Origin of the sequence: Pseudomonas sp. Wu6 (genome assembly GCF_019891515.1) — a bacterium.
GTDB lineage: Bacteria > Pseudomonadota > Gammaproteobacteria > Pseudomonadales > Pseudomonadaceae > Aquipseudomonas > Aquipseudomonas orientalis_A.
In genome coordinates, this window is sequence record NZ_JAFLXH010000022.1 from 54,487 (window position 1) to 111,404 (window position 56,918).

Annotated in this window: 53 protein-coding genes and 2 pseudogenes (2 of these 55 only partly in view); 40 read left to right on the top strand and 15 right to left on the bottom strand. The window is 60.7% G+C overall.

Annotation, left to right across the window (positions count from 1 at the left end; all coding sequences use genetic code 11):
- Positions 1 to 273, bottom strand: partial view of an agmatine deiminase gene (gene aguA, locus J1G34_RS16495; RefSeq protein WP_222994365.1) — the start only. It extends 834 nt beyond the left edge of the window; 273 of the gene's 1,107 nt are visible here — the first part of the coding sequence; its start codon is at positions 271 to 273; its stop codon lies off the left edge, out of view.
- A gap of 133 nt (positions 274 to 406) precedes the next feature.
- Positions 407 to 591, bottom strand: a pseudogene (locus J1G34_RS27680) (hypothetical protein); the annotation flags it as partial.
- Between the two features lie 151 nt (positions 592 to 742).
- On the opposite strand from J1G34_RS27680, the gene rfbB reads away from it, so the two are divergent.
- The 7 genes from rfbB to J1G34_RS16530 are packed head-to-tail and all read left to right on the top strand — an operon-like array spanning position 743 to position 7,826.
- On the top strand, positions 743 to 1,825 hold the full coding sequence (rfbB, locus tag J1G34_RS16500) for a dTDP-glucose 4,6-dehydratase (RefSeq protein WP_065935977.1): 1,083 nt from the start codon (positions 743 to 745) through the stop codon (positions 1,823 to 1,825).
- Positions 1,822 to 2,697, top strand: coding sequence for a glucose-1-phosphate thymidylyltransferase RfbA (gene rfbA, locus J1G34_RS16505; protein ID WP_065935976.1), 876 nt, complete (start codon positions 1,822 to 1,824; stop codon positions 2,695 to 2,697). Before rfbB ends, rfbA begins: the two co-directional genes overlap by 4 nt.
- Positions 2,694 to 3,239 (top strand): dTDP-4-dehydrorhamnose 3,5-epimerase, encoded by a 546-nt coding sequence (gene rfbC / locus J1G34_RS16510; RefSeq protein ID WP_065935975.1) that lies wholly within the window; start codon positions 2,694 to 2,696, stop codon positions 3,237 to 3,239. Before rfbA ends, rfbC begins: the two co-directional genes overlap by 4 nt.
- Positions 3,236 to 4,117 (top strand): dTDP-4-dehydrorhamnose reductase, encoded by an 882-nt coding sequence (gene rfbD / locus J1G34_RS16515; protein ID WP_065935974.1) that lies wholly within the window; start codon positions 3,236 to 3,238, stop codon positions 4,115 to 4,117. Before rfbC ends, rfbD begins: the two co-directional genes overlap by 4 nt.
- A 36-nt stretch (positions 4,118 to 4,153) precedes the next feature.
- Positions 4,154 to 5,962, top strand: coding sequence for a sensor histidine kinase (locus J1G34_RS16520; RefSeq protein WP_065935973.1), 1,809 nt, complete (start codon positions 4,154 to 4,156; stop codon positions 5,960 to 5,962).
- Positions 5,959 to 7,344, top strand: coding sequence for a sigma-54-dependent transcriptional regulator (locus tag J1G34_RS16525; protein ID WP_065935972.1), 1,386 nt, complete (start codon positions 5,959 to 5,961; stop codon positions 7,342 to 7,344). The genes J1G34_RS16520 and J1G34_RS16525 overlap by 4 nt, the downstream gene beginning before the upstream one ends.
- 26 nt (positions 7,345 to 7,370) lie before the next feature.
- Positions 7,371 to 7,826 carry a thioesterase domain-containing protein gene (locus tag J1G34_RS16530; RefSeq protein ID WP_065935971.1) on the top strand — a complete coding sequence of 152 codons (456 nt, stop codon included), beginning with the start codon at positions 7,371 to 7,373 and terminating at the stop codon, positions 7,824 to 7,826.
- A 126-nt stretch (positions 7,827 to 7,952) separates the two neighbouring features.
- Here the strand turns inward: J1G34_RS16530 and cysQ are convergent, their stop codons facing one another.
- Both cysQ and nudE read right to left on the bottom strand, forming a co-directional pair.
- A complete protein-coding gene (gene cysQ / locus J1G34_RS16535; RefSeq protein WP_065892661.1) occupies positions 7,953 to 8,789 on the bottom strand; it encodes a 3'(2'),5'-bisphosphate nucleotidase CysQ in 837 nt (278 codons plus the stop codon).
- A complete protein-coding gene (nudE, locus tag J1G34_RS16540; RefSeq protein WP_065883206.1) occupies positions 8,786 to 9,352 on the bottom strand; it encodes an ADP compounds hydrolase NudE in 567 nt (188 codons plus the stop codon). The genes cysQ and nudE overlap by 4 nt, the downstream gene beginning before the upstream one ends.
- 87 nt (positions 9,353 to 9,439) lie before the next feature.
- Here nudE and yrfG point away from each other — a divergent pair, with 87 nt between their 5' ends.
- Entirely contained in the window at positions 9,440 to 10,102 is a 663-nt protein-coding gene (yrfG, locus tag J1G34_RS16545) for a GMP/IMP nucleotidase (protein ID WP_065892660.1), read from the top strand.
- 169 nt (positions 10,103 to 10,271) lie between these two features.
- On the opposite strand, the gene lysM is transcribed toward yrfG, so the two are convergent.
- A complete protein-coding gene (gene lysM, locus J1G34_RS16550) occupies positions 10,272 to 10,712 on the bottom strand; it encodes a peptidoglycan-binding protein LysM (protein WP_065892659.1) in 441 nt (146 codons plus the stop codon).
- Between the two features lie 196 nt (positions 10,713 to 10,908).
- Here lysM and fdhD point away from each other — a divergent pair, with 196 nt between their 5' ends.
- The 3 genes from fdhD to J1G34_RS16565 all read left to right on the top strand — a co-directional run bounded on the left by fdhD (position 10,909) and on the right by J1G34_RS16565 (position 14,911).
- Positions 10,909 to 11,748, top strand: a complete 840-nt coding sequence (fdhD, locus tag J1G34_RS16555; RefSeq protein ID WP_222994366.1) for a formate dehydrogenase accessory sulfurtransferase FdhD — start codon at positions 10,909 to 10,911, stop codon at positions 11,746 to 11,748.
- Positions 11,745 to 14,093, top strand: a complete 2,349-nt coding sequence (locus J1G34_RS16560) for an FdhF/YdeP family oxidoreductase (RefSeq protein WP_065935969.1) — start codon at positions 11,745 to 11,747, stop codon at positions 14,091 to 14,093. Before fdhD ends, J1G34_RS16560 begins: the two co-directional genes overlap by 4 nt.
- Before the next feature lie 329 nt (positions 14,094 to 14,422).
- Positions 14,423 to 14,911, top strand: coding sequence for a YMGG-like glycine zipper-containing protein (locus tag J1G34_RS16565; RefSeq protein ID WP_065950039.1), 489 nt, complete (start codon positions 14,423 to 14,425; stop codon positions 14,909 to 14,911).
- A gap of 58 nt (positions 14,912 to 14,969) precedes the next feature.
- Here the strand turns inward: J1G34_RS16565 and J1G34_RS16570 are convergent, their stop codons facing one another.
- On the bottom strand, positions 14,970 to 15,401 hold the full coding sequence (locus J1G34_RS16570; RefSeq protein ID WP_065893783.1) for an acyl-CoA thioesterase: 432 nt from the start codon (positions 15,399 to 15,401) through the stop codon (positions 14,970 to 14,972).
- A gap of 23 nt (positions 15,402 to 15,424) precedes the next feature.
- Complete coding sequence (locus tag J1G34_RS16575; RefSeq protein ID WP_222994367.1) at positions 15,425 to 17,362, bottom strand: RecQ family ATP-dependent DNA helicase; 1,938 nt, start codon at positions 17,360 to 17,362, stop codon at positions 15,425 to 15,427.
- 289 nt (positions 17,363 to 17,651) lie between these two features.
- Here J1G34_RS16575 and J1G34_RS16580 point away from each other — a divergent pair, with 289 nt between their 5' ends.
- The 4 genes and pseudogenes from J1G34_RS16580 (at position 17,652) to J1G34_RS16590 (ending at position 19,926) form a co-directional block, all read left to right on the top strand.
- Positions 17,652 to 17,822, top strand: a complete 171-nt coding sequence (locus J1G34_RS16580) for a YhfG family protein (RefSeq protein ID WP_122463858.1) — start codon at positions 17,652 to 17,654, stop codon at positions 17,820 to 17,822.
- Positions 17,822 to 18,415 (top strand): putative adenosine monophosphate-protein transferase Fic, encoded by a 594-nt coding sequence (locus J1G34_RS16585; protein ID WP_065893785.1) that lies wholly within the window; start codon positions 17,822 to 17,824, stop codon positions 18,413 to 18,415. The genes J1G34_RS16580 and J1G34_RS16585 overlap by 1 nt, the downstream gene beginning before the upstream one ends.
- A 219-nt stretch (positions 18,416 to 18,634) precedes the next feature.
- Positions 18,635 to 18,826 (top strand): annotated as a pseudogene (locus J1G34_RS27245) (hypothetical protein); the annotation flags it as partial.
- Positions 18,827 to 19,569: 743 nt separating this feature from the next.
- Entirely contained in the window at positions 19,570 to 19,926 is a 357-nt protein-coding gene (locus J1G34_RS16590; RefSeq protein WP_065896594.1) for a DUF1493 family protein, read from the top strand.
- Between the two features lie 203 nt (positions 19,927 to 20,129).
- On the opposite strand, the gene J1G34_RS16595 is transcribed toward J1G34_RS16590, so the two are convergent.
- Together J1G34_RS16595 and hslO are read right to left on the bottom strand one after the other, a co-directional pair.
- Positions 20,130 to 21,671, bottom strand: coding sequence for a phosphoenolpyruvate carboxykinase (locus tag J1G34_RS16595; protein WP_065884632.1), 1,542 nt, complete (start codon positions 21,669 to 21,671; stop codon positions 20,130 to 20,132).
- 179 nt (positions 21,672 to 21,850) lie between these two features.
- Entirely contained in the window at positions 21,851 to 22,753 is a 903-nt protein-coding gene (gene hslO / locus J1G34_RS16600) for an Hsp33 family molecular chaperone HslO (protein ID WP_065884633.1), read from the bottom strand.
- Between the two features lie 121 nt (positions 22,754 to 22,874).
- Between hslO and J1G34_RS16605 the strand changes: the two genes are divergently transcribed.
- On the top strand, positions 22,875 to 23,678 hold the full coding sequence (locus tag J1G34_RS16605) for a phosphatase PAP2 family protein (RefSeq protein WP_065893787.1): 804 nt from the start codon (positions 22,875 to 22,877) through the stop codon (positions 23,676 to 23,678).
- A 136-nt stretch (positions 23,679 to 23,814) separates the two neighbouring features.
- Here the strand turns inward: J1G34_RS16605 and J1G34_RS16610 are convergent, their stop codons facing one another.
- Complete coding sequence (locus J1G34_RS16610; RefSeq protein ID WP_065884635.1) at positions 23,815 to 24,222, bottom strand: RNA-binding S4 domain-containing protein; 408 nt, start codon at positions 24,220 to 24,222, stop codon at positions 23,815 to 23,817.
- Positions 24,223 to 24,338: 116 nt separating this feature from the next.
- On the opposite strand from J1G34_RS16610, the gene rimA reads away from it, so the two are divergent.
- Genes rimA through rimK form a run of 3 tightly spaced genes read left to right on the top strand, consistent with a single transcriptional unit; the run spans position 24,339 to position 26,515 of the window.
- The gene (gene rimA / locus J1G34_RS16615; protein WP_065896577.1) at positions 24,339 to 25,118 is read left to right on the top strand and encodes a S6 modification regulatory phosphodiesterase RimA; all 780 of its coding nucleotides are present in this window, start codon (positions 24,339 to 24,341) and stop codon (positions 25,116 to 25,118) included.
- Between the two features lie 12 nt (positions 25,119 to 25,130).
- A complete protein-coding gene (gene rimB, locus J1G34_RS16620) occupies positions 25,131 to 25,613 on the top strand; it encodes a retropepsin-like aspartic endopeptidase RimB (RefSeq protein ID WP_065884637.1) in 483 nt (160 codons plus the stop codon).
- The gene (gene rimK, locus J1G34_RS16625; RefSeq protein ID WP_003171022.1) at positions 25,610 to 26,515 is read left to right on the top strand and encodes a 30S ribosomal protein S6--L-glutamate ligase; all 906 of its coding nucleotides are present in this window, start codon (positions 25,610 to 25,612) and stop codon (positions 26,513 to 26,515) included. Before rimB ends, rimK begins: the two co-directional genes overlap by 4 nt.
- 139 nt (positions 26,516 to 26,654) lie before the next feature.
- On the opposite strand, the gene J1G34_RS16630 is transcribed toward rimK, so the two are convergent.
- Both J1G34_RS16630 and ompR read right to left on the bottom strand, forming a co-directional pair.
- On the bottom strand, positions 26,655 to 27,968 hold the full coding sequence (locus J1G34_RS16630) for an ATP-binding protein (protein ID WP_065884638.1): 1,314 nt from the start codon (positions 27,966 to 27,968) through the stop codon (positions 26,655 to 26,657).
- A 116-nt stretch (positions 27,969 to 28,084) separates the two neighbouring features.
- Positions 28,085 to 28,825, bottom strand: a complete 741-nt coding sequence (gene ompR, locus J1G34_RS16635) for an osmolarity response regulator transcription factor OmpR (RefSeq protein ID WP_065893789.1) — start codon at positions 28,823 to 28,825, stop codon at positions 28,085 to 28,087.
- Between the two features lie 356 nt (positions 28,826 to 29,181).
- Between ompR and J1G34_RS16640 the strand changes: the two genes are divergently transcribed.
- From J1G34_RS16640 to J1G34_RS16680, 9 genes are all read left to right on the top strand, one after another.
- A complete protein-coding gene (locus J1G34_RS16640) occupies positions 29,182 to 31,506 on the top strand; it encodes a Tex family protein (RefSeq protein ID WP_065893790.1) in 2,325 nt (774 codons plus the stop codon).
- Complete coding sequence (locus J1G34_RS16645; protein WP_065884641.1) at positions 31,506 to 31,889, top strand: PaaI family thioesterase; 384 nt, start codon at positions 31,506 to 31,508, stop codon at positions 31,887 to 31,889. Before J1G34_RS16640 ends, J1G34_RS16645 begins: the two co-directional genes overlap by 1 nt.
- A gap of 214 nt (positions 31,890 to 32,103) precedes the next feature.
- On the top strand, positions 32,104 to 33,687 hold the full coding sequence (gshA, locus tag J1G34_RS16650) for a glutamate--cysteine ligase (protein ID WP_065896578.1): 1,584 nt from the start codon (positions 32,104 to 32,106) through the stop codon (positions 33,685 to 33,687).
- 236 nt (positions 33,688 to 33,923) lie between these two features.
- A complete protein-coding gene (gene tauA, locus J1G34_RS16655; RefSeq protein ID WP_222994368.1) occupies positions 33,924 to 34,901 on the top strand; it encodes a taurine ABC transporter substrate-binding protein in 978 nt (325 codons plus the stop codon).
- A gap of 18 nt (positions 34,902 to 34,919) precedes the next feature.
- Positions 34,920 to 35,699, top strand: coding sequence for a taurine ABC transporter ATP-binding subunit (tauB, locus tag J1G34_RS16660; RefSeq protein WP_065893793.1), 780 nt, complete (start codon positions 34,920 to 34,922; stop codon positions 35,697 to 35,699).
- Complete coding sequence (tauC, locus tag J1G34_RS16665) at positions 35,696 to 36,532, top strand: taurine ABC transporter permease TauC (RefSeq protein WP_065893794.1); 837 nt, start codon at positions 35,696 to 35,698, stop codon at positions 36,530 to 36,532. The genes tauB and tauC overlap by 4 nt, the downstream gene beginning before the upstream one ends.
- Positions 36,533 to 36,546: 14 nt before the next feature.
- Complete coding sequence (gene tauD / locus J1G34_RS16670; protein WP_065884646.1) at positions 36,547 to 37,383, top strand: taurine dioxygenase; 837 nt, start codon at positions 36,547 to 36,549, stop codon at positions 37,381 to 37,383.
- A 191-nt stretch (positions 37,384 to 37,574) separates the two neighbouring features.
- The gene (locus J1G34_RS16675; protein WP_222994369.1) at positions 37,575 to 39,176 is read left to right on the top strand and encodes a hypothetical protein; all 1,602 of its coding nucleotides are present in this window, start codon (positions 37,575 to 37,577) and stop codon (positions 39,174 to 39,176) included.
- A gap of 35 nt (positions 39,177 to 39,211) precedes the next feature.
- The gene (locus tag J1G34_RS16680; protein ID WP_065937181.1) at positions 39,212 to 40,126 is read left to right on the top strand and encodes a hypothetical protein; all 915 of its coding nucleotides are present in this window, start codon (positions 39,212 to 39,214) and stop codon (positions 40,124 to 40,126) included.
- A gap of 65 nt (positions 40,127 to 40,191) precedes the next feature.
- On the opposite strand, the gene mgrA is transcribed toward J1G34_RS16680, so the two are convergent.
- The 3 genes from mgrA to epsC form a co-directional block, all read right to left on the bottom strand.
- A complete protein-coding gene (gene mgrA, locus J1G34_RS16685) occupies positions 40,192 to 41,229 on the bottom strand; it encodes an L-glyceraldehyde 3-phosphate reductase (protein WP_065884649.1) in 1,038 nt (345 codons plus the stop codon).
- Between the two features lie 150 nt (positions 41,230 to 41,379).
- On the bottom strand, positions 41,380 to 43,341 hold the full coding sequence (gene betT, locus J1G34_RS16690; RefSeq protein ID WP_163001547.1) for a choline transporter BetT: 1,962 nt from the start codon (positions 43,339 to 43,341) through the stop codon (positions 41,380 to 41,382).
- A 922-nt stretch (positions 43,342 to 44,263) separates the two neighbouring features.
- Complete coding sequence (epsC, locus tag J1G34_RS16695) at positions 44,264 to 45,190, bottom strand: serine O-acetyltransferase EpsC (protein ID WP_222994370.1); 927 nt, start codon at positions 45,188 to 45,190, stop codon at positions 44,264 to 44,266.
- A gap of 166 nt (positions 45,191 to 45,356) precedes the next feature.
- Between epsC and J1G34_RS16700 the strand changes: the two genes are divergently transcribed.
- The 12 genes from J1G34_RS16700 to J1G34_RS16755 form a co-directional block, all read left to right on the top strand.
- On the top strand, positions 45,357 to 46,352 hold the full coding sequence (locus tag J1G34_RS16700; RefSeq protein WP_065893799.1) for a D-cysteine desulfhydrase: 996 nt from the start codon (positions 45,357 to 45,359) through the stop codon (positions 46,350 to 46,352).
- A 281-nt stretch (positions 46,353 to 46,633) separates the two neighbouring features.
- Positions 46,634 to 47,428 carry a cystine ABC transporter substrate-binding protein gene (tcyJ, locus tag J1G34_RS16705; RefSeq protein WP_065896585.1) on the top strand — a complete coding sequence of 265 codons (795 nt, stop codon included), beginning with the start codon at positions 46,634 to 46,636 and terminating at the stop codon, positions 47,426 to 47,428.
- The gene (gene tcyL, locus J1G34_RS16710; RefSeq protein ID WP_032878420.1) at positions 47,428 to 48,093 is read left to right on the top strand and encodes a cystine ABC transporter permease; all 666 of its coding nucleotides are present in this window, start codon (positions 47,428 to 47,430) and stop codon (positions 48,091 to 48,093) included. Before tcyJ ends, tcyL begins: the two co-directional genes overlap by 1 nt.
- 3 nt (positions 48,094 to 48,096) lie before the next feature.
- Positions 48,097 to 48,843 (top strand): L-cystine ABC transporter ATP-binding protein TcyN, encoded by a 747-nt coding sequence (gene tcyN, locus J1G34_RS16715; RefSeq protein WP_065893800.1) that lies wholly within the window; start codon positions 48,097 to 48,099, stop codon positions 48,841 to 48,843.
- Positions 48,844 to 49,211: 368 nt separating this feature from the next.
- Positions 49,212 to 49,988, top strand: a complete 777-nt coding sequence (locus tag J1G34_RS16720; protein WP_065893801.1) for a hypothetical protein — start codon at positions 49,212 to 49,214, stop codon at positions 49,986 to 49,988.
- Positions 49,989 to 50,175: 187 nt separating this feature from the next.
- A complete protein-coding gene (locus J1G34_RS16725; RefSeq protein ID WP_065896587.1) occupies positions 50,176 to 51,417 on the top strand; it encodes an SfnB family sulfur acquisition oxidoreductase in 1,242 nt (413 codons plus the stop codon).
- A 39-nt stretch (positions 51,418 to 51,456) separates the two neighbouring features.
- Positions 51,457 to 52,650: an SfnB family sulfur acquisition oxidoreductase gene (locus J1G34_RS16730; protein ID WP_065933427.1), complete on the top strand. Its 1,194-nt coding sequence runs from the start codon at positions 51,457 to 51,459 to the stop codon at positions 52,648 to 52,650.
- Positions 52,650 to 54,002: an LLM class flavin-dependent oxidoreductase gene (locus J1G34_RS16735; RefSeq protein WP_122482050.1), complete on the top strand. Its 1,353-nt coding sequence runs from the start codon at positions 52,650 to 52,652 to the stop codon at positions 54,000 to 54,002. The genes J1G34_RS16730 and J1G34_RS16735 overlap by 1 nt, the downstream gene beginning before the upstream one ends.
- A 117-nt stretch (positions 54,003 to 54,119) precedes the next feature.
- Positions 54,120 to 54,914 (top strand): MetQ/NlpA family ABC transporter substrate-binding protein, encoded by a 795-nt coding sequence (locus tag J1G34_RS16740; RefSeq protein WP_065893805.1) that lies wholly within the window; start codon positions 54,120 to 54,122, stop codon positions 54,912 to 54,914.
- Positions 54,911 to 56,026, top strand: coding sequence for a methionine ABC transporter ATP-binding protein (locus J1G34_RS16745; protein WP_065893806.1), 1,116 nt, complete (start codon positions 54,911 to 54,913; stop codon positions 56,024 to 56,026). The genes J1G34_RS16740 and J1G34_RS16745 overlap by 4 nt, the downstream gene beginning before the upstream one ends.
- The gene (locus J1G34_RS16750; RefSeq protein WP_065893807.1) at positions 56,016 to 56,660 is read left to right on the top strand and encodes a methionine ABC transporter permease; all 645 of its coding nucleotides are present in this window, start codon (positions 56,016 to 56,018) and stop codon (positions 56,658 to 56,660) included. The genes J1G34_RS16745 and J1G34_RS16750 overlap by 11 nt, the downstream gene beginning before the upstream one ends.
- A gap of 39 nt (positions 56,661 to 56,699) precedes the next feature.
- Positions 56,700 to 56,918: the 5' end (the start) of a class I SAM-dependent methyltransferase gene (locus J1G34_RS16755; RefSeq protein ID WP_130138510.1), read on the top strand. It continues 408 nt past the right edge of the window; 219 of the gene's 627 nt are visible here — the first part of the coding sequence; it begins with the start codon at positions 56,700 to 56,702; its stop codon lies beyond the right edge, outside the window.

A 56,918-nucleotide genomic window follows, 5' to 3' on the forward strand; every position in this document is an offset into this window, starting at 1 on the left:
GGCGTCGTCGCTGGACATCTCCACCACGCGGATATTCGGCACGTCGAGGCGGCTGCGGGCGTTTTCGTACTGGCCGGCGGAAACCGCGACGGTCACCGGTTCGAACCGTGCGATGGCCTTGGCCACGGCCACGTGGGCCGCCTGCGCCGGCTTGCCGCCCAGGCGCCAGTTGTCCGGGCGCTCTGGCCAGATCATCCAGGTCTGGGTTTGTGGCGCCCATTCGGCGGGCATATGAAAGCCATCGACGCGAGGCGTGCTGTGCAAGGTAGTCATGACGATGAAGGCTCCGAATGGGGTGAAAGCCGACTTTATAACGGATAAATATCGGCTTTAGTAGCTTAAAAATATGGAATTCTATAAAAAAAATCGTATTCAGCCGATAACAATCGATTTTTACAACTGTCATCCGGCAAATGTTTAGAACGAAGCCCCTCAGGGCGCTGTCAATGTTGAAGTTAAGGTCTTGCTGACTGCCCAGAGATCGCAATGTGCCACTCAGGCCGTAATAGTGCTCAAGCAGATGGCTACCTGCTCAAGGCTCAACCAGAAGCACGGCAGGCTGGCATGGTGGATCAATGTGGCGAGCAACATTGTGACGACCTCGGTTTTATCAGACGTCTATATCGCCATTGTTCGGGGGCGTTAATCAACCCCTCCTGCTCGCCGCGCTTGCGCTCGTCCGATTCACAACTCAAGCTATGCTTCTTTCGCTTAATGTCCGTCTAAGGAAAAGGCCCTCGACATGCGTATTCTCATCACCGGCGGTGCCGGATTTATTGGCTCGGCCCTGATCCGGCATCTGATCCAGCACACTGAGCACGAAGTGCTCAACCTGGACAAGCTCACGTACGCCGGCAACCTTGAGTCGCTGGCCAGCATCGCGGCAAACAGCCGCTACGAGTTCGTCCAGGCCGATATCATCGACCAGGCCACCGTCAGCGCCGTCCTGGCGCGCTTTGAGCCAGACGCGATCATGCACCTGGCGGCCGAGTCCCATGTGGACCGCTCCATCGACGGCCCGTCGGATTTTATCCAGACCAACATCGTCGGCACCTACAGCCTGCTCGAAGCCACCCGTGCCTATTGGCAGAAGCTGGCTGAACCGGCCAAAAGCGCGTTCCGTTTCCACCACATCTCCACCGATGAGGTGTACGGCGACCTGCACGGCGTGGACGATCTCTTCACCGAAACCACGCCTTACGCCCCCAGCTCGCCGTACTCGGCCAGCAAGGCAGCCTCCGACCATCTGGTCCGCGCCTGGCAGCGTACCTACGGCCTGCCGGTGCTGTTGACCAACTGCTCGAACAACTACGGGCCGTTCCACTTCCCTGAAAAACTGATCCCACTGGTGATTCTCAACGCCCTCGCGGGCAAGCCGCTGCCGGTGTATGGCGATGGTCTGCAAGTGCGCGACTGGCTGTTCGTCGAGGATCACGCCCGTGCTCTGCTCAAGGTGGTGACGACTGGGGTGGTTGGCGAGACCTACAACATCGGCGGCCACAACGAACAGAAGAATATCGACGTCGTACGCGGCATCTGCGCCCTGTTGGAAGAGCTGGCGCCACAGCGTCCGGCCGGCGTGGAAAAATTCACCGACCTGATCACTTTCGTCAAGGATCGTCCGGGCCACGACCAACGCTACGCGATCGACGCCAGCAAAATCGAGCGCGAACTGGGCTGGGTTCCGGAAGAAACCTTTGAGACCGGACTGCGCAAGACCGTGCAGTGGTACCTCGATAACCTGGAATGGTGCCGCAGGGTCCAGGATGGCAGCTATCAAGGTGAACGACTTGGCAATACTGACGTGAAGGATCTGATCGCATGATGAAGGGAATTGTATTGGCCGGCGGTTCCGGCACCCGTTTGCACCCCATTACCCTGGGCGTGTCCAAACAACTGTTGCCGGTGTACGACAAGCCGATGATTTACTACCCGATCTCGGTGCTGATGCTGGCGGGGATCAAGGACATCCTGGTGATTTCCACGCCGGTGGACCTGCCGCAATACCGCAACCTTTTGGGTGACGGCAGCCAGTTCGGCGTGCGTTTCAGCTATGCGGAACAGCCTTCGCCCGATGGTTTGGCCCAGGCGTTTATCATCGGCGAAGAATTCATTGGCGATGATCCTGTGTGCTTGATCCTGGGAGACAACATCTTCCACGGCCAGCATTTTGGCGATCAACTGCGCTCTGCGGCCGAACGCCCTTCAGGCGCTACCGTATTCGGTTACTGGGTCAAAGACCCTGAACGTTTCGGTGTAATTGACTTCGATAGCGAAGGCTGTGCCCTGTCCATCGAAGAAAAACCGGCTAAACCGAAGTCCCACTACGCGGTGACCGGCCTGTACTTCTACGATAACGACGTGATCAAGATCGCCAAGGCGGTCAAGCCTTCGCCACGTGGAGAGCTGGAGATCACCGACGTTAACAACGCTTACCTCAAGCGTGGCGATCTGCACGTTGAACGCTTCGGCCGTGGCTTTGCCTGGCTCGACACCGGCACCCATGACAGCCTGTTGGAAGCCTCGACCTACGTTCAGACCATCGAGCACCGCCAAGGCTTGAAAGTGGCGTGCCTGGAAGAGATCGCCTATGAAAACGGCTGGATCGACCGTGATTATCTGCTGGAGCGTGCCAAGTACTTTGGCAAGACAGGCTACGGTCAGTACCTGTATATGCTCGCTGGAAACATTAAATGAACGTGATCGCCACTGAGCTGCCCGGTGTATTAATCATCGAGCCGAAAGTTTTTGGCGATGAGCGCGGTTTTTTTTATGAGAGTTTTAATGCCCGCGCGTTTGAAAAAGCCAGCGGGTTACAGCTGCAGTTTGTGCAGGATAATCACTCGCGCTCGCAAAAAGGCGTACTCAGAGGTCTTCACTACCAGGTAGAACACGCCCAGGGGAAACTGGTGCGTGTCACTGCCGGCGAAGTGCTCGACGTGGCGGTGGATATCCGCCGCCGCTCGCCACATTTCGGCAAATGGGCGAGCGTGCGCCTATCGGCAGAAAATAACCGCCAGTTGTGGATTCCACCAGGGTTTGCCCACGGATTCGTCGTGTTGAGCGCCTCCGCCGAATTCCTCTACAAGACCACGGATTACTATGTTCCGTCTGCGGAACGTTGCATCCGTTGGGATGACCCGGATCTCAACATCGATTGGCAGCTCAATAGCATACCGACACTGTCCGCCAAGGATCAAAACGGTAAAACCCTGAAAGACGCGGATCTATTCCTGTGACAGCGCCCCTGAAAATCCTCATCACCGGCCAACACGGCCAAGTCTCCCAAGAGCTGCAACGGCGGCTTGAGGGCCTGGGCGAACTTATCGTCCTGGGCAGCAAGCAACTTGACCTGGCAGATGTAGACCTTATCCGCCAGCAAGTGCGCGTCCATCGCCCAGACCTGATCATCAACGCCGCCGCCCACACTGCGGTCGATCAGGCCGAAAGCGAGCCGGACGCAGCTTTCGCCATCAACGCCATCGCTCCCGGCATTCTCGCCGAAGAAGCCAAGGCGTTGGGTATCCCGCTGATTCATTACTCCACCGACTACGTGTTCGACGGCAGCAAACCTGCCCCGTACACCGAAAACGACACGCCCAACCCACTGGGTGTGTACGGCCAGAGCAAACTGGCGGGTGAACAGGCGATTGCGGCTGTAGGTGGCAAGTACCTGATTCTGCGCACCAGTTGGGTGTATTCCAGCCACGGCAAGAACTTCCTGCTGACCATGCAGCGCCTGCTGCAGGAAAAACCGCAGATGCGCATCGTCGCCGACCAGATCGGCGCGCCGACGTGGGCCGGGACTATCGCCGACAGTACGCGCGCACTGATCGAGCGCTGGCAAGCCGGTGACGCCGGCGAGTGGGGCGTTTATCACCTGACTGCCCAGGGTGAAACCTCATGGTTCGGCTTTGCCGAGGCGATTGGCGAGCAACTGCGTGCCGAAGGCAAACCCTGTGCCGAGCTGGAAGCGATCCCGTCCAGCGCCTATCCAACACCCGCCAGGCGCCCGCTGAACTCACGCCTCGATTGCAGCCGCCTGCAGCAGCAATGGCACGTCAGCCAGCCGCAATGGCAGGACGCATTGCACGAGTGTCTTGCCAGGCAGCACTAGGCATAATGCGCCTGTACCCACAGGCGCATGATCCCCATGACCCCACCTCTTCCACGAAGACCCCGCTGGCGCAGCCTGGCCCTGTTGGCGTTGTGCCTGGCGCCGCTGCTATGGCCGCTGGAACACCTGGCCGAGCGCTACTACCGCAGCGAACTGGCCGGGCAGAACCGTCAGACCCTGGACCTGTACGTCGCCAACCTGTTGGGCACCCTGCATCGCTATGAAGTGCTGCCGCAGATCCTCGGTGACCTGCCGGCCCTGCGCACCGCGCTGGATGCGCCGCAGATCAGCACCAACCTGGTCAATGCCAACGTGCTGCTCAAGGATGTCGCCGCCCAGGCCGGGGTGGAGGTGATGTACCTGATGGACACCACCGGCAAGACCCTCGCCGCGTCCAACTGGGATAAGCAAGACAGCTTTGTAGGGCGCAATTTTTCCTTTCGCCCCTATTTCAGCGAAGCCATGGCCGGGCGCCTGGGGCGTTTTTTCGGGCTGGGCACCACCTCGGCCAAGCGCGGCTATTTCTTCGCCGCCGCCGTGCGCGATGATGAGAAAATCATCGGTGTGCTGGTGGTCAAGGTCGACCTGGACCACACCGAGAGCCTGTGGGGCAATACCCCGGAACAACTGCTGGTGACCGACCACAATGGCGTGGTGATCCTCACCTCGCGCCCGCAATGGCGGTTCCGCGCCACACGCCCGCTGACCGACGAAGAACGCCAGGCCATTATTGCCATCCAGCCCTACCCGACCCGTGATCCGCAGCCACTGAACCTCAGCAGCAGCGCCTGGCTGCGTCAATCCACAGCCATCGCCGAAACCGGCTGGAACGTGGAAATCCTCGCCCCACAGTCGCTGATCAACCGCCCGGTGCGCACCGTGGTGGCCGTCGGCGGCGCGACATTGCTGGTGCTGATGCTGCTGCTCGGCTTGATGATGCAGCGCCGTCGCCATTATCTGGAGCGCATCGCCTTCGAAGCCAAGGCCCGCCGCGAGCTGGAAATGCGCGTGGCCGAGCGGACCAGCGACCTGGAGGGCCTGAATCGGCGCCTGAAACAGGAAGTGCTGGAGCGCGAACACGCCCAGCAGGAACTGGTACGCGCCCAGGACGACCTGGTACAGGCCGGTAAACTCTCGGCGCTGGGCACCATGTCGGCCAGCATCAGCCATGAACTGAACCAACCCCTGGCGGCGATTCGCAGCTACGCGGAAAACGCTGAAGTGCTGCTCGACCATGAACGCACCGCCGATGCCCGCGGTAACCTCAAGTTGATCAGCGAACTGACCGGGCGCATGGCGTCGATCATCGCGCACTTGCGCGCGTTCGCCCGCCGCGACCGCCACGCGCCGGAAAGCGTGGCGTTGCAACCGGCGCTGGACGATGCGCTGGCGTTGCTGGGCAAGCGGCGGCGCTCAATGGAGGTGGAATTGATCCGCGACCTGCCCGAGGCGACCTTATGGGTACAGGCCGGTGAAACCCGTCTGCGCCAGGTGCTGGGCAACCTGCTGGCCAACGCCCTCGACGCCCTCACCGAAAAAGGCCCGCCGCGCAAACTCTGGCTGAGTGCCCAAACCACCGACCAGGGCGTCAACCTGTACATCCGCGACAACGGCCCGGGCTTTTGCATGGAAGCCCTGGGCCGCGCCAGCGAGCCGTTCTACACCACCAAGACACGCACCCAGGGCCTGGGCCTTGGCCTGGCCATCTGTGAAACCCTGATGCGTGCGTTCGGCGGCGAGCTGCTGTTCGCCAACCGCAAGGAAGGCGGCGCGCTGTTAACCTTGAAATTGCGCGCCGGCTCGCCGGGCGTCAGTGTGCAACCGTCCGAGGACCGCAGTGTATGAGTATCGATAACCAGATTCAGGTGGTGCTGATCGACGACGATCCCCATTTGCGTCAGGCGCTATGCCAGACCCTGGACCTCGCCGGGCTGAAAGTGCTGACCCTGGGCGAAGCCAGCGGCCTTACCGCGCGCCTGTCGCGGGACTGGCAGGGCGTGGTGGTCAGCGATATCCGCATGCCCGGCATGGACGGCCTGGAGCTGCTCGCCGAACTGCACGGCCAGGACCCGGACCTGCCGGTGCTGCTGATCACCGGCCACGGCGACGTGCCGCTGGCGGTGCAGGCCATGCGCGCCGGCGCCTACGACTTCCTTGAAAAACCCTTCGCCAGCGACGCGTTGCTCGACAGCGTACGCCGCGCCCTGGCCTTGCGCCGCCTGGTGCTGGACAACCGCAGCCTGCGCCTGGCCCTCAGCGATCGGCAGCAACTGAGCACGCGCCTGGTCGGGTATTCGCCGCAGATGCTGCGCCTGCGCGAGCAAATCGGTGCGCTGGCGGCGACCAAGGCCGATGTGCTGATCCTCGGCGAAACCGGCGCCGGCAAAGAAGTCGTCGCCCGGGCCTTGCACGATCTTTCGAACCGGCGCAGCGGCCCGTTCGTGGCGATCAACGCCGGGGCACTGGCCGAGTCGGTGGTGGAAAGCGAACTGTTCGGCCATGAACCCGGCGCGTTTACCGGCGCGCAGAAGCGCCGTATCGGCAAGTTCGAATTCGCCAACGGCGGCACGCTGTTTCTCGATGAAATCGAAAGCATGAGCCTGGACGTGCAGGTCAAGCTGCTGCGCCTGCTGCAGGAGCGGGTGGTCGAGCGCCTGGGCGGCAACCAGTTGATCCCGCTGGACATCCGCATCATCGCCGCCACCAAGGAAGACCTGCGCCAGGCCGCCGACCAGGGCCGCTTCCGCGCCGACTTGTATTACCGTCTCAACGTCGCGCCGCTGCGCATTCCACCGCTGCGCGAACGTGGCGAAGACGCGCTGATGCTGTTCCAGCACTTCGCCGACGAAGCCAGCAGCCGCCACGGCCTGCCGCTGCACGAGCTGCAACCGGGGCAACGCGCCCTGCTGTTGCGCCACAGTTGGCCGGGCAATGTGCGCGAACTGCAAAACGCCGCCGAACGCTTCGCCCTGGGCCTGGAACTGGCCCTGGACAGTACGCCGGACGATCCGTCCACCAGCACCCTGACCTCCACGCCTGGCGGTTTGAGCGAGCAAGTCGAACAATTCGAAAAAAGCCTGATCGCCGCCGAACTGACCCGCCCCCACAGCTCCCTGCGCAGCCTCGCCGAAGCCCTCGGCGTGCCACGCAAGACCCTGCACGACAAATTGCGCAAACACGGCCTGAACTTCGCCGACAGCGCCCACCACAGCGCAGACGACGAATGACCCCGTCCACCCACCAAGAGGCCGCCATGAGCCGCGACAGCCGTTACCTGGAATCCATCCTCCATCACGACATCCCCCTCACTCGGGAAATGGGGCTCAAGGTGCTCGACTGGCAACACCACCAGCTGCAACTGCATCTGCCCTTGCAAGCCAATATCAACCACAAGAGCACCATGTTTGGCGGCAGCCTCTATTGCGGCGCCGTCCTGGCAGGCTGGGGTTGGTTGCACCTGAGACTGCGCGAAGACGGCATCGAAGACGGGCACATCGTGATTCAGGAAGGACAGATCAGTTATCCGTTGCCGGTGACGCAGGATGCGACGGTGATTTGCACGGCGCCGGAGGAGAAGGTGTGGAAGCGCTTCGTGGCGACCTACAAACGCCATGGCCGGGCGCGGTTGGCGCTGGACACATGGATTGTGAATGAAGGCCGCGAAGACCGCGCAGTAACCTTCACCGGCCAGTACGTCCTGCACCGCTAGCCGCCATTATCCAAAGCAAATGTGGGAGGGGGCTTGCCCCCGATAGCAGTGTGTCAGACAACCCGCTTCTGACTGTTACACCGCAATCGGGGGCAAGCCCCCTCCCACATTTTGTTTTGCTGTGACTTAAGACCTGGCCAGGCTCAACAAGCGTTCACGCCATGCCGCCTTGGCCGGCAACGCCAGAAAGAACGGGTTCAGCAACGATTCCCGCGCCGGGTAGCTGAACGGCTTGCCGTTCAACTCCAGTACCGCGCCCCCCGCCCCTTCCAACACACCTTGCGCCGCCGCGGTATCCCACTGCGACGTCGGCGCCAGGCGCGGATAACAATCGGCACTGCCTTCGGCCAACAGGCAGAACTTCAACGAACTGCCGATATTCGCCAGTTTCAGCTCACCCAAACCCTGGCTCAACCCCTCCAGCAAACGCTCCTGCTCCGGGCTGGTATGCCGGCGGCTGGCAACCACAGTAAAGGCTTCACCCGCAGCCGGCGTCTGGCGCACCTGGATCTGCCTGGGCGCGGCATTTACATCCGAGCGCCAGGCTCCCAGGCCCGCGCCGCCGAAGTAGCAACGACCGCTGGTGGGCATCGAGACCACGCCGAACACCACACGGCCCTGCTCGATCAAGGCGATATTGACCGTGAACTCTTCACTGCCGCTGATGAATTCCTTGGTGCCGTCCAGCGGGTCCACCAGCCACCAGCGCTGCCAGCCGGCGCGCACGCTCTGGTCGATATCGGCGTCTTCTTCGGACAGCACCGGAATGCTCGGGTCCAGCGCCGTGAGACCCGCGAGAATCAGATGATGCGCGGCGAGGTCGGCGGCCGTCACCGGCGAATCATCCGCCTTGGCGGTCACCGCCACATCGGCACGCCAGTACGGCAGGATGGCTTCACCGGCCTGGCGCGCCAGTTCAATGACCGGCGCGATAAACGGATGGCCCAGAAACAATTCGCTCATAAGGTAAACACCCCACGCTGGGTCAGCAGGTCTCGTACCAGATACAGCGCGGCCAGCGCCCGGCCCTCGCTGAACTGCTCGTTCTGCGCCAGTGCCGACAGCTCACGCAGGTTGACCCGCTCCACGCGCATAGGCTCAGGCTCATCGCCTTCCAGGCGCTCTTCGTACAGATCAGTGGCGAGCACCACCTGGATTTTCTGGCTCATATAGCCGGGTGACAGCGACAGCTCGGTGATATGTTCCAACTGGCGTGCGCCATAGCCGGCCTCTTCCTTGAGTTCGCGGTCCGCCGCCGCCAGCACATCCTCGCCGGGCTCGATCAAGCCCTTGGGCAAGGACAGCTCATATTCATCGGTGCCGCCGCAGTACTCTTCCACCAGCAATGCGTGGTCTTCGTCGATCATCGCCACGATCATCACCGCGCCATAACCCGCACCACGGCCCACCAGACGTTCGTAGGTGCGCTCAACGCCATTGGAAAAGCGCAATTGCACTTCCTCCACGCGGAACAAACGGCTACTGGCGACTATTTCGCGGGCGAGGACGGTGGGTTTCTGGCGCATAAACGGCTCCTTGGCGTGATCGGGTTACTATACCGTGGCTTTTCCGATTGTCTGTGTCGGATATCTTTACTTACATGAGAACGCCCCATGCCCTCTTTGCCCTGGCACGCCATCGACACTGTCCTGCTGGACATGGACGGCACCTTGCTCGACCTGCATTACGACAACCACTTCTGGATGGAGCACCTGCCGCAACGCTACGCCGAGCTGCACGGCGTGAGCCTGGCCATGGCGCAAATGGAATTGCAGCCGCTGTTCGAGCGTAACGCCGGACAGTTGCAATGGTATTGCCTGGATTTCTGGAGCGCAGAACTTGCAATCCCCGTGCGCGAACTCAAGCTGGAAACCGCCCACCTGATTGCCCTGCGCCCGGACGCCGATACTTTTCTGGCAGCGATCAAGCAGGCCGGCAAGCGCGTGATCATGATCACCAACGCTCATCGCGATTCGTTGTCCTTGAAGTTGGAGCGCATCGAGTTGGCGCCGTACTTCGAACGACTGATCAGCTCCCACGATTACGGTTTTCCCAAGGAGAACCCGCAGTTCTGGGAAGCGCTGCAAGCAGACATCGACTTCGACCCGGCCCGGAGCCTGTTTATCGACGACACCTTGCCGATTCTGCGCAGTGCCAGGGATTTCGGGGTGGCCCATTTGCTGGCAGTCAAAGAGCCCGACAGCAAAAAGGGGCCAAAGGACACTGCAGAGTTCGCAGCCGTCGGGAATTATCGAGAACTTATTACCGGGCTTTGAGCGAGTGTGGGAGGGGGACACGCCCTAATACCAATCTGTAGGAGCGAGCTCGCTCGCGAAAAACGTCAACGATAACGCGTATTTCCTGCATAAACGCGGTGCCTGTGAGTTTTTCGCGAGCAAGCTCGCTCCTGCAAAAAGGGCGAGCTTCCTCGTTTTATCCTGCGTATTACTCAGGGATACGCAGGGTCTGGCCTGGGTAGATTTTGTCCGGGTGCGACAACATGGGCTTGTTGGCCTCGAAAATCTTGTTGTACTGATTGGCGTTGCCGTACACCGTCAGGGAAATCGCGCTGAGGGTGTCGCCTTTTTTCACAACCACGAAACGCGCAGCGGTAACCGCCGGGCCGGAGACGGTGATCTTGTCTTCGACACTGCCGACACCTGCGATATTACCGGCCGCCAGGATGATTTTTTCTTTCTCTTCCTGAGTTGCGACTTCGCCCGTCACCGTGACTTTGTCACCCTCAACGGTGGCCTGCACATTCGGATTTCCAAGGCCAACCTTGGAGATGTGGTCCTTCAACTGCTCACTGGCGTTGGCATTACCCGGCGTCAGCAGATCAATCAATTTCTCGCCTGCTTCCTTAACAAAACTGAAAATACTCATGGTGCGCTCTCCTTGGGTTTAAGTACCTGATGCCCAAGACTAGACCAGTCCCAAAGATCTGGGTTCCGGGTCACTCCTTGACTAAAAAACGAACCTTGATCGACGCTATCTATCAATACATCAATACTGGCGATTAGACGCGACCCTTTGTCGCGCCTAGTCTGAACACTGATCAATCCGCCGGTGGTATTGCCCCATGAACGCCAAGCGCCCCACCTGCGCGGCGCCCGCCCTCGAAACGCCAGCGCCCGCTGCCAGCCAGAGCTATCAGTACAGCAATCTGGAACACACCGACGTCGGCAGCACTGCGCTGGCCGAAGAAGTGGCGTTGGCAATTGCCTACAACGATATCAGCCAGGCCGTCATGCTGGTGACGCCGACCGACCTTGAGGATTTTATCGTCGGTTTCAGCCTTGGCAGCGGCATCATCCGCGACGTTAGCGACATATACGATCTGAAGCTCAGTGGTTCGGGTTCCGCCCAGTATGCTCAGGTACAGATTTCCAGCCGTGCATTCTGGAACCTCAAGCAACAGCGTCGCCAATTGGCCGGTACCAGCGGCTGCGGCCTGTGCGGTGTCGAAGCGGTGGAGCAGGCCTTGCCCGACCTTCAGGTGCTGCCCGGGGCGCCCTTGCCACCGGCCGAATGGCTCGATGGCCTGCGCCAGCGCATCGGTGCATTCCAGCCGCTGGGCCAACACAGCGGCGCGGTGCATGCGGCGGTGTTCATGAACGGCCAGGGCGAATTGTTGATGGGCCGCGAAGACATCGGCCGGCATAACGCCCTGGACAAACTGATTGGCGCCTTGATTCGCCAAAAGATTCCGACCGACGGCGGGCTGGCGATTGTCACCAGCCGCTGCAGCCTCGAGTTGATCCAGAAAGTCCTGCGCGCGGGCATCCAGACCCTGGTCAGCCTGTCGTCGCCCACTGGCCTTGCCCTGCAATGGGCGCGCCGGCATAACCTCAATCTCATCCACCTGCCGCAGAAAAGCGCGCCGCGGGTCTACAGCCCTGCGATGGAGCACCAGCCATGAGCCTTCACCACCAAGCCGACCAGACCCCAACTCCACGCTATAAGCCCTATAAAGGCCCGGCCGGCGGCTGGGGTGCGTTGATCAGCGTGGCGCAAGCCTGGCTGACCAGCGACAACGCGCTGAAAAACCTGCGCATGATGCTCAAGACCAACCAGAACGGCGGCTTCGACTGCCCGGGCTGTGCCTGGGGCGACTCGCCGGAAAGCGGCATGGTCAAGTTCTGCGAGAACGGCGCCAAGGCCGTCAACTGGGAAGCCACCAAGCGCCGCGTGGACGCGGCTTTCTTCGCCAAGCACAGCGTTACCGCGCTGCTGGAACAAAGCGATTACTGGCTGGAATACCAGGGCCGTCTCACCGAGCCCATGCGCTACAACGCCGAGACCGACCGCTACCAGCCCATCAGTTGGGAAGCCGCGTTCGACCTGGTCGGCAAGCACCTCAATGCCCTGCCCAGCCCGGACATGGCCGAGTTCTACACCTCGGGCCGCGCCAGCAATGAAGCCGCCTACCTGTATCAGCTGTTCGTGCGCGCCTACGGCACCAACAACTTCCCGGACTGCTCGAACATGTGCCACGAAGCCAGCGGCGTCGCCCTGGCACAGAGTGTGGGCGTGGGCAAAGGCACCGTGACCTTTGATGACTTCGAACACGCCGACGCGATTTTCGTCTGGGGCCAGAACCCCGGCACCAACCACCCGCGCATGCTCGAGCCACTGCGCGAAGCGGTGAAACGCGGCGCCCAGGTGGTGTGTATCAACCCCCTGAAAGAACGTGGCCTGGAACGCTTCCAGCACCCGCAACATCCGCTGGAAATGCTCACCAACGGCGACAAGCCGACCAACACAGCCTATTTCCGCCCTGCCCTGGGCGGCGACATGGCCATTCTGCGCGGCATGGCCAAGTTCCTGCTGCTGTGGGAGCGCCAGGCCCTGGCCGAAGGCAAGGAAGCCGTGTTCGATCATGACTTCCTCAACGAACACACCGTTAACGTCCTGGACTATCTGGGCCAGATCGATGACACCTCTTGGGAGGAAATCGTCGAGCAGTCCGGCCTGACACTGGTGGAGATCGAACAAGCCGCGCGCATGTATGCCAAAGGCAAGAACGTGATCATGTGCTGGGCGATGGGCATTACCCAGCACCGTCACTCGGTGCCGACCATCCAGGAAATCGCCAACCTGATGCTGCTGCGCGGCAACATTGGCCGTCCAGGCGCTGGCCTTTGCCCGGTGCGTGGCCACAGCAACGTGCAGGGCGACCGCACCATGGGCATCAACGAGCGCCCACCGGCGGCGTTCCTCGACTCACTGGAGCGCCGCTTCCAGTTCCAGGTGCCGCGTACCAATGGGCACAACGTGGTCGAAGCCATCCACGCGATGCTCGAAGGCCGCGCCAAGGTGTTTATCGGCCTGGGCGGCAACTTCGCCCAGGCGACGCCCGACAGTACCCGCACCTTCGAGGCGTTGCGCAACTGCGACCTGACCGTGCAGATCAGTACCAAGCTCAACCGCAGCCACCTGATGCACGGTAAAGACGCCCTGATCCTGCCCTGCCTGGGCCGTACCGACATCGACATTCAGGCCGACGGCCCGCAAGCGGTGACGGTGGAAGACTCGTTCAGCATGGTCCACGGCTCCAATGGCCAGTTGCAGCCGCTGTCGAAACTGATGAAATCGGAGCCTGCAATCCTGGCCGGCATCGCCGCCGCGACCCTGGGCAGCAAACCGGTAGACTGGAACTGGTTGGTCGCCGACTACGGCCGCATCCGCGACCTGATCGCCGATACCATTCCAGGCTTCAAGGACTTCAACGAGAAGATCAAACACCCCGGCGGCTTCTATCTGGGCAATTCCGCCGGCGCACGCCGCTGGAACACCCCATCGGGCCGCGCCAACTTCCGGCCGAACATCCTGCCCAAGGACCTGATTCATGAGCGCACCCACGCCACAGGGCGGGTGCCGGACCTGATCATGCAGTCGATGCGCTCCCACGATCAGTACAACACCACTATCTATGGCCTGGACGACCGTTATCGCGGGGTCAAAGGGCAGCGGGATGTGCTGTTCGTCAACGAAGCCGACATCATCCGCCTGGGCTTCAAGCCAGGGCAGAAGGCAGACATCATCTCGTTGTGGGAAGACGGCCGTGAACGCCGTGTGAAAGGCTTTACCCTGCTGGCGTTCGATATCCCGGCCGGGCAGGCGGCGGCTTACTATCCGGAAGTGAACCCGCTGGTGCCGTTGGAAAGCACGGGAGAGGGCAGCCATACGCCAACGTCGAAGTTTGTCGCGATTCGTTTGGAAGCGGCGAGTGACACAGGCTTGATCATGGCGCGCTCGGCCTGACTTGCCCTAATGCCAGTCAGTTAAGCGTAGACCGCCCTCTGTAGGCGCCCCCCTCGCTCCTACAAAAAGCCTTAACTGACAGGCATTGGGGCTAGCCCCGCGAAGAGGCCAGCATTTTCAGCGCACATTTTACAGGCACAAAAAAGGCCGCTTTTACCTAAAAGCGGCCGTTCCGAAGTAACTAAAGACCCGTAAAAACAATTTAAGTTCCCTATACAAAACAGTAACTTAACACATTGTATACAACTTCTGCCGCCGGTCGGATTTCGATTGTCAGCGTCTCGATACAACCTCAGGATCGCGCCGTCATCCCCTTGAGGTTTCCCTGAATGAAGTTCTCCTCGATTCTCTTGTTGTCCCTTGGCCTGGTCAGTGGCGCAGCCATGGCCGGCGGCACCACCGAAGCCGGTGTAGGCGGCGCATTGGGCGGGGTTCTAGGCTCGGTTGTCGGCCAGCAGTTGGGCGGCAACACCGGTTCGGCCATTGGCGCGGCGCTGGGTGGCGCGGGCGGTAGTGCGGTCGGCGCCGACAAGCGCAGCCGTGGCGAAGCCGCCATTGGCGGCGCACTGGGCGCAGCCGGCGGCAACGTGGTCGGCCGCAGTGTCGGCGGCGGCACCGGCGCACTCATCGGCTCGGCGGCCGGCGGCGGTGCAGGTGGCGCACTGGGCAACTACATGGGCAACAAGAGCGATGACGATGACCGCCGCTATCGTGGCCGTGACGACCGTCGCTACTACCGCGATGATCACCCAGGCCGCGGTCATGCCTATGGGCATCGCAAGAACAAGCACAAGCGCCATCATCGCTATGATGACTAACGCCTGACGAACACAGAAAATCCCATGTGGGAGGGGGCAAGCCCCCTCCCACATTTGGTCAGGCGACCAACCGCTGCAACGCCTCGCGCAACAGCCCCGGAATCGTCACCGGCTGGTTCGAGGCCCTATCGACAAACACATGCACAAAGCGCCCCGCCGCACAGGCCTCCTCCTCGCCGGCCTTGAACACCGCCAACTCATACTGCACAGAACTGTTGCCCAACTTGCCCACCCGCAAGCCGATTTCGATGCGCTCGGGAAAAGCGATCGACGCAAAATAATCACACGCTGAACTCACCACAAACCCAACCACTTCACCGTCATGGATATCCAACCCGCCTTGTTCGATCAGGTAGGTATTCACTGCGGTGTCGAAGAAGCTGTAGTAGGTCACATTGTTCACATGGCCATACACATCGTTATCGTGCCAGCGCGTGATGATCGGCTGAAAGTGGGGATAGTCGGCACGTTGTGGCACTGAGTCAGGCATGGGCACCTCGGGTGAAAATGGGTTTACAGATCATTCAAATGGGCCTCGGCCCATTCGCGTACCTCGGCGTAGGGGTAGTCCTCCAGTGCGGCGAAACCGGGAATGCCCCGCGCTTTCAACTTGGTGAACAACGGCACGCTGATTCCGCCCAGAAAGCGTGTCAGGCGTTCGGCACCCGGTAACTGGCCAGTGTGCTCATGATGCCTGTGGATAAAATCACCGCACAGCCCCATGAAGTTTTTATCCACAAGCGGCGGCAGGCTCGGCGGCGCCGGCAAGTGCGCGACATGTCCGTGACACACCGAGCAGTGCCCGCAACGCTGCGGTGCGTTTTCATCGCCAAAATACAGTGCCAGACGTTGCCCAAGGCAGCGCTCGGTGGCGAACAGATCGAGCATGGCGTGAATCCGCGCCACCTCCGTCGTCTCATGGCGCTTGAAGCCCGTGTATAACTCGTTGCTCAACACCTGCGCATCGAAATCGGTGTCCAGCAGGCTGTAGACCTCGGTCATCTGCTTGCTTTCCAGCTCGATCAGGCCCTGCTCCTGAAAGTAATCCAGCGCCTTCACCACCCGGCTGCGCTCGGCATTGTGCTGCTGATACAGCGCGTCGAAATCCACCGTTGCCCAGGTTTTTGCGCGTTTGCACACCTGGATGATCGCCGCGACAAATTGCTGCCGCTCGCCGGAGAAACGTGCGAGCAAGGCCTCGGGTTCGATCAGGTACTTGAAACGGTATTCGGCATAAAACGCGTAGCGCGGCGCGATCACGCCCTTGAGCTCCAACTGCACCAGCAGGGTCTTCAACGGCAGCTCGCGAATATTGCTGTGGTCCGACAACGACCTCAGCAAAAACTCCCACTGGCCCTCGCCACGTGCGGCCTGCAATTCTTCCAGCACCCGACGGATACCCTCCTGCTCCGGCGTATCGCCGTACACGAAGTTCTCCAGCACATTGAGGCTGTCGCGGTTGGCCAGCACCAGACAGTCGGAGGGCCGCCCATCGCGACCGGCGCGGCCGATTTCCTGGCTGTAGTTCTCGATGGATTTTGGCAGGTCGAAGTGCACCACGTTACGGATGTCACTTTTGTCGATGCCCATGCCAAACGCGATGGTGGCGACGATGCAGTTGGAGCGCCCGCCCATGAAACGCTGCTGGATGCCCTCGCGTTTATCGTGGGGCAGCCCGGCGTGATACGCCTCGGCCTGGATGCCATTGCGGTTCAGGTGCTCGGCAATCTGCTCGGCGGTTTTCTGCAGGGTGACGTAGACGATGCTGGGCTGGTCGGCCCGCTCGCTCATCCATTGCACAAGGCGACGGCGCTTGTCCGCGCCGCTCACCGGCTCCACCAGCAAGTTGAGGTTGGGCCGGTAGAAGCCGGTGGTAATCACGTCCTGCGGCGCAATCGCAAACTTGCCCTGCATATCGGCAATCACGCTGGGAGTGGCGGTGGCCGTCAGCAGCAGCGCCTGCGGGATCTTGAACTGGCGCTGGTAGTCCGGCAGCTTCAGATAGTCCGGACGAAAGTTGTGGCCCCATTCGGAAATGCAGTGCGCCTCATCCACCACCAGCAAGGAGATCTGCACGCTTTGCAGGAAGTTTCGAAAGCGCTCGTTCTTCAAGCGCTCCACGGAAATCATCAGGATTTTCAGCTCGCCCGAACGCGCACGGGCCATCACATCGTTGGCATCATCGCGGCTCTGGGCCGAATCGATACTGCCCGCTGAAATACCGTGGCGCTTGAGGAAACCCAACTGGTCCTGCATCAACGCCAACAGCGGCGACACCACCAGCGTCAGGTGCGGCAGCAGTACGGCTGAAAGTTGATAACACAGCGACTTGCCAGACCCGGTCGGGAAAATCGCAGCCGCCGAGCGACCGGCCAATACGGCGCTGACTGCTTCTTCCTGGCCCGGACGAAACTGCGGATAACCGAAGACCTGCTGGAGGGTGTCGTGCATAGGCTGTCACTCCATTGACCGTTGAACGTGGCTTAAAAACGTAGCCCAGTAAGTTCAGCGAATCGAGAAAGGTCGCATGGAAAAAAGAGACAGGATGATACACAGGGTGAGGGATGGCCCAGGGCCGAAGTGGGATTTTTCCGTGGGAATAGCAGGAGGCGGCAGAACCAGATGTAGGGAGAGGGCTTGCCCACGCTCCCATGTTAGGGTTGTTGGTGGTTTTTTAACCTGTCTGTGCATTGATGCATTGCGCTACAATCAAAGCCTTGCTAACCAGGAGTACGCTGCAATGAGCGAACTGACGTTTGAGCAAAAACAGGATCATTACCACAAGATCCGCCGTTCCAACTACCTGGCCAGCCTGCGCCTGGAAGGGTTCGACACCCAACCGGCCGACGTCGACAAACCGCTGCCGACCCGCGAAGCCGTCCTTGCCAAGTACCGCAGCACCCAACGCTGATGCTCGACAAATACGGGGTGGGCCAGGATCCGTACTGCTACCCCGGTAGCAGCGTCCTGCGCAACCGCCTCGATTTGCTCGACGAAACCAGCCTGCACCAGGCCGAGCGGGAATTATCCGAAATTGCCATAGGCAACCTCCCTCTTTTCCCGCCGCCCTACGACCTTGACCGTCTGCAACACATCCACCGCACCCTGTTTGGCGATATCTACGATTGGGCTGGCGAACTGCGCAGCGTCAACATCCAGAAGGGCGAAACGCTGTTCTGCACCCCGGAACGCATCCCGCCGGAAGCGGCGAAGATCATTCGGCATATGGAGGAAGCGAACTGGTTCGTTGGCGTAAGCCAAGCCGAACTGGTAAAGCGGATTGCCGAGGCCTACGGCGACCTCAACGTCATCCACCCCTTCCGCGAAGGCAATGGCCGGGCGCAACGGATTCTGTTTGAACAAATCATCGTGAATGCCGGATTTTCGGTGAACTGGTGGCTGGTGAAACATACGGCATGGATACCGGCGAATATCGATGCGGTGGCGTGTGATTATCGGGGGCTGGAGGCGATTTTTGAGCGGTGTATCAGTAGGCCACGCTAAACAGCCTTTTGCCTGTATTGCACCATCACACCACACCCACCTATAGTTCGCCCCTCGCTGCAAAATCAGCGACCGGGTTTGGTCACCCGGTTACAGAGATCGCATACGCACCCTCAGATGTCGTAGGCACTTCCGTGCCCACACGCTTCATGGCGGCTGTGTTTGGGACGCCTTCGGGCGTACCGGGTGATCCCTGCCGGTTGACCAACCTGGACACAGTCCGCCGCCCACCAACGTATCCGCGCAGCTACGGACCTGCTCGAAACCTTCTCCTGCCTGACCTTCGAGCACGCCGACCTCAAAGACATTTCACACATCATCAACGCCTTGTACCTGCTGGTTCAGGACGGCTGTGATTTGCTGGAAGCCGCGCAACACGTACAACTGCAACCTGAACAGACGCAAATCTAAGCAACGCGCTATGTAGGAGCGAGCTTGCTCGCGAAAATCGTCAACGATGACGCGGTAAATCAGAAAAAAACCGGCGTCCTTGAGTTTTTCGCGAGCAAGCTCGCTCCTACAATTGAGCGGCTTCGACTGTTAAATCATTGCCAAGCCATAAATGCCGAAGTCCGCTGTAGGAAACCGCCAAACGTTGCGCCATCCCTTTCCCAAACTGCTGCAAAGACCCGCTCAACCCTCTACAGAAGTTACCCGCAGCTGACTGAAAATAGCGCCCTCTCAACTTTTTGGGCAGAAACCTGTGAATATCGAAAGGACTCAATACATCGGGCACTATGGGGTCATCTTCATAGTGACTCGCTTTACTGTTTTACCTGACAATCGGCATTCTTTAGACAATCTATGCCTGCTTGAAGGAGGCATAGGGCTTCAGCGCTCAACACGCTCAATGCATGTTGACTCGGACGAGTCTTAGTAACATGGCCCTTTACCTTCAATCTGCGTCTTTTCTCGTTATCTATTGGGTGCTGCACTACCAAATCACAGACCCAATGCTCAGAAGACGCTTCGCAGTCATATGTCTGGCAACAGGCCTGATTTTGACGTTCCTACTACCCTACGTAGCGGTGATTCTCAGAATACCCCTCCTACCTGTCTTTATATTCCTGATAGGCTTGGCACTCTTCATCACCCGAAACAAATACCGCTTCCACCGCAACCAGCCGCCTCACCCACTCCTGCGTGCCCCCACCATGAACCTCGCCCCCGGCTTCCCCGAAGACCCCGTCATGCAGCAACTCCTGCAACTGCTGCACGAAGAAATTGGCCTGCCGAAGCACAAGACCATCCGCCTGCAAACCTCACTCAACTTCGACCTGGACTGTGATGGCAATGAGGCCAAGCAACTGATGGAAGCGCTGGAACAGGAATTCGCGCTCGACCTGGGCGACTTCGACACTTATCGTTACTTCAACCCGCCGGTGTTTGATGTCTTTCTCAAACGTCGGGCCAAGGGCCGTGGCGAAAAAGTGCCGCTGACGATCAACATGCTCTACCTCGCGATCAAGACCCACAGCTGGAATACGCAAACGCTGGAAAACCTGGGCTGACCTTAAGTACACCGAGAATCAAGTGTGGGAGGGGGCTTGCCCCCGATAGCAGTGTGTCAGGTGATCAACTTTTGACTGTTACACCGCAATCGGGGGCAAGCCCCCTCCCACATGGGGTCTGTGCAAATCCGGCGAGAGCGATACAACCTGTCGCGCACAAAAAAGCCGCCCACGAGGGGCGGCTTTTTCACAACTTACGAATCTTACAACTTAGGCCCTGCAGCCTTGATCGCATCACTCACTTCAAATTTCTTGAAGTTCTCGACGAACAACCCGGCCAGCGCCTTCGCTGCTTCATCGTAGGCAGCCTGGTCAGCCCAGGTGTTACGTGGGTTCAACAGGCCGGTCTCAACGCCCGGTACGGCCAATGGCACGTCGAGGTTGATGGTGTCGAGGTGCTCAGTTTCGGCACCGATCAACGCTCCGCTCTGGATCGCTGCGATGACGCCGCGAGTGGTCGGGATGTTGAAGCGTTTGCCGACACCGTAGCCGCCGCCGGTCCAGCCGGTGTTGACCAGGTAGACCTTGGAGCCGAAGCCACGGATGCGCTTGATCAACAGCTCAGCGTATTCACCGGCCGGGCGTGGGAAGAACGGTGCGCCGAAGCAGGTGGAGAAGGTCGACTTGATGCCGCTGCCCGAACCCATTTCGGTCGAGCCCACCAATGCGGTGTAGCCGGACAGGAAGTGGTAGGCCGCTTGTTCTTCGCTGAGGATCGACACGGGCGGCAATACGCCGGTCAGGTCGCAGGTCAGGAAGATCACCGCGTTGGGCTCGCCGCCCAGGTTCTTCTCGGAACGCTTGGCAACGTGCTCCAGCGGGTAGGCGGCGCGGCTGTTCTGGGTCAGGCTGACATTGGTGTAGTCAGCATGCCCGGCCTCGTCGATAACGACGTTTTCCAGCACGGCGCCGTGCTTGATGGCCTTCCAGATAACCGGCTCGTTCTTCTCGGACAGGTCGATGCACTTGGCATAGCAACCGCCTTCGATGTTGAACACCACGCCTTCGCCCCAACCGTGTTCGTCGTCACCGATCAGGTAGCGGCTTTCGTCGGCGGACAGGGTGGTTTTACCGGTACCCGACAGGCCGAAGAACAGGGTCACGTCGCCTGCTTCGCCAATGTTGGCGGCGCAGTGCATCGGCAAGACGTCGGAGGCCGGCAGCAGGAAGTTCTGCACCGAGAACATGGCTTTCTTCATTTCACCGGCGTAACGCATGCCGGCGATCAGCACTTTTTTCTGGGCGAAATTGAGGATCACGCAACCGTCGGAGTTGGTGCCGTCACGCTCTGGCACGCACTCGAAGTTGGCCACGTTGAGCACTTGCCACTCGTCACGACCGGCCGGGTTGTACCGGGCCGGGTTGATAAACAGGCAACGACCGAACAGGTTCTGCCAGGCAGTCTGGGTGGTCATTTTCACGGCCAGGTAGTGGTCTTCGGAAGCCCCTACGTGAACGTGGGACACGAAGTGCTCCTGCGCGTTGTTGAAGGCTTCTACGCGGTTCCACAGGGCATCGAACTTGTCGGCCGGGAACTTGCGGTTGATCGGGCCCCAGGCGATTGCGTCCTGGGTAGTAGGCTCTTCAACGATGAAGCGGTCGACCGGCGAACGGCCAGTGCGGTGACCCGTTTCTACGACCAGCGCGCCAGTATCGGCAAGCACGCCTTCACCGCGCTGCAGGGCTTCTTTGACCAGATCGTCAACACTCAGATCGGTGTATACGGCGTTATTGGCTTGCGTCATGAGGTTCCCCGTCGGCCTGTGGCCGAGTGCTCCAAACGTTTTGTAGTAGAAAGTTGCGCACTACTACCGCGAAAAAAGTGGGCCGGATTATGCCAGAAAAGCCCAAAAAGAGTAGGGCCCTCCCGTCAGAACGCCTCTAATCCGGCATTTGGCAGGTGATTTACCTGTGCTTAAACGTTTTAGTGACGGGTGTCGGAAGGGGTGTCGCTGCCTGCACCGGCGAATAATTGGGCAACATCGGCGGCATCGAACAGATAACGCTCGTTGCAGAACTGGCAGTCGATCTCGATATGACCACCGTGTTCCACCACCAGATTTTGCGCATCTTCCAGGCCAAGGCTGACCAGGGCATTGGCTGAACGCTCGCGCGAGCAGCTGCAATTGAAGCGCAGGGACTGCTCGTCGAACAGGCGCACCGCTTCTTCGTGGTACAGGCGGTGCAGGATGGTCTCGTTGTCCAGGCCCAGCAATTCTTCAGCAGTCAGGGTGCCGGCCAGGGCGGTCAGCTTGCGCCAGCTATCGGTGCGCTCATCCTCGTCCTTGATACGGTCAGCCGGCAATTGCTGCAACAACAGGCCGCGAGCGCGCTTGCCGTTGGCGTTGAGCCAGAACTTGGTGCCGACCTGCTGGGACATGACGAAATAGTTGGTAAAGCAGTCCGACAGGGTCTCGCCGTCCAGATCAACGATGCCCTGGTAGCGCTGGCCCTCGGTGGGGTCAACGGTGATGGCCAGCACGCCATCGGCCATCAGCTCGGAGAACGTGGCATCCGGGGTAATCCGGTCGACGTCATAGCGGGCCAGGCCACGGATTTCGCGCTCGCTGGAACACTCGATCATCAACATCGGGATCGGACCTTCGGAACGCGCCTGCAGGATCAGCAAGCCATCGAATTTCATCGTGCCCACCAGCAGCGCAGCGGCCGCCATCAACTCACCGAGCAATTGCGCGACCGGCTCCGGATACGCGTGTTTGGCAAGGACTTCGGCATAGCTGAGCTCCAACGAGACCAGCTCGCCGCGGGCGTCGTTCTCGTCAAAGATAAAGCGTTGGGTGAAGTCGGTATCCGGTAGATCAGTCATAGGTTTGGGTATCTGAAGTGATGACAAAATGATTACAACGTTTATAAAATTAAACGCTTTAGCACCACATTGGTGCGATTTCTCCTGAAACAAGGAGCTAGAGAGCGATGAGGGACAGTTTATGAACAATCCGGGTTTGTTCCAAGCGAACTGGAACCTCCGGCGATGGGCTCTTTGCAATCTAGTCGCTATCGGACTGCTGTGTTTCTGGCTGTGGCCCACGGGCCAGATGCTGTGTGTGATTTTCGACGAGTGGCTGTTTCACCTGCTCAATGGCCCGCTGGCCAGCAACTCGACCTGGCTGCACGTGTGGGCCGTGGCCAGCCTGCGGCCCTTCGATGCGATCGTCGGGGTGATTCTGCTGGCACTGCTGATTCGCGGCGACTGGGTGTTCAAGGTTATGCAGGTGCGCCAGGCGTTCTTTGGCTTCCTTGGTATTCTGCTGCTGTTGCTGTTTATCCGCATGCTGTTTTCCAAGCTCGCGGCGCACATGGGTTGGCAGCACAGCAGCCCGTCAATGGTGATCGACGGCGCGATTCAGATGAGCGACTTTTTCCCCGGGCTCGAGAAAACCTGGGAATTGAAAGACCGTTCGAGCCAGAGCTTTCCTGGCGATCATGCTTCGGTGTTGTTGATCTGGGCGATGTTCATGAGCGTGTTCGCCAAGCGCATCGGCCAGGTGCTGGTGATCTGGGGCCTGGCGCTGTTGTTCATGATGCCGCGGCTCGTAGCGGGCGCGCATTGGGGACAGGACGATTATATCGGCGGGGTATTGCTGGCGCTGTTAGCCCTGGGCTGGGGGTATTACACGCCGTTTGCGGCGAAAGTGTCGGGGTTCCTGTTGCGGGTAACCGCGCCGGTTTTCGGGTTGCTTGGCAAACTGCCGGTGATCGGGCGACTGAGCGTCATGCGCACGATCCCTTAACGATGCGGGCTAACTGTGGGAGGGGGCTTGCCCCCGATAGCGGCAGGTCAGCTACATATAAGTTGACTGATTCACCGCCATCGGGGGCAAGCCCCCTCCCACATTTTTGATCTCCTGCGGCGTGGAGATTGTGCAATCAATCATCATTGCCGCTGCCGCGAAACTTGAACAGGTCGCGACGCTGCTTCTTGCTCGGCTTGCCGTCGGTAGTCAGGCCTGAGGCCCCCGCCTTGCGCATGGCCGCGGCATTTTCCCGCTTGGCGATACTGGCTTCGGTTTCCGCGTACAACGCCTGTGCTTCAGGCGCACCCCGGCGCACGCTGGAGAGCGCTTGCACCACGACAGTCTTTTCATCAAACCCTGTACGAATCTGAAACTCATCGCCGACGCGCGGTTCCTTCCCCGGCTTGCAGCGCTCGCCGCGATGGTGCACCTTGCCGCTCTCGATGGCGGCCTTGGCCAGGGCACGGGTCTTGTAGAAACGCGCGGCCCACAGCCACTTGTCCAAACGGACCTTTTCTTCCTCTTCCTGCTTTTGAGCCACTTGAATTCCTCGCTCTGAAAAATGTCGCAACCTTACCGTTGAAACCCTTCGACGCATAAACCCCAAGGCTCACCTAAGATACGCCAGGTAGCACCCTGTTTTCGCGAGGATATGCCGTGACCGACTTTCCCCTTTCACTCACCTCGCCCAACCAGCGGTGCGTGGGTTGCCAGCAAAGCGAGCCGCTGGGGTTCGATTTTGCTTTCGCCTACCAGCCTATCGTAGACCTGCGTGACCGTTCGATATTTGCCCATGAAGCCTTGGTGCGCGGCACGCAGGGTGAAGGCGCGTTGTCGGTGCTGGCACATGTCAACGAAACCAATCGCTACCGCTTCGACCAGCGCTGCCGCACCCAGGCAATTGCCGGCGCCGCCGCCCTGGGCATGCAAACCTATCTTTCCATTAACTTCATGCCCAATGCCGTCTACCGTCCCGAACTGTGCATCCGCAGCACCCTCGACGCCGCCCGCGAGCACAATTTCCCGCTGGACCGCCTGATTTTCGAGACCCTGGAAAGCGAGCATGTAGATAACTATCGCCATTTGACGAATATTCTGCGTGAATACCGCCAATTCGGCTTCAAGACCGCCATCGACGATTTCGGCGCGGGCTATTCGGGGTTGAATCTGCTGGCCGATTTCCAACCTGACATGATCAAGCTCGACATGGCGCTGATTCGCGATGTCGACCAGGACCGTGTCCGCCAGGTGATCGTCCGGGGGATTGTCACAATCTGTGAGCAGTTGGGGGTTACTGTCATCGCCGAAGGCATCGAAAGTGCCGGTGAGCGGGACTTCCTCTCCGACTGTGGAATATTTCTGATGCAAGGCTACTGGTTCGCCAGGCCCACATTCAATGCCCTGGCCAAGGTTGCCCCTCAAGCCTGGACAAAATGACGGTACCCCTATTTGAAGACATTTGACCATTTGACCGTTGTGGGTCTGCGTGAGTGGGTGGCCCTTCCCGACCTGGGAGTGGCAGGCCTGCGCGCCAAGATCGACACCGGTGCCAGCACCTCAAGCCTGCACGCCACCGAGATCGAGCCGTTCGAACGCGACGGCGAGAAGTGGGTGCGCTTTACCGCGCACCTGGGCAGCGTAGTGCAACTGCGTCACCGGCGCTGCGAAGCGCCTCTGGTAACGATGAAAACCATCAAGAGTTCCAATGGCCATGCGCAGGTGCGCTACGTGATCAGCACCACCCTGGCGTTGGGCGATCGGGTGTGGCGAGTGGAATTCACCCTGGCCTGCCGCAAGGCCATGCGTTATCGCCTGCTGCTGGGCTCCAAGGCGCTGATTGACGGCCAGTTGGTCGTCAGCCCGGCCGTAAAATACGTACAAGACAAGCCGGTGTTCCCGGTTTCCACTATCTCTGCCCCAGGTGCCGCATGAAGATTGCTGTGCTGTCGCGAAACCCGCGTCTGTATTCCACCCGCCGCCTGGTCGAGGCCGGCACCGAACGTGGCCATGAAATGGTGGTGATCGACACGTTGCGGGCCTATATGAACATTGCCAGCCACAAGCCGCAGATCCACTACCGTGGCAAACCGCTGGAAGGCTTTGATGCGGTGATCCCACGCATCGGCGCCTCGGTGACCTTCTATGGCTGCGCAGTGCTGCGCCAGTTTGAAATGATGGGCGTTTTTCCGCTCAACGAGTCCGTGGCCATCGCACGTTCGCGGGACAAGCTGCGCTCGCTGCAACTGCTGTCGCGCCGAGGTATCGGCCTGCCGGTGACCGGCTTCGCCCACTCCCCGGATGACATCCCCGACCTGATCGAAATGGTCAATGGCGCGCCCCTGGTGATCAAGGTGCTGGAGGGTACCCAGGGCATCGGCGTGGTGTTGTGCGAAACGGCAACGGCAGCGGAGTCGGTGATCGAGGCGTTCATGGGCCTCAAGCAGAACATCATGGTGCAGGAGTACATCAAGGAAGCCGGCGGTGCGGATATCCGCTGCTTCGTGGTGGGCGACAAGGTGATTGCCGCCATGAAACGCCAGGCCAAGCCGGGCGAATTCCGTTCCAACCTGCACCGTGGCGGCAGCGCCAGCCTGATCAAGATTACTCCGGAGGAGCGCATGACCGCATTGCGTGCAGCCAAGGTCATGGGGTTGGCCGTGGCAGGTGTGGATATCCTGCGCTCCAACCACGGCCCCCTGGTCATGGAGGTGAACTCATCGCCGGGCCTGGAAGGGATCGAGACCACCACCGGCAAGGATGTGGCGGGGATCATCATTCAGCATCTGGAAAAAAATGGCGGGCCGAACATGACTCGGACCAAGGGCAAGGGCTAAAAGCTCTGCCCCTGACACAACATCAAACCAAATGTGGGAGGGGGCTTGCCCCCGATAACGGTGTGTCAGTCCGCACATAGGTGACTGACAATCCGCAATCGGGAGCAAGCCCCCTCCCACATTTGATCCATGTTGTTTGTCAGACTGCGTCTCTGGGCAACATCAACCCAAGCGGCAAGCGCACCCGAGCTTCCAGCCCGCCCCCTTCACGGTTGCGCAATTCAACATTGCCGCCATGCATCGAAGCAATCCGCCGCACAATCGCCAACCCCAAACCGGTCCCCTTGCCGCCTCGGGCGCGGTCGCCACGGGTGAACGGGTTGAAGATGGCTTCCAGTTCAGCCGGGTCGATCCCCGTGCCGCGATCCATCACGCTCAGCACGACATAGGGCGCCGCGCTGTCACCCGACACGTACGCCGCCACCTCCACATCCGAACCGGCATGATGCAGGGCGTTGCCGATCAGGTTGTTCAACAGGCGCTTCATCGACACCCTGCGCAAGGCAAACGGCTGAATCGGCTCCAGGCGCATGCGCACCTGCTCACCGCTCTGGTTGTAGGGCGCGACCACTTCACGCACCAGATCGGTGAGATCAACCTCCTCCACGACCTCATCACGCCCATCGCGGATGAACGCCAGGAACTGGTCCAGAATCGCGTCCATATCCTCGATGTCACGCACCATGTCATCGGTGAGGTCGGTATGGCTACCCATCAACTCCAAGGACAGGCGCAGGCGCGTCAACGGCGTGCGCAAGTCATGGGAGACCCCCGCCAGCATCAGCTCACGCTCGCGTCCGGCCTGTTCGACGTCTTCCGCCATCTGGTTGAACGCGCCGTACACCTCGGTCATTTCACTGGGTGTATCGCTGACCGGCAGGCGCACACTGCGCCCCTGGCCCAGTTGGCGGGCGGCAAATACCAGGCGCTTGAGCGGTTGGTTGAGCTGGCGCACAAAAATCCATGCGGACGCGGTTGAAAGCAGGCCGATGGCGAGAAACCAGCCCAACACGTTCCAGATTTTTTGCCCGCGCAGCGGATGCGGATACAGCGGGACCTTGATCCAGGCATCGCCCAGACTGGGCGCCTTCACCCAGAGCGCAGGCGAAACATGCATGCGCAGCCGCACCTCAGTGTCGTCGCCCAGCTCCGCCTGCATCTGGCGCTGGTAGATCTCACTGTAGGGCCAGTGCTGCTCGCCCTCGGGCACGCCGGCACCATCGACCCGGATCAGTGATGAAGCCTTGGCTACCTTTTCACGGTTCTCGGGGTCTACGGCCCAGTAGGCACGCAGCGTCAAGGCGACGCCATGGCTGTACTGCCGATCCACCAGCACGTCCTCGTTCATCAACAGATAAACCAGTGTGAGTGCCTTGGAAAACAGAACGACGATGAGCACCAACCAAAGGGTGCGGGAAAAGAAACTTTGCGGGAACCACAGCGGGGTTTTCATAGGAGACAGCTAGACACCTTGCAGGAACGAGCGGCGCTCGCAGAATTGCAGACGCCGGGCACCCCGTCGACCCTCATGGAATCAAACGCCGGGTGCCCGTCCCTGCAAATCATCGGTCACTTGGTTGCGGTGCCATCCGGCACAAACACATAACCCACACCCCACACCGTCTGGATATACCGCGGCTTGGAAGGGTCCGGCTCGATCATCCGGCGCAGTCGGGAGATCTGCACGTCGATGGAGCGCTCCAGGGCATCCCATTCGCGGCCACGGGCCAGGTTCATCAGCTTGTCGCGGGTCAGCGGCTGGCGAGCGTTCATCACCAGGGCCTTGAGCACCGCGAATTCGCCGGTGGTGAGCATGTGCACTTCGTCGCCACGCTTGAGCTCGCGGGTTGCCAGGGACAACTCGTAGTCGCCGAAGGTCACGCTTTCGTCTTCGCTGCCCGGCGCACCCGGTACCGGCGGTGCCTGGCGACGCAATACGGCCTTGACCCGTGCCATCAGCTCGTCAGGGTTGAACGGTTTGGCCAGGTAGTCGTCGGCGCCCAGTTCGAGGCCCTTGATGCGGCTCAGCTCATCGCCCTTGGCAGTGAGCATGATGATCGGGATCTGGTTGTTCACGCCACGCAGACGCTTGCAGGCGGTCAGGCCGTCTTCGCCAGGCAACATCAGGTCGAGCACGACCAGATTGAATACTTCACGCCCCAACAGGCGGTCCATCTGCTCGGTGTTCGGCACCGCGCGCGCCCGGTAGCCCTTGGAGTTGAAAAAACGCTCCAGCAGGCTGCTCAGCCCCGGATCGTCGTCAACGATGAGAATTTTTTCGCCTTCAGCAGTTTGTGCAGTGCTGCTCATTAGATGCTCCTCTTATCTCGGCGCGCATTATGGCCTAGCTGCCGTTATACGCACCGTGTGCATTGTTAGCAGATTTTTCCTCTACTACCAGCCAAGCCATGTCCTGCAACTACCGGCCCAGTAGCCCCCAAGGGCAGAACGCTGGTTATAATGCGGCGCTTTCGTGCAGGGCAACGTCAGATCGTTACCGTTTACTGCCGGGCTTTTTTTTACGCGCTTCTCGTGTTTTTTCGATTTCGAGGGTCAATAGGCAGCCTCTTGACCCAGGCAGCGGCGCCGGTCGGGCCGCTCAACCAGCCTCGCAAGGCCTTGTTTTCCGGGCCTGCGAGCGGCTTTTCAGAATTTCAGGTGGTTTTATGGACAGCATCAACAGCCGCATCGCCGAGGAACTCGGTGTACGCCCACAACAGGTCGAAGCGGCCGTCGCGCTACTGGATGAGGGCTCCACGGTACCTTTCATCGCCCGTTACCGAAAAGAGGTGACCGGCAGCCTTGACGACACCCAACTGCGGCACCTGGAAGAGCGCCTGCGCTACCTGCGAGAACTCGACGAGCGGCGTATCAGCATCCTCGCCAGCATCGAGGAACAGGGCAAGTTGACCCCGCAGCTGGAACGCGACATCAAGCTGGCCGACACCAAGACCCGCCTCGAAGACCTTTACCTGCCGTACAAACAGAAACGTCGTACAAAGGGCCAGATCGCCCTGGAAGCCGGCCTTGGCGACTTGGCCGACGGCCTGTTCAACGACCCGTCGCTGACGCCTGAAACCGAAGCCGCGCGCTTTATCGACGCGCAAAAAGGCGTCGCCGATGTCAAGACCGCCCTCGACGGCGCCAAGTACATCCTGATGGAGCGCTTCGCGGAAAACGCCAGCCTGCTGGAAAAGCTGCGCACCTACCTGAAACAGGAAGCCATTCTCAGCGCCCGCGTCATCGCCGGCAAAGAGGAAGAAGGTGCCAAGTTCCGCGATTACTTCGAACACGACGAACCGCTCAAAAGCATGCCGTCCCACCGCGCCCTGGCGATCTTTCGTGGGCGCAACGAGGGCATTCTCAGCTCCGCGCTGAAAGTCGGCGACGAGCTGCCGGGCACCATGCACCCGTGCGAAGGCATGATCGGTCAACAATTCGGCATTCAGAATCAGAATCGTCCTGCGGACAAGTGGCTCGGTGAGGTCGTGCGCTGGACCTGGAAGGTCAAGCTTTACACCCACCTGGAAACCGACCTGCTCGGCGAGCTGCGTGAAGGCGCCGAAACCGAGGCGATCAACGTATTCGCCCACAACCTGCATGACCTGCTGCTGGCTGCACCGGCGGGCCCACGCGCCACCCTGGGCCTGGACCCGGGACTGCGCACCGGCTGCAAGGTTGCGGTGGTCGACGCCACCGGCAAGCTGCTGGATCATGCCACCGTGTACCCGCACGTACCGCACAACAAGTGGGACCAGACCCTGGCCGTCCTGGCCGCGCTGTGCGCCAAGCATGCCGTGGACCTGATCGCCATCGGCAACGGTACCGCCAGCCGCGAAACCGATAAGCTGGCCGCCGAGCTGATCAAAAAGTACCCGGCGATGAAAATGACCAAGGTCATGGTCTCCGAGGCGGGGGCTTCGGTGTACTCGGCCTCGGAGTTGGCGTCCAAGGAGTTCCCGGACCTTGACGTGTCCATCCGCGGCGCCGTGTCCATTGCCCGTCGCCTGCAGGACCCGCTGGCCGAGCTGGTGAAGATCGATCCCAAATCCATCGGCGTCGGCCAATACCAGCACGACGTGTCGCAGCTCAAGCTGGCGCGTGGACTGGACGCGGTCGTGGAAGACTGTGTGAACGCCGTGGGTGTGGACGTGAACACCGCCTCCGTGGCGCTGCTTGCACGTATCTCCGGCCTGAACGCGACCCTCGCGCAGAATATCGTCAATCACCGCGACGAGAACGGCGCCTTCAAAACCCGCGCGGCGCTGAAAAAAGTCCCACGTCTGGGCGAAAAAACTTTCGAGCAAGCCGCAGGTTTCCTACGCGTAATGAACGGTGATAATCCGCTGGACGCCTCGGCGGTTCACCCGGAAGCCTATCCGCTGGTACAGCGAATTGCCGCCCAAACCGATCGCGACATCCGCTCGCTGATCGGCGACGCCGCGTTTCTCAAACGCCTGGACCCGAAAAAGTACACCGACGAAACCTTCGGCGTGCCCACCATTACCGACATCCTTCAAGAGCTGGAAAAACCCGGCCGCGACCCGCGCCCCGAATTCAAGACCGCGGAGTTCCAGGACGGTGTCGAAGACCTCAAGGACCTGCAACCGGGCATGATCCTCGAAGGCGTGGTGACCAACGTGACCAACTTCGGCGCGTTCGTGGATATCGGCGTGCATCAGGACGGCTTGGTGCATATCTCCGCACTTTCGGAGAAGTTCATCAAGGACCCGCGCGAAGCGGTGAAGGCCGGTGACGTGGTCAAGGTCAAGGTGATGGAAGTCGACATCCCACGCAAACGCGTTGGCCTGTCGATGCGCATGAGCGACACCCCCGGCGAGAAAATCGACGGCGCCCGTGGCGCTCGCCCTGGCTCGGCACCGCGCCCGTCGCAGAACACTGCGCCGCGCAAGGACACCGCGACAGCCGCACCGAGCAACAACGCCATGGCCTCGCTGTTCGCCAACGCCAAGCAACTGAAGAAGCGTTGATGGATATTCCGGCCGGTTTGACCCAGAGCGCGTTCAGCGAACTGATCGGCTGCCGCCTGCAACGCCTGGAGGAAGGCGTTGCCGAGGTGGCCCTGAGCCTGGCGCCGCAGTTGCGCAATCGCGGGGGCAAGTTGCACGGCGGGGCGATTTTCAGCCTGGTAGACATCACCATGGGACTGGCATGCTCCAGCGCCCATGGGTTCGACCAGCAGAGCGCGACCATCGAATGCAAGATCAACTATATCCGCGCCGTTGAAGACGGTGACGTGCTGTGCACCAGCCGGGTGATCCACGCCGGCCGGCGCACCCTGGTGGTCGAAGCCGAGGTGTACCAGGACGAAAGACTTGTCGCAAAAGCACAGGGCACGTTCGCTGTCCTATAGCTCCCTGCACATGATTTGAGTTAATTTCGGCGCTGTGACAACAGCGTCGGAATTTTCTCGCTGCGCTGTAGCCCAATTCATGGAGTGAAGTAGGCACATTCAGAGCGGGTCCTATCGACTCAGAACCAGGCGATCACGCCAGTTTCAACTTCACCCTTGTAGACCGTCTTGACCACCCCCATATTGGGGCGACTGACGCGTGAAGGAATCCAACTTGAGCGAACTTCTCAACCGCCGCCTGGCCCTGCTCGGCAAGCGCGAACACCTCTCCCTGCTAGAGCACTGCCTGCATGGCATCGAGCGTGAATGCCTGCGCGTCACCAGTGAGGGTCGCCTGGCCCAAACGCCGCATCCGGAAGCCCTGGGCGCCGCGTTGACGCACGAACAGATCACTACCGACTACTCGGAATCGCTGCTGGAGTTCATCACTCCCGCACTGCCCAACCCGGCCGATACCCTGAGCAGCCTGGACAAGATCCATCGCTTTGCCTACACCAAACTGGGCAGCGAATACCTGTGGAGCCCCTCGATGCCGTGCCCGTTGCCGGCCGAGGAAGATATTCCGATTGCCTACTACGGCACCTCCAATATCGGGCAGCTCAAGTACGTTTACCGCAAGGGTCTGGCCCTGCGTTATGGCAAGACCATGCAGTGCATCGCCGGCATCCATTACAATTTTTCGCTGCCGGAACAGCTGTGGCCGTTGCTCAAGGACGCCGAAGGCTTTGTCGGCACCGACCGCGACTATCAATCCACCGCCTATATCGCGCTGATTCGCAACTTCCGCCGCTACAGCTGGCTGTTGATGTACCTGTTTGGCGCCTCGCCGGCCCTGGACGCAGGCTTCCTGCGCGGTCGTTCGCACCAGCTTGAAGTGCTCGACGCCGATACCCTGTACCTGCCGTACGCCACGAGCCTGCGCATGAGCGACCTGGGTTACCAGAGCAACGCCCAGGCCGGCCTCACGCCGTGCTACAACGACCTGGCCAGCTACACCGACAGCCTGCGCGAAGCGGTGGCAACGCCCTACGCGCCCTATGTCGAAGTCGGCACGCACAAGGACGGTGAGTGGGTGCAGCTCAACACCAATATCCTGCAGATCGAAAACGAGTACTACTCCAACATCCGCCCCAAGCGCGTGACCTATACCGGCGAGCGGCCGATCCAGGCGCTGATGGCGCGCGGCATCCAGTACATCGAAGTGCGCTGCCTGGACATCAACCCGTTCCTGCCGATGGGCATCGACCTGCCGGAGTCGCGCTTTCTCGACGCATTCCTGCTGTTTTGCGCGCTGAATGACAGCCCGCTGTTCGCCAATAACGAGTGCGGCAACGCCACGTCCAACTTCCTCAGCGTGGTCAAGGAAGGTCGCCGTCCGGGCCTGCAATTGCAGCGTCAGGGCCAGGCGGTGGACATGAAAGCGTGGGCCACCGAGCTGCTGGAGCAGATTGCGCCTCTGGCCGCCCTGCTCGATGAGAGCCATGGCATCACTGAACACAGCCAGGCGCTGGACGCTCAGTTGGCCAAGGTCAACGACCCGTCACTGACGCCCTCGGCCCAGGTGCTGGAAGCGATGGCCGAGCGTAAGGAAAGTTTCGCGCAGTTCTCGCTGCATCAGAGCGAGGTGCATGCCGAGTTCTTCCGCAAGGAACCGTTGCCGGCCGAGGAACAAGCGCGCTTTGAAGAACTGGCGCGTAAGTCGCTGGCGCAGCAGGCCGAGCTTGAGCAGAACGAAGTGGGCGATTTCGATGTGTTTGTCGGGTCGTACCAGGCGAGCATCCTGGCCATCAGCAACTAAACCTTATGTGGGAGAGGGCTTGCCCCCGATAGCAGTGTGTCTGCCACTCAATCAGTGACTGAACCACCGCCATCGGGGGCAAGCCCCCTCCCACATTTGCCCTGCATCAGGCTCAGGAATCGCTGCAACCCTTCTCCTCATAAGCTAATGCGAAAATGTTATTTATTTTCGGATTCTTAGATCATTTAGTCTCCTCACACGCCGCCTCCCTGGCCGCCTGATCGAGGAGCTTCCCTTTGAAACTGCCTATTCCACTGCGCTTGCTGGCGGCGTTGTCCCTGGCCGGTGCCAGCCTGTTTGCCCAGGCGGCGGATGTGACCGTCGCGTACCAGACCACCGTAGACCCGGCCAAAGTCGCCCAGGCCGACGGCGCCTATGAAAAAGCCACCCACGCCACGATCGACTGGCGCAAATTCGACAATGGCGCCGATATCATCGCCGCCATCGCCTCGGGTGACGTGCAGATCGGTTACCTCGGTTCCAGCCCGTTGACCGCTGCGATCACGCGCAAGGTGCCGGTGCAGACCTTCCTCGTCGCCACCCAGATCGGCGGCGCCGAAGCCCTGGTGGCGCGCGATGGGTCGGGGATCAACAGCCCCCAGGACCTGGTCGGCAAGAAGATCGCCGTACCGTTCGTGTCCACGGGTCACTACAGCCTGCTGGCCGCGCTGAAGCACTGGAACATCGACCCTTCGAAAGTGACCATCCTCAACCTCGCACCACCGGCCATCATCGCCGCCTGGAAGCGCGGCGATATCGACGCCACCTATGTGTGGGACCCGGCCCTGGGCGTGACCAAGGAAAACGGCAAGGTGCTGATCACGTCCGGCGAACTGGCCAAGTTCGGTGCACCGACCTTCGACGCCTGGATTGTGCGCAAGGACTTCGCCGAGAAGCATCCGGAAATCGTCACGGCCTTCGCCAAAGTCACGCTGGATGCCTACGCCGCTTACCGTAAAGACCCACAGGCCTGGCTCGCCGACAAGGCCAACGTCGACAAGCTGGTGAAGCTCTCCGGCGCCAAGGCCAGCGATATCCCGTTGCTGCTGCAAGGCAATGTCTACCCGCTGGCCGCTGACCAGGTCACCCTGCTGGGCGCACCGACCACTAAGGCTGTCACCGATACCGCCGCGTTCCTCAAGGAGCAAGGCAAGGTCGACGCGGTGCTGCCGGACTACGCCCCTTACGTCAGCGCCAAGTTCATCACTCACTGATTCAAGGAGTTCATCGCGATGGCCTTGCTACAACTGGAGCGCATCAGCGCACAGTACCCAGGCGCCCCGGAACCGGTACTGGCGGATATTTCACTTGAGCTTGGCCCCCGGCAATTGCTGGTGGCCCTGGGTCCCTCCGGCAGTGGCAAGACTTCGCTGTTGAACCTGATTGCCGGCTTTGTCGAGCCCTCGGCCGGGCGTATTACCCTCGATGGCGTGCCGGTCAAGGGTCCTGGCGCCGAACGCGGCGTGGTGTTCCAGGACGATGCCCTGCTGCCCTGGCAGGACGTGCTGGCCAACGTCGCCTTCGGCCTGGAGCTGGCCGGCGTGCCGAAGGCGCAACGTGAAGTGCGCGCCCGTGAAATGCTCGCGCTGGTGGACCTCAGCGGTTTCGACAGCCGGCGCACCTGGCAACTCTCCGGCGGCCAGAAGCAACGCGTCGGCCTCGCCCGCGCCTTGGCGGCCGACCCGCGCGTATTGCTGATGGACGAACCCTTCGGCGCCCTCGATGCCTTCACCCGCGAACAGATGCAGGAATTGCTGCTGCAAGTCTGGCGACGCACGGCCAAGCCGGTGTTCCTGATCACCCATGACATCGAAGAAGCGGTGTTCCTCGCCACGGACCTGATCCTGCTGGCGCCCAACCCCGGCCAGATCGTCGAGCGTCTGCAGCTGGATTTCGGCCAACGCTACGCGGCTGGCGAATCGGCACGGGCGATCAAGTCCGACCCGCGTTTTATCGAAACCCGCGAACACGTACTGGGCAGAGTGTTCTCGCAACGGCAGGTGTGCACATGAGCAGCTATGAACTTCCCGCCACAGCGGCCAAGCCGCTGACCCATGCGGTTATTCCGGCACGCCGCAGCCTCAGCACACGGTGGATCAGCGTACTGACCCTGGCGGTCCTGCTCGCTATCTGGTGGGCGGTAACCGCCAGCGGCCTGATCGAACCCCTGTTCCTGCCGCCGCCCTCTGCCGTGCTGCAAAAAGGCTGGTTGCTGGCGACATCCGGCTACATGGATTCGACCCTTTGGCAGCACCTGGGCGCAAGCCTCAGTCGCATCGGCCTGGGCCTGGGTTTCGCGGTGCTGACGGCCGTGCCGGTGGGGATTGCCATCGGCGCCAACCGCATCGCCCGCGGCGTTCTCGACCCGCTGATCGAGTTTTACCGGCCAATCCCGCCGCTGGCCTATCTGCCGCTGATCGTGATCTGGTGCGGTATCGGCGAGCTGTCCAAAGTGCTGCTGATTTACCTGGCGATCTTTGCGCCGATTGCCATCGCCACCGCCACCGGCGTACGCACGGTCGACCCGGCCAAGTTGCGCGCTGCGCAGTCGCTGGGCGCCACCCGTGCCCAACTGATTCGTCATGTGATCCTGCCAAGCGCCCTGCCCGACATCCTTACCGGAGTACGTATCGGCCTGGGCGTAGGCTGGTCGACCCTGGTCGCCGCCGAATTGATTGCCGCCACCAGCGGCTTGGGCTTCATGGTGCAGTCGGCGGCGCAGTTCCTGGTCACCGACGTGGTGGTGCTGGGCATCCTGGTGATCGCACTGATCGCCTTCGCCATGGAAATGGGCCTGCGCGCCCTGCAGCGTAAATTAGTGCCGTGGCATGGCCAGGCACACTGAGTGATGAACGTTAAATGAGCAGCCTGACCGTTACCCCTTTAAGCGCTGCGCTTGGCGCGCAGATCAGCGGCGTCGATATCACCCGTGCGCTGAGCCCTGAAGAGCGCGACGCCATCGAGCAAGCACTCCTCAAGCATTCGGTGCTGTTCTTCCGTGACCAGCCGCTCACCCCGCAGCAGCAGGCACGGTTTGCGGCGAATTTCGGTGACCTGCATATCCACCCGATCTACCCCAACGTGCCGGAACAGCCCGAAGTGCTGATCCTCGACACGGCCGTGACCGATGTGCGTGACAACGCCGTATGGCACACCGATGTGACCTTCCTGCCCACGCCTGCCCTCGGCGCGGTGCTGAGCGCCAAGCAGTTGCCGGCATTTGGTGGCGATACCTTGTGGGCCAGCGGGATTGCGGCGTATGAGGCGTTGTCCGAGCCGTTCAAAGCCTTGCTCGATGGCCTCACCGCCACCCACGACTTCACCAGATCCTTTCCGCTGGAGCGCTTCGGCAACACCGCCGAAGACCTGGCACGCTGGGAAGAAACCCGTCGCAAAAACCCGCCGCTGTCACACCCGGTGATACGCACACACCCCGTCAGCGGGCGCAAATCGCTGTTCGTCAACGACGGCTTCACCACCCGAATCAACGAACTGGAACCGGCCGAAAGCGAGGCGATTCTCAAGCTGCTGTTTGCTCACGCCACCCGCCCGGAGTTCACTATTCGCTGGCGCTGGCAGGAAAATGACGTAGCGTTCTGGGATAACCGCGTGACCCAGCATTACGCGGTGGATGACTACCGTCCACAGCGCCGCGTCATGCACCGGGCCACCATCCTGGGCGATGCACCGTTTTAATCCAACCGCCTCAAATGGCGAAAAACCCGTTAATTTCAAGATTTTTCCTATGGAAAAATGTGGCTCACGACACGCCCTGTAACTCGTCAAGCACTCACTTTCAGGAACGTACGAGGTAAGGCTCACCACTGACATCGTGCGTCCTAAACGCCTGCGCAGTGAACCCTTACCTGAATCCATTGAGTGCTTAAATGAATATCTCAACCGTATCGCCGTGGCTGCCCGCTTTTGCGGCACAGCCTGCTGAACCCGCCCCTTCAGCCACAGGCACAACACTTGAAACACTGACACCGCCCACCGCCGCGCCCGACAGGCGCGAAAGTTTGCTTGCCTTGTTAAGCGAGCTTGAAAGTTTGATGAACACACTCCACAAGGCCATCGACGCCACGCCCGTCAAGCCTGGTACGCCCGCAACCGTTGCAGCGACCACCCACTCGACGGTGCGCCCTGATAGTACGCAGTACCTTTCAAGTAAAAAGGACAAACAAAAACCCGATGACGTATTAGGTGGCCTGTTTTTTTCGCCCCATGAGACCTACCGCTCACTGACCACACCGCACAGTTCTCATGTCGCGGGAATCAAGTTGGCCATGCAGCACTTTGGTCAAAGCCCAACCGATATTTACGCTCAAGTCACGCCCCTGAATAACGGGTTCAATGTGACCATGAGAGATGGCTTCACATTATTCATTTCCCATAAAGAACTGGACCTTGCCAAAGAAGGTTCGCAATTGCTCGGCGACGAAGACATGTTGAAAGACGCCAATTTTCTGTATGCGACCCTGGCCAAGCGAAAACAGCTACAAAGCAACGACCCCGCCGAACAAGCGAGTTACCCCATGACCCTGCGCAATACCAATAAAGGCGAACATGCCGGCAGCGTATTGAAGCTCATGGGCCTGGAAAACCATCTGAAAGAGGTCAAGTCCGAGTCACTGGGCACGGGTCAAAAACTGGGTATAACGGTTGTCTCGAATGGGGAGTCCATGCTGGTTGTCGATGGTCACGAGGATTTCCACGGGACACCTTCGAAGTTAAGGCTGAAAAAGCCGGCCTACGTACTGTCGGATTTACCCGCAACCACCAGGCTGGACGAACCGTCCATTGACTCGCGCCCTGCGCGGGTTGCGCCTCCCCCCCCGCAAACCAACGTCAAACCCCTCGCAACGCCGCTCGGTCCTCCCTCAGCCGGCGCGATGCCGGATATTTCCTCGAAGAGAAACGGTGAACGTCCAGCCGATATATTGACTGGCTTGAGTAACACGCCCCCGGGCTTTGGCGAGTTTCGCGAAACGGCAGCCTACGTTGACGCAATAAAACTGATGATGATGACGTTCGGGCAAAGCCCCACCGATTGCTTTCAACGGGTTGCCGTTGCAGGAGACGGCTACGACGTGACGATGAGAGATGGTTATGAAGTGCATGTTTCTCGCCAGGAGCTACAGCGGGCCGGGCAAGCCCTGAAACTGTCCGGTGACGACAGCGAGCTGATAAAGGATGCCAACTTCATGTTTGCCGCTTTTATGAAACGTCACCAGTTGGAACATGAGGATCCGGTGGCAAGGTCCGACTTCGAGACGACCCTCAGTGATGCGATCCAGAATGGCCGGCATATCAAACCTGTCCTGGAAAATATCGGCATGATCGGCCATATGCGCCATGTCCATGTAAGTGAACTGGAAGACCAGACTACCGTCGGGTTTCTGTACGGTTTTGGCTTGGTTCTGGGCAATGAAAAGGCGCATCAATATTTGCCTTATGAGGGCCACGGCTACGTGCTCGACCCTCACTGAATCGCTCACTCACACTACTGAATACGAGGCGGCCCATGTTACTCAACACTGCCAGCGGCACCGCAGCGCTTAATACGTCATTACTTCCCAGTCTCTGCGCCGGCACAGGCGTGAAGAACGCCAAGGCCCCGATGGAAACACCCGTCGCGGGCGGCGCGGAAAACAGCCAAAACCTTTACGCGTCTATCGTTCAACAACTGAACTCACTGAACAGCCTTCTCAAAACCATCACACAGCGCGCCAGCCCTGTTGCCCCTGCGGTTGACGCCGTACCTCATCAGGTTGATCGCAATTCGCCGGCCCCTTTGCCCACGGTCACCCCCCTGGACAAGCCCCGGCCTGACGACAGCCTATTTATATCTTCGGTGCCGACCGGCACCAAGCCCGAGGATATCTGGCGTGGGTTCTGGCAGGGCATTGAAGGCAATTGCGTCACGGTGTCGGCGATCAAGCTGGCGATGATGAAATACGGTCATCACCCACAGGGGATTTTCAAACTCATAACCCCGACAAAAACAGGGTTCGAGGTGACAATGCAAGACACCTTCAAGCTGCACATATCCCACGAAGAGTTAACGCTGGCGAGGACCGGCAGCGGCTTTGAGGGCGAGGACCCGGACGTGCTCAAGGACGCAGTATTCCTGTATGCCGCCAGCGCCAAGCGGGCTCAGATGAAAAATCACGAAGGCAGCGCCAAGCGCAGCTTCAAAGACGCAATGGCCTCATTGAATGACGGGGAAATGCCGGGAGATGCCACCAATCGCTTGGGCCTACATGCCAAACGGCGCTGGACCAATCCGGCTCAACTGGCCAAAGAAGGCCTGGGTACCGCAGACGCCGGCGGGCACTCGGTCGCCGTGATTGACGGTTACGCAGACCTCTATGGGAATAAGGTCAAGTTGTCTGAGTCGGGCTTCCAAGATGCCCGGCGAGTACTAACCCTGCGCTGAGCAAACAGCTGCAGTGTGCCTGCCACAATAAAGGTCGGCGCCTCTATCGAGCAGGCACGCTGACGTTACTCCGCCATTGACGGTTTTTCCCACAGATTGATCCCGCCTTCCTGGGCGAACCGATCGATCTGCGCCAGCTCTTCGGCGCTGAAGCTCAAGTTTTTCAACGCGCCGACGTTCTCGATGATCTGCTCCGGCCGGCTGGCACCGATCAGCGCGCTGGTCACCCGTGGATCACGCAGGGTCCAGGCCAGCGCCAATTGCGCCAGGCTCTGGCCGCGACGCTGGGCGATCTCATTCAGGGCGCGCACGTGGGCAATGTTCTCCTCGGACAGGTGTTGGGCCTGCAGCGAGCCTCCCCCCGGACGGTTCACCCGGGCATCGGCAGGAATGCCGTTGAGGTATTTATCGGTGAGCAAGCCCTGAGCCAGCGGCGTGAAGGCAATCACGCCGGCGCCGAGTTCGTCGGTGGTGTCGAGCAGGTCTTTTTCCACCCAGCGGTTGAGCAGGTTGTAGGCGGGCTGGTGAATCAACAGCGGCACTTTCCACTCTTTGAGCAGCGCTGCCATCTCCCGGGTTTTTACCCCGGAGTAGGACGAGATACCGATGTACAACGCCTTGCCCTGCTGCACGGCGGTGGCCAACGCACTGGCGGTTTCTTCCAATGGCGTGTCGGCGTCGAAACGGTGCGAGTAGAAGATATCCACATAATCGACGCCAAGGCGCTGCAGGCTCTGATCGAGGCTGGCCAGCACGTATTTGCGCGAACCGCCACCCTGGCCATAAGGCCCGGGCCACATGTCCCAGCCGGCCTTGCTGGAGATGATCAGTTCGTCGCGGTAGTGCTTGAAGTCTTCGCGCAGCAAACGACCGAAGTTGATCTCGGCGCTGCCGTAGGGAGGGCCGTAGTTATTGGCCAGGTCGAAGTGATTGATGCCCAGGTCGAACGCGGTGCGCAGCAGGGCGCGCTGGGTGGCGATCGGGGTGCTGTCGCCAAAGTTGTGCCACAGCCCCAGGGACAGTGCCGGCAGCACCAGTCCACTGCGGCCTACGCGGCGATAAGGAATAGATTCATAGCGGTTTTCGGCAGCAATGTAAGTCATCGAATCCTCTCTGGGCTTGGGGCAAACAAGGCCTGGGAATAAGGTTATTCCCAGGCCTTTGAACCCGCTGAATCGCTTAAGTCTGCCTTTCCCTTTTACAGCAAAGACCCACTTGAGAGGAACGCTATTACGTGCATTTATGCGCGCGAATCAGCGCACCAGATGCAGGAACTGCAGGTGCCGCTCGTACTGGTCGAGGATGTCGTTGATGATCTGCTCCTTGGTATAACCCACCAGGTCGTAATCCTGACTGCCCTCACGCAGGTGCACTTCGGCGCGATAGTAACGGCGGTTGTTGATCTCCTTGGAACCCATGCCGCCACGGGCGAACGATGGCGTGAAATAGCCACGCATCTGCACCTGGTAGATGAACGGATGCTCCTCGCCATGACCGATTTCCAGGCTGACGCTGTCGTTGGCCGGGTCTGGCTGGGTGACCACGTTCAGGCCCTTCTCGACAAATACGGCCGTCACTTCCTCGATGGCCGGGCGCACCGTCGACTCGAGGAAACGGTACACCTCGTCGCGCGACGGAAAATGCACCGCCTGGCTCAGACGCTGGCGCCAGCCGCCGCGGCCCTTGCGCGACGCCGAGATCGGTGCCAGCGAATGCAACTGGGCGATCTGCTTTTGCGATTCGAGATAGAACGCCTTGTGCAGCCCCCACATCATCAGCAGCAGGATCAGCGAGAACGGCAGCGAGGTCAGCACGACCGCTGATTTCAACGAATCGATACTGCCGGCAAACAGCAAGGCGCTGGTGACCAGGGCGGTCATCGCGCCCCAGAACACGCGCAGCCATTTCGGCCCGTCTTCATCGGCGTTGCCGCCTTTGGACGACAGGGTCGACAGCACCACTGTGCCTGAGTCCGCCGAGGTCACGAAGAATACGAAGCTGATAAACACCGTGACCGCAATCACGGTTTTACTCCACGGGTAGGTTTCCAGCAGCAGGTAGAGGCTCATCGACGGCTCATCGATGGCCGACTGGCCCAACGCGGTCATGCCATGGTTGAGCACCTGGTCGATGGCGCTGTTACCGAAGATCGACATCCACGCCAGGGTGAAACCCAGCGGGATCAGCAGCACGCCAAACACGAATTCGCGGATAGTGCGGCCACGGGAAATCCGCGCGATGAACAGGCCCACGAACGGCGACCATGCGATCCACCAGGCCCAGTAGAACACCGTCCAACCGCCCAGCCAGTCGCTGGGTTTGTCGTAGGCGTACACGTCGAAACTCTTGGTCGGCAACGCACCAAGGTAGTCGCCAATGTTCTGGATCAAGGTATTGAGCAGGTGCTGGGTGGGCCCGGCAAACAACACGAACAGCAGCAGTGCGCAGGCCAGCAGCATGTTGATGTCGGACATCACCCGCACACCCTTGTCGACACCGGCCACGGCAACGATGATCGCCGCGCCCATCATCAAGGTGATCAAGCCCACCTGGATCCACTGCGTATGGGCGATGCCGAACAGGTAATCCAGGCCGGAGTTGAGGTGCAACACGCCAAAACCCATGTCGGCCCCCAGGCCGAATACCGTGGCAATGATGCCGAAGCCATCCACCGCGTAACCGATCGGGCCATTGATGCGCTTGCCGATCAACGGATACAGCGCCGAGCGCAACGCCAGCGGCAGGTTATGCCGGTAAGCGAAATATGCCAGGGCCATGCCGACAAACGCGAACACGCCCCAGCCGTGCAGGCCCCAGTGCAGGAACAGGACCTGCATGGCCTGGCGCGCCGCATCGGCATTCATGGCCTCGCCCTGGGGCGGTTGCACCAGGTGCGTCAGCGGCTCGGAGACACAAAAGAAAAACAGCGTGATGCTGATCCCGGCGGCGAACAGCATGCCGGCCCAGGACAGGTAACTGAATTCGGGCTCGTCGTGGTCGGCACCGAGTTTTATCTTGCCGTAGCCCGATAGCGCGGTGACCACCACGAAGACCAGATACAGGGTCATCGCCAGCATGTAGTACCAGCCGACCGTATTGGCCGCCCAGTTTTGCGCCGCCAGCAGCCAGGCACCGGCCTGTTGCGGGATAGCGATGACCGTGATGCCGAACAGCAGGATGGCCGTGGCGGCAAAGTAGAAAACGGGCGCATTCATGCGCACCAGACCGCTGGGAGGGGTGGACGATGCACTCATGAACGACGCACCCCCGAGGTGTGAAATGTGGCTGTATATAACGGACTCAGCAAAGGTAAGCCTCCTGTTGTGAGCGGGCAGCGAACCACCGGTTTAACTTGAACGAGCGTTCAAGTTAAACATGAATGGGCGGTCTGGGACTAATTTCAGGGCTGAGTGGTAGACAATTCCTACACTAGCTCAGGGATTGGTATGACGGGTTACGGGGGCAAATCGTTCAGCGACGTGAAGATGAAATGCATTCAAATGTGGGAGGGGGCTTGCCCCCGATAGCCATAGGTATCTACACAACTTTGGCGTGACACCGAATTTGTGGCAAGGGAGCTTGCTCCTCGTTGGGTCAGGCAGGCTGTGACTATCTTACTGATACCCCACAGATCCAAATGTGGGAGGGGGCTTGCCCCCGATGGCGGCCTCAGGGCCGACCAGGATTTTGGATCAGACCGAGTACATATCCGTTTCTGCGGTCACGGCCGCTTAGGGTTCCGCCCTGACGGCGGCTCACTTTTGAAAAGCGCAAAAGTAAGCAAAACGCTCTTGCCCCACCACTCGGCACCTCGCTTAGGCTCGGTGTGCCCGAACGCAGGCTTGAATCCGTGGGCCGCCGCAATGGGCCATCCCTGGCCCAGTGCGGCTAACCCGGCGTCCTGCCGGGTTACCCACGGATTCAAGCCTGCATTCGGCCAGCGTGGTTTAACGGGGCGCCTGAGATCAAAAGCAGATCAAGATCAAGAGCGACTCGCTTCGCATCGTGGTTACGGTGGGTGCTACGCAGTTGTGTAGATACCTATGCCCCGATAGCAGTGGGTCAGTTCCAGTTATATCAACTGACAGACTGCTATCGGGGGCAAGCCCCCTCCCACAGGGGATTTGTGCCGACTCTTTACTTCTGTGCCCCATCATCATGCTGCAAATTCGCCTGGGTAATATTCGCCCCCGCCGGCACGCTGCGGGTCAGCCATACATTGCCGCCGATGGTCGAACCCTTGCCGATGGTAATCCGCCCAAGGATCGTGGCGCCGGCGTAGATCACCACGTCATCCTCAACGATAGGATGGCGCGGATGGCCTTTTTGCAGCTGCCCATCCTCATCCGCCGGGAAGCGCTTGGCGCCCAGCGTCACGGCCTGGTAGATGCGCACCCGCTCACCAATGATCGCCGTCTCGCCAATCACCACACCGGTGCCGTGGTCGATAAAGAAACTCGGGCCAATCTGCGCGCCGGGGTGGATATCGATACCGGTAGCCGAGTGGGCGATTTCCGCACTGATGCGCGCCAGCAGCGGCAAGCCGGCGCGGTACAGGTGGTGGGCCAGGCGGTGGTGAATCACCGCCAGGATGCCCGGGTAGCACAGCAGCACCTCATCCACGCTGCGCGCGGCCGGGTCACCGTGGTAGGCGGCCAGTACGTCGGTGTCCAGCAGGCTGCGCAACGCCGGCAATGCCAGGGCGAAATCCTGGATCAGGCGAATGGCATCGGCGTCGATCTGGCCGTCATCCCGGCCACCCTGACGCGCGGCGTAGCGCAGCTCCAGGCGGGCCTGGGCAAGCAACGCGTTAAGGGCGACGTCGAGGGTATGCCCGACGTAGAAGTCTTCACTTTCTTCGCGCAGGTCCACCGGGCCCAGGCGCATCGGGAACAGTGCGCCGCACAATGCGTCGAGAATCTGCGCCACGGCCTCGCGCGACGGTAATTCGCGACCACCGTGTTCGCCGCTCAAACGACCGTTGCGCGTTCGCCACTGGTCCCGGGCGCTGCGCAGTTGGCTGACGATGGTCTGCAATTGCCAATGGCTGGAACGCTCACTCACGGTATTCACTCCTGACGAAATGGCCATCACTTTACGGTATGCACCCAGGCAACCCTTAAGAACCAATGGTATGAGGCCAAGAACCATCCGACATAAGCGATTGGCCGTTGCCCGATGAAAAGTGCCTGCCTATAGTCGTCCAATTACTCAGCCACCGTGCGTAGCCATGATCAAACAACAGCTTGACCGCTTTAACCGCCTGGACCTGTTGGGCGGCGCCACCGCCCTGGAAAAACTCGAGCGGCTGTCGACCTGGTTGGGCAGGGACATCTACGTCAAGCGCGATGACACCACCCCGCTGGCCATGGGTGGCAACAAATTGCGCAAACTTGAATACCTGGCCGCCGATGCCCTCGCCCAGGGCGCCGACACGCTGGTCACCGCCGGCGCTATCCAGTCCAACCATGTGCGCCAGACCGCCGCGCTGGCCGCCAGGCTCGGCCTGGGCTGCGTCGCCCTGCTGGAAAATCCTACCGGCACCGACGACCCCAACTACCTGGGCAACGGTAACCGTCTGTTGCTTGAACTGTTCGACGCCAAGGTTGAGCTGGTCGAGAACCTCGATAATGTCGACGACCAGCTCAACGCCCTCGCCGACCGCCTGCGCAGCAACGGCAAGAAGCCCTACCTGGTGCCTATCGGCGGCTCGAATGCCCTCGGCGCGCTGGGTTATGTGCGTGCAGGCCTGGAGCTGGCGGCACAGATCGAAGACAGCGGCCTCGACTTTGCAGCGGTGGTATTGGCCTCGGGCAGCGCCGGTACCCATAGCGGCCTGGCGCTGGCGCTGAGCGAAGCGCTGCCGAACCTGCCGGTGATTGGCGTCACCGTGTCGCGCACCGACGAAGCCCAGCGCCCGAAAGTACAGGGCCTGGCCGAGCGCACCGCCGAGCTGCTTGGCGTGGAGGTGCCCGAGGCCTTCAAGGTGATCCTGTGGGACGAATACTTCGGCCCGCGATATGGCGAACCGAACGCGGGCACGTTGTCGGCAATCAAACTTTTGGCCAGCCAGGAAGGTCTGTTGCTCGACCCGGTCTATACCGGCAAGGCCATGGCAGGCTTGCTGGACGGCATCGGGCGTCAGCGGTTCGGGGACGGGCCGATTATTTTCCTGCATACGGGCGGGGCACCGGCGCTGTTTGCCTATGACTCAGTATTCAGCTGAATAAACGCGGACTGAATGTGGGAGGGGGCTTGCCCCCGATAGCGGTGGGTCAGTCAGCTAATCTGTAGCTGAACCACTGCCATCGGGGGCAAGCCCCCCTCCCACACTTGACCTCTTTCATATTCGAAATATGAATATGAAGTTGATTTTTTATTATTTTCAAGTCTTAAAAACCCGCTTTATCATCGCGCCGAAGGCGAAGACGCGCACCGCGCTTTAAGGCAGGATACGGCTACTGCGTCAGCGGCTTCGCTCACCATAAAAAACCATAGGGGCTCTTCATGACTATTTCTGTATTGCGTCGCACATTGCTGGTCGGCACATTGGGCCTGGCGCTTGGCGCAGGCATGCTCGGCCAGGCGGTTGCCGGCGAGCAACTGGGCGCCATCAAGAAAGCCGGCGAGATCAAGATCGGCCTGGAAGGCACCTACCCACCGTTCAGCTTCGTCGATGAAAGCGGCAAGCTCAGCGGCTTCGAGGTGGAGCTGTCCGAGGCGCTGGCCAAAGAATTGGGCGTCAAGGTCAAGCTGCAGGCCACCCCATGGGACGGCATCCTCGCCGCCCTGGAATCCAAGCGCCTGGACGCGGTGGTCAACCAGGTGACCATCTCCGAAGAGCGCAAGAAAAAGTACGATTTCTCCAAGCCTTACACCGTGTCCGGGATTCAGGCGCTGGTGCTGAAGAAAAACGTCGACGCGATCAAGACCGCCAACGACCTGGCCGGCAAGAAAGTCGGCGTAGGCCTGGGCACCAACTACGAACAATGGCTCAAGGACAACCAGCCTAAAGCCATCATCAAGACCTACAACGACGACCCGACCAAGTTCCAGGACCTGCGCATCGGCCGCATCGACGCCATCCTGATCGACCGCCTGGCCGCTCTGGAATACGCCAAGAAAGCCCCGGATACCGCCGCGGCAGGCGACGCTTTCTCTCGCCAGGAATCGGGTATTGCGCTGCGCAAAGGCGAGCCTGAGTTGCTGGACGCGGTGAACAAGGCGCTCGACAAGCTGCGCGCCGACGGCACCTTGAAGACGCTGTCCGAGAAATACTTCAACGCTGACGTCACTCAATAATGGAAGCAGGTTTGCAACTCGCGCTGGACTCCGCGCCCTTTCTGCTCAAGGGCGCGTATTACACGGTAATCCTCAGCCTGGGCGGGATGTTCTTCGGTCTGCTGCTCGGCTTCGGCCTGGCCTTGATGCGCCTGTCGCGCTTCAAGCTGCTGAGTTGGACGGCGCGGGTCTACGTGTCGTTCTTTCGCGGCACGCCCCTGCTGGTGCAATTGTTCCTGATCTACTACGGCTTGCCGCAAGTGGGCATCGAGCTGGACCCGATTCCGGCCGCCATGATCGGCTTTTCGCTGAACATGGCCGCCTACGCCTGTGAAATCCTGCGGGCCGCCATCGCGTCCATCGAGCGTGGCCAGTGGGAAGCCGCCGCGAGTATCGGCATGACCCGTGCGCAGACATTGCGCCGGGCCATCCTGCCGCAGGCGATGCGCACCGCACTGCCGCCGCTGGGCAACAGTTTTATTTCACTGGTCAAGGACACGGCGCTGGCCGCCACCATCCAGGTGCCCGAGCTGTTCCGGCAGGCCCAACTGGTCTCGGCGCGCACCTTCGAAATTTTCACCATGTATCTGTCCGCAGCCCTGATCTACTGGATCCTGGCGAGCATCCTGGCGCATCTGCAAAATCGTCTGGAAGACCGGGTCAACCGGCATGACCTGGAGTCTTGAAGCATGATCGTGGTTGAAAAACTGACCAAACAATTCAACGGTCAGGTGGTGCTCAACGGCATCGACCTTGAGGTCAAGGCCGGCGAAGTCGTAGCCATCATCGGCCCCAGCGGCTCCGGCAAGACCACCTTCCTGCGTTGCCTGAATTTTCTCGAAGAACCCACCAGCGGCCGTATCAAGGTGGGTGATATCGAGATCGACAGCAACAAGCCGCTCAACCAGCAACAGGGCCTGGTGCGACGTCTGCGCCAGCATGTGGGTTTTGTATTCCAGAACTTCAACCTGTTCCCCCACCGCACCGCACTCGAAAACGTCATCGAAGGCCCGATCGTGGTCAAGAAAATGCCACGCGACGCGGCGACCGAACTGGGTCGCAGGCTGTTGGCCAAGGTTGGCCTGGCGGGCAAGGAAGCGGCTTATCCACGGCGCCTGTCCGGGGGTCAGCAACAGCGTGTGGCGATCGCTCGGGCCCTGGCCATGGAGCCTGAGGTGATTCTGTTCGACGAACCCACCTCGGCTCTCGACCCGGAACTGGTCGGTGAAGTGCTGGCGACCATCCGCAGCCTGGCCGAAGAAAACCGCACCATGGTGATCGTCACCCACGAGATGAGCTTTGCCCGGGATGTCGCCAACCGCGTGATCTTTTTCGACAAGGGCGTGATCGTCGAACAGGGTGAAGCCAAGGCGCTGTTCGCCAACCCCAAAGAAGAGCGCACCCGGCAGTTCCTGAGCAAATTTCTCGCCCACTGACGCCCCCTCTGTAGGAGCGAGCTTGCTCGCGAAAAACGCCCAGGCAACTCGGTCAATCTGATTCACCGCGTTATCGTTAACGTTCTTCGCGAGCAAGCTCGCTCCTACAACGGTTTACCCTCTCATCGCGTAAAAACCCCCGTCATAAGCGCCTTTAAATCCCTCGCTCCGTCAGACCCTTCTGAATCGTCGCCAAGCCGCCGTTTAGCCCTTTGCCGCCATTGACGCCCCCGGCGCAACCCTCTTATCTAGCGTCCAGAGGATTGGATCCTATCCCGGCTACTCACTGAATCGTTCTTTCGGCCCCTTTGCGCACCCGCGCCCAAGGCCCGGAACGATTGCTGCTGGCTGCATCAAGGAGATCACTTATGACGCACACTACTATCCCGGCCATGCTGACCGCACCCACCCTGCCCCAGGCCGTTCGAAACGGCATCAGTGCCCACGCGGCCGCGCAACTGCAGGTCGACATAGCCCCTTACCCCGGCATGGAGGAAGGCGATCTGATCGAGCTGTTCTGGAACAACTGCTTTGCCGCTTCACGCCGGGTGACAGCCGGCAAAATCGGCACACCGACCCACCTGCGGGTGCCGGAAAGCTTTGTACAGGATGGCCCGGCCCGGGTTCACTACCAAATCATGCAGATCGGGCACGGCCCGGCGCGCTCGGCCACTACCCAGGTACGGGTCAAGACCAACTACCCGGGCGGGCAGCCGTCGAACCTGTACAGCGACGAAAACCAGAACCTGGCCCCCGTCAGCCTGCCCGAGACCATCCGCCGCCACGGCGTCAACAGTCGCCAGGTGCAACGCGGTATTCCGCTGTCCATCGAGCCTTACGCGAACATGGCCAGCGGCGACGCCATCACCCTGCGCTGGGGTGACGTACGCATGGATCTGCCGAAAATCCAGGCCGGGAGCGTCGGCATGCCCGTTCAGGTGTGGGTGCCTTCGACAGTCATTATCGAAGGCGGTGACGACTGCCGCCTGGAGGTGACGTACTGCATCCTGGATCGCGTCGGCAACAATTCGCGCTGGGCGCCGGCCCGTACCTTGCGCATCGCCGCCTGGGTTCCCACGAGCTCGGACAGGGCCGAGGCCACGTATCGACCTCGTCCTTTCGGCTCCCCCTGCGAACCGGGGTGACGACCCTTCTATGCATATTCCTAAAAGTTAGTTTATTTAAAAAATAAACACGCTTAGGGTATATGCACCGGACCACCGGACATTCCTGAATTTTCTGTTTTCATTTCATTGAATGCGAGGTCGGTATGGTCAGAATTACCCCGGTGCATAACGCCAGGGCATTACGTGCAGCCAAGGAGCGGCGCTGATGTCTAACTTGGCTCTAACACCCCCCCAGAGTGATCTGGACGCAGCGCCGCTGTTGTTGCCGGCCACCGTGCTGCGCAACGACGCCCAGGCGCTGAGCGCCGCCCATGAGCTTGCTGACGCCGCGCGCCTGCAAGCCGCCAGGCGCGACCAGCAACGCCAATTGCCATTGGCGCAGATCGAACAGTTCACCCGCAGCGGGTTGGGCAGCATTTCCATTCCCCGCGAATACGGCGGTCCGCAGGTTTCGTTCGTGACCCTGGCCGAGGTCTTCGCCATCATCAGCGCGGCCGACCCGGCTCTCGGGCAAATCCCGCAGAACCATTTCGGCATCCTGCACCTGCTGCAGAGCACCGCCAGCGAGCGCCAGAAAAAGCACCTGTTCCAGAGCGTGCTCGAGGGTTGGCGCATCGGCAATGGCGGCCCGGAACGCGGCACGAAAAATACCCTGGAGCTCAAGGCGCGCATCACCGCCGAGGGCGACGGGTATGTGGTCAGCGGCCAGAAGTTCTACTCCACCGGCGCACTGTTCGCCCATTGGGTGGCCATCAAGGCCCTCAACGATGACGGCAAGCAAGTCATGGCGTTTGTGCGCCGTGGCAGCGAGGGGTTGCGCATCGTCGATGACTGGTCGGGATTTGGCCAACGCACCACCGCCAGCGGCACCGTACTGCTTGACCGGGTACCGGTGGACGCAGAGTTGGTGGTGGACAACTGGCGCCTGGGCGAAAGCCCGAATATCCAGGGTGCCGTCTCGCAGCTGATCCAGGCCGCCATCGACGCCGGCATCGCCCAGGGCGCCCTGGAAGACACCATCGCCTTCGTGCGTGAACGTTCACGCCCCTGGATCGATGCCAAGGTCGAACGGGCCAGCGACGACCTGTATGTCATCGCCGATATCGGCAAATTGAAGATCGAGCTGCATGCCGCGCAGGCGCTGCTGCGCAAGGCCGGCCAGGTACTGGACCAGGTCAGCGCAGCACCGATCACCGCGCAGTCCGCCGCCCGCGCGTCTATCGCAGTCGCCGAGGCCAAGGTGCTCACCACCGAAGTGTCATTGCTGGTCAGCGAAAAGCTCTTCGAGTTGGCCGGCAGCCGCGCCACCCTCGCCGAATTCAACCTTGACCGGCACTGGCGCAATGCGCGGGTGCACACGCTGCATGACCCGGTGCGCTGGAAGTATCACGCCATCGGTGCCTACCGCTTGAACGGCACGTTGCCGGCTCGACATTCCTGGATCTGACCGCCCAGAACACTTTTTCCACGAGCTTCTGGAGAACACATGACGCTTTCCCATCACGTCGCGGTCATTACCAGCGATGAACAAGCCCTTATTGTCGCCAGCGACCTGGCCGAAGACCTGCGCCGCGACAGCGCCCAGCGCGACCGCGAACGTCGTCTGCCGTTGCCCGAGCTGGACGTGTTTTCCCGCTCCGGCCTGTGGGGCATCAGCGTGCCCAAGGCCTACGGCGGTGCCGGTGTGTCCAACGTCACCCTGGCCAAGGTCATTGCGCTGATTGCCCAGGCCGACGCCTCCCTGGGCCAGATCCCGCAAAACCATTTCTATGCCCTTGAAGTGCTGCGGGTCAACGGCAGCCCCGAACAGCAGCAGCGCCTGTACGCCGACGTGCTGGCCGGCCAGCGCTTTGGCAACGCCCTGGCGGAACTGGGCACCAAGACCGCCCATGATCGCGTGACCCGCCTCAGCCGCGACGGCGAGGGTTTTCGCATCAGCGGGCGCAAGTTCTACGCCACCGGCGCGATCTACGCGCAACGCATCCCCACCTCGGTGGTGGATGAAAACGGTGTCCAGCAACTGGCCTTCGTGCCTCGCGACAGCGCCGGTCTGACGGTGATCGACGACTGGAGCGGCTTTGGCCAGCGCACCACCGGCAGCGGTTCGGTGGTGTTCGACAACGTGTGGGTGGACGCCCGGGACGTGGTGCCGTTCCAGAGCGCCTTCGAACGCCCGACCACCGTCGGCCCCCTGGCGCAGATTCTGCACGCCGCCATCGACACCGGCATCGCCCGCGCCGCCTTCGAAGATGCGCTGCATTTTGTGCGCACCAAGACCCGTCCCTGGATCGACTCAGGCAGCGACAAGGCCACCGATGACCCGTTGACGCTGAAAAGCTTCGGCCACCTGAGCATTCGCCTGCACGCCGCCGAAGCGTTGCTCGAGCGCTCGGGCGAATTCCTCGATCGCGCCCAGGCCGACAGCACGGCCCAGACCGTCGCGGCCGCCTCCATCGCCGTCGCCGAAGTGCGCGCCTTGAGCACCGAAATATCCCTCGCCGCCGGCAGCACGCTGTTCGAACTGGCCGGCAGCCAGGCGACCCTGGCCGAGCACGGCCTGGACCGCCACTGGCGCAACGCGCGGGTTCACACCCTGCACGACCCGGTGCGCTGGAAATATCACGCCGTGGGCAATTACTACCTCAACGCCGAAAACCCGCCGCTGCGGGGGACGATCTGATGAGCAAGAAAAAAATCCTGCTCAATGCCTTCAACATGAACTGCATCGGGCATATCAACCACGGCTTGTGGACCCATCCACGGGACACGTCCACCCAGTACAAGACCCTCGAATACTGGACCGACCTGGCGCAAACCCTCGAGCGCGGGCTGTTCGACGGCTTGTTCATCGCCGATATCGTCGGCGTGTATGACGTGTACCAGAAGTCCATCGACGTGCCGCTCAAAGAATCGATCCAGTTGCCGGTCAACGACCCGCTCCTGCTGGTCTCGGCCATGGCGGCGGTCACCCGCAACCTTGGCTTCGGCCTCACCGCCAACCTGACCTACGAGCCGCCCTATCTGTTCGCCCGGCGCATGTCCACCCTCGACCACCTGAGCCGTGGCCGCGTGGGCTGGAACATCGTCACCGGCTACCTCGACAGCGCCGCCAAGGCCATGGGCCTGAACGAACAAGTCGAGCATGACCGCCGCTACGACCAGGCCGATGAATACCTGCAGGTGCTGTACAAACTCTGGGAAGGCAGCTGGGAAGATGACGCGGTGGTCAACGATCCCCAGGCGCGGGTGTATGCGCAACCGGGCAAGGTGCACAAGGTCGAGCATCACGGCGAGTTCTACCAAGTGGAGGGTTATCACCTGTGCGAGCCCTCGCCGCAGCGCACGCCGGTGCTGTTCCAGGCCGGCAGTTCGGAGCGCGGCCTGCAGTTCGCCGGGCGTCATGCCGAGTGCGTGTTCATCAGCGGGCAGAACAAGGCCTCGACCAGAATCCAGGTGGACAAGGTGCGTGCCAGCGCGGTGGCGGCCGGGCGTAATCCGGATGACATCAAAGTGTTCATGGGCCTCAACGTGATCGTCGGCGCGACCGAAGAACTGGCCTGGGCCAAGCACGCCGAGTACCTCAGCTATGCCAGCGCCGAGGCCGGCGTGGCGCACTTTGCGGCGTCCACGGCGATCGATTTTTCCGAGTACGAGCTGGACGAGCCGATCCAGTACGTGAAGAGCAATGCGATCCAATCGGCCACCAAAAACCTGCAGAACAACGACTGGACCCGGCGCAAATTGCTCGAGCAGCACGCATTGGGCGGGCGCTATATCACGCTGGTTGGGTCGCCTGAGCAGGTCGCCGATGAGCTGGAATCGTGGATCAGCGAAACGGGCCTGGATGGCTTCAACCTGACGCGCATCGTGACGCCGGAAAGCTATGTGGATTTCATCGATCTTGTAGTGCCGGAGCTGCAAAAGCGCGGGTCGTACAAAACCGAATATGAGCAGGGCACGCTGCGCGAAAAAGTCTTCCACGGCACTGCTCGCTTACCCGAACAACACACCGGCTCTACCTACCGACACTAACCCCTGTAGGAGCGAGCTTGCTCGCGAAGACCGTTAACGATAACGCGGTGCATCTGGTTTACCGATGCGTCCTCAAGTTTTTCGCGAGCAAGCTCGCTCCTACAATTGGAAACTCATATGAAAAAAATAGTGCTCTCCCTGGCCTTCGGACTGTTCAGCACGGCCGTATTCGCCGTCGATGCGCCGCTGAAAGTCGGCACCACCGCCGCCTTCGCCATTCCCCTGGAAGCCGCCGTGGAAGAAGCCGGCAAACAAGGCCTCAAAGTGGAGCTGGTGGAATTCACCGACTGGATCGCCCCCAACGTCAGCCTCGCTGCCGGCGATATCGACGTGAACTACTTCCAGCACATTCCCTTCCTGGAAAACGCCAAGGCTGCCGCCGGGTTTGACCTGGTGCCTTATGCGCCGGGCATCATCAACAACGTCGGGCTGTATTCGAAAAAGTACAAAAGCTTCAACGACCTGCCCGAAGGCGCCAGCGTGGCCATCGCCAACGACCCGATCAACAGCGGGCGCGGCCTGCAGCTGCTGGCCAAGGCCGGGCTGATCAGCCTCAAGCCGGGCGTGGGCTACAAGGCCACCGAAGAAGACATCGTCAGCAATCCGAAGAAAATCAAGATTCTGCAAGTGGAAGCCGTACAGTTGGTGCGCGCCTATGACGACGCCGACCTGGTGCAGGGCTACCCCGCGTACATCCGCCTGTCCAAGACCTTCGATGCGGAATCGGCGTTGCTGTTCGACGGTCTGGACCACCCGGAATACGTGATCCAGTTCGTGATCCAGCCCAAGAGCAAGACCGACCCACGGGTGATCAAGTTCGTCGACATCTACCAGCACTCGCCGGTGGTACGCGCCGCCCTGGATAAATCCCTAGGCAAGCTTTACCAAGTCGGCTGGGAAGCTAAAAAATGACCGCCGCCAATGCCCGACTGCGCGACCTGGGCACACCGCCCAGGGACACCCGGCAGACCGAACTGCATGCGGATCTGAACCGTGCCCACGTGCGCTTCATCAACCTGGGTAAAACCTATGACGGCACGGTGCATGCTTTGCACGGCATCGACCTGGCGATCCAGCGTGGCGAAGTGTTCGGCATCATTGGCCGCAGCGGCGCCGGCAAGTCGTCGCTGATTCGCACCATCAATCGCCTGGAACAACCCAGCAGCGGGCGCGTGCTGATCGATCAGGTGGATATCGGCGGCTTCGATGAAGATCACCTCGTCGCGTTGCGCCGGCGCATCGGCATGATCTTCCAGCACTTCAACCTGATGTCGGCCAAGACCGTGTGGCAGAACGTCGAGTTGCCGCTCAGAGTCGCCGGGGTGCCCAAGCCGCAGCGTGAACAAAAGGTGCGTGAGCTGCTGGAACTGGTGGGTTTGCAGGACAAGCACAAGGCGTATCCGGCGCAGCTTTCCGGGGGGCAGAAACAGCGCGTGGGCATCGCCCGTTCGCTGGTGCACGACCCCGAGATCCTGCTCTGCGACGAGGCCACCTCGGCGCTGGACCCGGAGACCACCCAATCGATCCTCGGCCTGCTGCGCGAGATCAACCAGCGCCTGGGCCTGACCATCGTGTTGATCACCCATGAGATGGCGGTAATCCGCGACATCTGCGACCGCGTGGTGGTGCTGGAACACGGGCGTATCGTCGAGCAGGGCCCGGTGTGGCAAGTGTTCGGCAATCCGCAGCACGACGTCAGCCAAACCCTGCTCGCCCCCTTGCAACACGGCTTGCCGGCCGAACTGCAAAACCGCCTGCACCCCACCCCCACGTCCGCCGACGCCGCGGTGGTGCTGCGCTTGCAGTTCACCGGCAGCGACGCCGATGAGCCGGACCTTGCCGCACTGTTCAAGGCCCTCGGCGGCCGCGTGCGGTTGCTGCAAGGCGGGGTGGAACGCATCCAGGGGCATGCCCTGGGGCAATTACTGCTGGCGGTGAATGGATCGCCGCACAGCGCCGAAGAACTGCGCAACCGCGCCGCGAACTGGGCGCAACGGGTGGAGGTGCTGGGCCATGTGGTTTGATCGTTTAGTGCAGGGCGCCATCGACACCTTGTTGATGGTAGGCGTGTCGTCGTTGATCGCCCTGCTGGTGGGGATTCCGCTGGCCGTGTTTCTGGTCACCAGCGACAAGGGCGGCATCTACCAGGCACCGACGCTGAATCGGGTGCTGGGCGCCTTCGTCAACCTGTTCCGCTCCATTCCCTTCCTGATCCTGATGGTGGCGCTGATCCCGTTTACCCGCTTGATCGTGGGCACCACCTATGGCGTGTGGGCGGCGGTGGTTCCGCTGACGATCGCCGCCACGCCGTTCTTTGCGCGCATCGCCGAAGTCAGCCTGCGCGAAGTCGACCATGGCCTGATCGAAGCGGCGCAGGCCATGGGGTGCCGGCGCTGGCACATCATCTGGCACGTGCTGTTGCCGGAAGCGCTGCCGGGCATCGTCGGCGGGTTCACCATCACCCTGGTGACCATGATCAACTCATCGGCCATGGCCGGTGCGATTGGCGCCGGTGGCTTGGGCGACATTGCGTACCGCTATGGCTACCAGCGTTTTGACACGCAGATCATGCTGACGGTGATTGTGCTGTTGGTGGTGCTGGTGGCGGTGATTCAACTGGGCGGGGATCGATTGGCGCGGGTACTGAACAAGCGGTGAGGTATAGTCAGGGAATCCAAGCGTCCGGTATTGCCTGTCATGACCCTCAAGCCCGAAGACCTCAACCAGATCACCGCCACCACCCTCGGCCATTACAACCACGTGGCCGAGGACTTCCGTGAAGGCACCCGCGATCATGATGTCAGCCAGAACATCGATGCGCTGCTGCGGCATCTCCAGGGCACGGCGCCGTTTACCGTGCTGGATTTCGGCTGCGGGCCGGGGCGCGATTTGCAGACGTTTACACGCATGGGGCAT

What these genes read in the sequence shown, in the direction of transcription:
- rfbB (WP_065935977.1), top strand. Translation starts at nt 743, where the DNA reads ATGCGTATTCTCATCACCGGCGGTGCCGGATTTATTGGCTCGGCCCTG.
- rfbA (WP_065935976.1), top strand. Translation starts at nt 1,822, where the DNA reads ATGATGAAGGGAATTGTATTGGCCGGCGGTTCCGGCACCCGTTTGCAC.
- rfbC (WP_065935975.1), top strand. Translation starts at nt 2,694, where the DNA reads ATGAACGTGATCGCCACTGAGCTGCCCGGTGTATTAATCATCGAGCCG.
- J1G34_RS16520 (WP_065935973.1), top strand. Translation starts at nt 4,154, where the DNA reads ATGACCCCACCTCTTCCACGAAGACCCCGCTGGCGCAGCCTGGCCCTG.
- J1G34_RS16525 (WP_065935972.1), top strand. Translation starts at nt 5,959, where the DNA reads ATGAGTATCGATAACCAGATTCAGGTGGTGCTGATCGACGACGATCCC.
- J1G34_RS16530 (WP_065935971.1), top strand. Translation starts at nt 7,371, where the DNA reads ATGAGCCGCGACAGCCGTTACCTGGAATCCATCCTCCATCACGACATC.
- cysQ (WP_065892661.1), bottom strand. Translation starts at nt 8,789, where the DNA reads ATGAGCGAATTGTTTCTGGGCCATCCGTTTATCGCGCCGGTCATTGAA.
- nudE (WP_065883206.1), bottom strand. Translation starts at nt 9,352, where the DNA reads ATGCGCCAGAAACCCACCGTCCTCGCCCGCGAAATAGTCGCCAGTAGC.
- yrfG (WP_065892660.1), top strand. Translation starts at nt 9,440, where the DNA reads ATGCCCTCTTTGCCCTGGCACGCCATCGACACTGTCCTGCTGGACATG.
- lysM (WP_065892659.1), bottom strand. Translation starts at nt 10,712, where the DNA reads ATGAGTATTTTCAGTTTTGTTAAGGAAGCAGGCGAGAAATTGATTGAT.
- fdhD (WP_222994366.1), top strand. Translation starts at nt 10,909, where the DNA reads ATGAACGCCAAGCGCCCCACCTGCGCGGCGCCCGCCCTCGAAACGCCA.
- J1G34_RS16560 (WP_065935969.1), top strand. Translation starts at nt 11,745, where the DNA reads ATGAGCCTTCACCACCAAGCCGACCAGACCCCAACTCCACGCTATAAG.
- J1G34_RS16565 (WP_065950039.1), top strand. Translation starts at nt 14,423, where the DNA reads ATGAAGTTCTCCTCGATTCTCTTGTTGTCCCTTGGCCTGGTCAGTGGC.
- J1G34_RS16570 (WP_065893783.1), bottom strand. Translation starts at nt 15,401, where the DNA reads ATGCCTGACTCAGTGCCACAACGTGCCGACTATCCCCACTTTCAGCCG.
- J1G34_RS16575 (WP_222994367.1), bottom strand. Translation starts at nt 17,362, where the DNA reads ATGCACGACACCCTCCAGCAGGTCTTCGGTTATCCGCAGTTTCGTCCG.
- J1G34_RS16580 (WP_122463858.1), top strand. Translation starts at nt 17,652, where the DNA reads ATGAGCGAACTGACGTTTGAGCAAAAACAGGATCATTACCACAAGATC.
- J1G34_RS16585 (WP_065893785.1), top strand. Translation starts at nt 17,822, where the DNA reads ATGCTCGACAAATACGGGGTGGGCCAGGATCCGTACTGCTACCCCGGT.
- J1G34_RS16590 (WP_065896594.1), top strand. Translation starts at nt 19,570, where the DNA reads ATGAACCTCGCCCCCGGCTTCCCCGAAGACCCCGTCATGCAGCAACTC.
- J1G34_RS16595 (WP_065884632.1), bottom strand. Translation starts at nt 21,671, where the DNA reads ATGACGCAAGCCAATAACGCCGTATACACCGATCTGAGTGTTGACGAT.
- hslO (WP_065884633.1), bottom strand. Translation starts at nt 22,753, where the DNA reads ATGACTGATCTACCGGATACCGACTTCACCCAACGCTTTATCTTTGAC.
- J1G34_RS16605 (WP_065893787.1), top strand. Translation starts at nt 22,875, where the DNA reads ATGAACAATCCGGGTTTGTTCCAAGCGAACTGGAACCTCCGGCGATGG.
- rimK (WP_003171022.1), top strand. Translation starts at nt 25,610, where the DNA reads ATGAAGATTGCTGTGCTGTCGCGAAACCCGCGTCTGTATTCCACCCGC.
- J1G34_RS16630 (WP_065884638.1), bottom strand. Translation starts at nt 27,968, where the DNA reads ATGAAAACCCCGCTGTGGTTCCCGCAAAGTTTCTTTTCCCGCACCCTT.
- ompR (WP_065893789.1), bottom strand. Translation starts at nt 28,825, where the DNA reads ATGAGCAGCACTGCACAAACTGCTGAAGGCGAAAAAATTCTCATCGTT.
- J1G34_RS16640 (WP_065893790.1), top strand. Translation starts at nt 29,182, where the DNA reads ATGGACAGCATCAACAGCCGCATCGCCGAGGAACTCGGTGTACGCCCA.
- J1G34_RS16645 (WP_065884641.1), top strand. Translation starts at nt 31,506, where the DNA reads ATGGATATTCCGGCCGGTTTGACCCAGAGCGCGTTCAGCGAACTGATC.
- tauB (WP_065893793.1), top strand. Translation starts at nt 34,920, where the DNA reads ATGGCCTTGCTACAACTGGAGCGCATCAGCGCACAGTACCCAGGCGCC.
- tauC (WP_065893794.1), top strand. Translation starts at nt 35,696, where the DNA reads ATGAGCAGCTATGAACTTCCCGCCACAGCGGCCAAGCCGCTGACCCAT.
- tauD (WP_065884646.1), top strand. Translation starts at nt 36,547, where the DNA reads ATGAGCAGCCTGACCGTTACCCCTTTAAGCGCTGCGCTTGGCGCGCAG.
- J1G34_RS16675 (WP_222994369.1), top strand. Translation starts at nt 37,575, where the DNA reads ATGAATATCTCAACCGTATCGCCGTGGCTGCCCGCTTTTGCGGCACAG.
- J1G34_RS16680 (WP_065937181.1), top strand. Translation starts at nt 39,212, where the DNA reads ATGTTACTCAACACTGCCAGCGGCACCGCAGCGCTTAATACGTCATTA.
- mgrA (WP_065884649.1), bottom strand. Translation starts at nt 41,229, where the DNA reads ATGACTTACATTGCTGCCGAAAACCGCTATGAATCTATTCCTTATCGC.
- betT (WP_163001547.1), bottom strand. Translation starts at nt 43,341, where the DNA reads ATGAATGCGCCCGTTTTCTACTTTGCCGCCACGGCCATCCTGCTGTTC.
- J1G34_RS16700 (WP_065893799.1), top strand. Translation starts at nt 45,357, where the DNA reads ATGATCAAACAACAGCTTGACCGCTTTAACCGCCTGGACCTGTTGGGC.
- tcyJ (WP_065896585.1), top strand. Translation starts at nt 46,634, where the DNA reads ATGACTATTTCTGTATTGCGTCGCACATTGCTGGTCGGCACATTGGGC.
- tcyL (WP_032878420.1), top strand. Translation starts at nt 47,428, where the DNA reads ATGGAAGCAGGTTTGCAACTCGCGCTGGACTCCGCGCCCTTTCTGCTC.
- tcyN (WP_065893800.1), top strand. Translation starts at nt 48,097, where the DNA reads ATGATCGTGGTTGAAAAACTGACCAAACAATTCAACGGTCAGGTGGTG.
- J1G34_RS16720 (WP_065893801.1), top strand. Translation starts at nt 49,212, where the DNA reads ATGACGCACACTACTATCCCGGCCATGCTGACCGCACCCACCCTGCCC.
- J1G34_RS16725 (WP_065896587.1), top strand. Translation starts at nt 50,176, where the DNA reads ATGTCTAACTTGGCTCTAACACCCCCCCAGAGTGATCTGGACGCAGCG.
- J1G34_RS16730 (WP_065933427.1), top strand. Translation starts at nt 51,457, where the DNA reads ATGACGCTTTCCCATCACGTCGCGGTCATTACCAGCGATGAACAAGCC.
- J1G34_RS16735 (WP_122482050.1), top strand. Translation starts at nt 52,650, where the DNA reads ATGAGCAAGAAAAAAATCCTGCTCAATGCCTTCAACATGAACTGCATC.
- J1G34_RS16740 (WP_065893805.1), top strand. Translation starts at nt 54,120, where the DNA reads ATGAAAAAAATAGTGCTCTCCCTGGCCTTCGGACTGTTCAGCACGGCC.
- J1G34_RS16745 (WP_065893806.1), top strand. Translation starts at nt 54,911, where the DNA reads ATGACCGCCGCCAATGCCCGACTGCGCGACCTGGGCACACCGCCCAGG.
- J1G34_RS16750 (WP_065893807.1), top strand. Translation starts at nt 56,016, where the DNA reads ATGTGGTTTGATCGTTTAGTGCAGGGCGCCATCGACACCTTGTTGATG.